Source organism: Kitasatospora sp. NPDC043950 (genome assembly GCF_056435345.1).
The window spans coordinates 1-54,567 of record NZ_JBWKER010000042.1; the positions used below are offsets into that span (position 1 = coordinate 1).

Below are 54,567 nucleotides of genomic sequence, written 5' to 3' on the forward strand. Positions count from 1 at the left end.
GGGGGGGAGGGGGGGGGGGGTGTTTGTTGGCGGGGGGGGGGGGGGGGGGGGGGGAGGGGGGGGGGGGCCCCCCCCCCCCCCCCCCAGCTCGGCCCGTCGCCGTCGACGACCGCGCGCGGGGCCGGCGCCTTCGAGGTCTCGGGCGACGAGTGGAGCGGCGATCACGGCCGTGGATGCATGGCAGGCTGCCTCGCATGGTGATCAGTGATGTGTCGTGGGCCGATGACGAGGTGTTGGCGGTGTGTCCTGAGCTGACGGATGCCGAACTCGACGAGCTGTTCAGCGCGTCGTGGCCGAATCACAAGCCGACCTCCTTCGCGCCGATGCTGGCCCGCAGTCTGGCTTGGATCGCGGCGTGCCGGGGGAACCGGCTGGTCGGATTCGTCAACGTCGTCGGCGACGGCGGTGTGCACGCCTTCGTCCTGGACACCACCGTGCACCCGGACGAGCGCGGGCAGGGGCTCGGGACCCGGTTGGTGAGGGCGGCTGCCAGCGAGGCGAGCGCACGCGGTGCCGAGTGGCTGCACGTCGACTACGAACCGCACCTGGAGTCCTTCTACGGTCAGTGCGGATTCCGGCCGACCGCCGCCGGGCTCATGCGACTCTGAGCGTTCCGCCTCCGTCGCAGGGATGACTGGGCAGTCTGAAGCGGTGGGTGATCGGTGAGGATCGTTGCCATGACTTACGTGATCGAAGCTGCTCGTCCGGGTGACTCCGCGCAGTTGGGGCCGTTGCTGCTGAGGGCTTGGCTGCAGACATACCCCAACCCGGAGGTGGGGATCGACGAGGACTGGATCCGTGAGCATCGCGGCTCGTCAGCTACCGCGGAAGGCATCAACCAGTGGCGGGAGTTCATCGAGGCAGCGAACCAGGACCCGGATCTGCTGTTCTGCCGTGTTCTCCGTTCTGAAACCGAGATCGTCGGCGTTCTCTGCGGGCGCCGCGGCGAGGTGGTCACTCTCGGACCGATGTATCTGCTGGAACACGTCCAGGGCCAGGGACTCGGTGGCCGCATGATGACCGAGTTCCTCACCTGGGCCGGAGCCACACCCATATGCCTATGGGCCACCGACTACAACGACAGCGCGGTCCGCTTCTACCAGCGCCACGGATTCAAGGCCACGAGCGAGCGAGAGCTTTGGCAAGGAAGGCTGCCCAACCTCCGTATGACCCGCGAGGTCGCACCCAGCCTCAACAGCTGAGCTACCCGCGTTGGCAGCAACTGCCTCGAAGGCCAGCTGCGGGAGAACCCACGCCACGAGCTCGTGGGTGGGGCGAATGCAGACTCGACGGCCCGCCGCCGGAAGGGGTGGCGGGCCGCCCCGTGGACTGCTGCTGTTTCTCGTGAACATCCACGGTCCTCAAGATCGGCAACCGCGGCTCAAACCGGCAGACAAACGCTACTGCTGGAAGTGAACGAAGCCAGGGCGGTGTGCGGCAGGTGGGCTCTGCGGGGGTTGGGGGCGGGTGTGCGCAGGAAGTCGGGTGGGTCGACTTCCTGTGTTCATGGGTGGGTTGCGTGGGTGGCTTGGGCTTGGGCTTGGGCTTGGGCTTGGGTGCGGCAGTGGGTGAGGGCGGGTTTGAGGCGGGGGTCGGGGTTGGGGGTGGTGGTGAGGAGTTCGCCGGCGGTGGTGAGGGTGGTCCAGTAGTGGGTGGGGTCGCCGGTGGTGGGGTGGGGGTGGGTGGCGGTGAGGGAGAGGTAGGCGGTGGTGAGGTTGCCGGTGGTGAACCAGCGGGTGAGGCCGTGTTGGTGGCCGGCGCGGATGCTGCCGTGGGCGTCGATGGCGGTGAGGAAGAGTTCGATGACGGCGAGGTCGCGGTTGTCGGGGGTTTTGGGGATGTCGAAGACGCCGAGGGCTTCGAGGAGTTCGCCGGTGTCGTTCTCTGTGCCGGGGCGGGGGCTGGCGAGGAGGGCGTCGTAGCAGTCGTCGAGGCGGCGTTGGGTTTCGGCGGCGGGGATGCCGAGGGCGGTGCAGACGGCGCGGGCGGAGCGCAGGGGTTCGCGGGTGCGGCGGGCGAGGGTGGCGTAGGTGTCGGCGGGGGTGGAGCCGGTGTCGAACAGGTGGCGGGCGGTGAGGGGGAGTCGCATGGTGGGTGCCTGTTCAGACGGTGAGGAGGGTGGAAGTGGGGGAGGGTGCGGGGGCGATCAGGGCCCAGACGAACTTGCCGACGCCGCCGGCGCGGGGGCAGCAGCCCCATTTCTCGGCGAGTTCGTTGACGAGGAGGACGCCGCGTCCGTGTTCGTCGTCGGGGGTGGGGGTGTGGAGGGAGGGGCGGCCGGTGCCGGCGTCGTGGACTTCGAGTCGGAGGCGGTCGGCGGTGAGGGCGAAGCGGATTTCGATGAGGCGGTCGGTGGGGGCGTCGGTGTGCTGGACGGCGTTGGCGAAGAGTTCGCCGAGGAGGAGTTCGGCGGTGTCGCGGTAGCGGTCGCCGGTGGGGAGCGCGGCGAGGTAGGCGCGGAGCAACTGCCGGGCGACGGGGGTGGATTCGGTGCGGGAGTCCAGGCGCGCGGCGAACGTTCGGGGGCGGTGGGCGGCGCAGGTTTTGAGCATGGCGAGGCACCTCGGAGGGCGGAGTGGAAGAGCGTCACGGCGTCGCTTCGATGTGTAGTGATGCGACTACCCAGAGCACTCACTGTGGCTTAGTATTGGCCATGCCTTCAACTCTTCGGACCGGAAGGGAAAGTCGCTAGCGATCATGAACCGTAAGGAACTTGACCCCGACTCCTCACCCACCGCCAAGTTTGGTGTGCTGCTTCGGCAGGCCAGAGAGGCGAGAGGCTGGACGCAGGAACAGTTGGGGGGACTCGTCGGGTACTCTGCCGTTCACATCTCCGCCGTGGAAACTGGACGAAAGTCTCCAACCAGTAAATTTTCGAAGAGAATTGATGGCGTGTTTGAAACGGATCAGTTCGAACGAGAGTGGCGCCAGTCCGGACAGAGAGTTCTGTTCGAGGGCTTCGACCAGTACGCAGCCAAAGAGCGGGAGTCCGTGGCCATTCGGATCTTCGAGCTGGACATGGTGCCTGGCATGCTCCAGCACCCGGACTACAGTGCCGCGTACGAGATGGCGCCGGTTCGACGGGGTGAAGCCACGCAGGAGCAGGCGGAGGAGCGGCTGAAGGTCTTGGCCGGACGCCAGCGGCTGCTCGACCGTCCTGTGACGGTCCACGTGGTCCTCGACGAGTCGGTTCTACGGCGTCAAATCGGCGGAGCGGCTGTTATGGCCCGCCAGATGCAATATCTGGAAGACCTTGCGGCGCGCCCCCACGTCATCCTCCAAGTCGCCCCGTTCACGCTTGGTGAGTCGCGCCCCTTCTCGCACTCGGTCACCTTGTTGACCCTGCCCACTCGCACGATGGTTGGGTACACCGAAACGCTGGGGCGGAGCCTTCTGGAACGGGACTCTGAGGTCGTGGCCGGATGGGCTGGCCAGTACGATCGCCTTCAGGTCGACGCTCTCACCCGGCCGGACAGCGCGGCCATGATCCGGGAGGCACGGAACGATTATGAACGGCACGCACGATGACCACCCGGCTGACGCCGCGTGGCGAAAGAGTTCCTACAGCAACGGGCAAGGCGGGTGTGTCGAGGTCGACGACTCGCGCCCTGGAACGGTTCGCGACTCCAAGGACCCCGACGGACCAGCCTTGGCGTTCCCGGTCGACGCCTGGTCCAGCTTCGTCGGCGCCGTCCGTTCTGGCGAGTTCGGCGACGTCTGAGGAGGCTCGCACGTCTTTTGACAGCGGAGGCGGAAGAGCATGCCCAGGCGTGATTACGAGGACGACCCGGACGCCCCCGAGGCGAACTCGCTCGTTCCGGCCGCGTCCGTCGTCGTGGTCGACGACACCGGCTGCGTCCTCCTTCAGCGCCGGACTGACAACGGGATGTGGGCCCTGCCCGGCGGCAGGATGGACATCGGCGAGTCGCTCGCCGGGTGCGGGATCCGGGAGACGCGCGAGGAGACCGGTGTCGACGTCGAGATCACCGGGATCGTCGGCACCTATACCGACCCCCGGCACGTCTTCGCCTACGACGACGGATGACGTGGAACGAGTTCGGCACGGTCAGCTGGCGCAAGAGCAGCTACAGCGGCGACAACGGGGGCGACTGCATCGAGGTGGCCCCCGGATTCCCCGGCCTCGTCCCCGTGCGTGACTCCAAGGACCCGCACGGGCCGGTGCTCGTCTTCCCGGCCTCGGCCTGGACGTCCTTCCTCTCCTCCGTCCAGGCCGGTGACTTCCCGGAGCGGTGACCCGCCGCCGGGGGCGCATCGCCTTCCGCATGCGCCTGTCGCAGCCTGAAACGCGCCTTCTGACCAGGCGAAACGCGGTTCGGTCCCTACGCTGGATATCGGCCCGCCAGCTCCGTCGAAGGACCGCGTATGCGCCGCTCCCGCCTCATGCTGTTCCTGGCCCTGTCCGCCGTGACCGCCTCCGCCCTCGTCGCCGCCGACGCCGCGCCGGACGGGCCGGTCCCGTCGGTCAGCCTGCCGGTGCTCCGCGACCCGCAAGCCCAGCAGAGGCTCCACCGCATGACGGACCCGGTGCAGGACTGGGTGGAGTCCGGCGCTCCGGCGGCGGACGGCTACGCCGGGACCGTGATCGACGCGTCGAACCAGCACGCCGACATCTACTGGAAGGGCGAGGCCCCGACCGAGGTCCGGGCGCTGCTCGACGCGAACGCCGGCCCCGGCTACACCGTCGACGTTCACCAAAGCCCTTACTCCCGTGCGGAGATGCGTGCCGCGATCGACCGGTTCACCGCCGCTGTGGCGCCCGAGGCATGGACGTCGATCGGCCCGCAGGAGGACGGCACCGCCATCGCGATCACGTACGTGCCGACGAAGGCGACGCGGCCGACCGGCGGCGCCACGACCGAGCAGGCGTACTCCCGGATGGCCGCCGAGATCGCCGGGATGCCGGTGACGGCCACCGTCGAGGGCATCCCGGCAGCGCTGTCCGGCAGCCGGCACTCCGACAGCGCGCCGTACTACGCGGGCGCCGAAGTCAACACCGGCAAGGCCTCGTTCTGCTCGACCGCGTTCAGCGGTTGGAAGGACAGGACGAAGGTGCTGCTGACCGCCGCACACTGCGGCGCCGGCCGGTACTACAACGGCACCAACGGCTACATCGGCGACCTGTACGCGATCGGCGACGGTTTGGACGTCGGCATGATCGCGATCAACGGCGGCGGCGCCGGCCGGTTCTACGACGGCGCCTGGTCGGACAGCGGCGGTTCGTCGCGACGCACGTACGGGATCGGACGCAACAACGTGGGGGACCTCGTCTGCCTCAGCGGCGCCCAGTCGGGGTGGAAGTGCGACGTGGAGGTCAAGAAGGTCGATGTCGAGACGACGAACGACGAGGGGACGAAGATCAAGCCGGTGGACATCGCGGAGTCGAAGGGTGGTGACCGACGGGCGATCGGCGCGAAGGGCGACAGCGGCGGCCCCGCACTCGCCAACCCGTCCGGCGCGAACGGCGACATGGAGGCTCGCGGCGTGATCGTGGCCGGAAGGTCGGAGGTCGGTTGCCCGGCTGGATCGACGGCACACTCGACGACCTGCTACGCGCAGGTGCTCTACGTGCCGATGACGCCGGTGGTGAACCAGATGGGCTTCTCGATCTCCTGACGGCAGCGCGAGCCGGGAATCCCGCCCCCGCCGAGGAGGAGTGTCAGTTCCGCGGGTTGAGGCGGCGGGTGGGCTCCGCTGTCGACGGGTCCTCGGGCCAGGGGTGGCGGGGGTAGCGGCCTCTCAGCTCTGCGCGGACGGCGCGGTAGCCGTTCTGCCAGAAGCTCTCCAGGTCGCCGGTGACGGCGGCGGGGCGACCGGCGGGGGAGAGCAGGTGAATGGTCAGCGGGACGCGGCCGGCGGCCAGGGCAGGGGTCTTGGTCCAGCCGAAGAGTTCCTGCAACTTGACGGCCAGGAACGGGCGTTCGGTGCTGTAGTCGACGCGTATCTTCGAGCCGGACGGCACGGTGATGCGTTCGGGGGCCAGCTCGTCCAGGCGGCCTGCCTCGCCGGTGGCCCAGGGGAGCAGGCGTTGCAGGGCGGCAGTCGTATCGATGCGGGCGAGGTCGGCGCGGCGACGGGCGCGGGAGAGTTCGGGCTCCAGCCACTCGTCGGCGCGTTCCAGCAGTGCTTCGTCCGAGACGTCCGGCCAGGGGGCGCCGATCGCCGCGTGCAGGAAGGCGAGGCGTTCGCGCAGGCCGGAGGGGAATGTCAGCAGGGTGCTGATGCCCTCGCGGGCCAGGCCTTCGAGGATGGCGGTGCGGACGAGGGCCCGGTCGGGGCGGCTGAGCGGCTTCTCGGCGAGTTCGATCGCGCCCAGCGATTCGACCCGGCGGGAGACGACCTCGTCGCGGCGGGTGTCCCAGTGGACTTCCTCGCGGGATTCGAGCAGCGAGGCACCGGCAAGCCGGGCGGTGTCCTCGTCCAGTGCCGCAGCGTGCAGGATCCGGGCGGACGGGGAACCGGCCGGGCGGTCGGCGACTGCGATGGCGAGCCACGGCAGTGCGCCGAGCGCGGTGCCGGGCGCGAGTTCGGCCGCCGTCCCGGAGGCCATCAGGTACGGGCTGCGCTCGCCGGGGGCGGGGCGTTCGACCCGGGCGCGGGCGATGCGTTCGGGGAAGGCGAGGGCGACGACGAGGCCGGCGGCGGTCGTGTCGGGTAGCTGAGTGGCGGCTTCGGAGCCGGCGGCGCGCAGCAGGCGGCGGACTTCCTCGCGCCAGCGGCCGGCGTAGGGGTCGTTGGAGGAGCGGACCGCCCGCCAGACCGCGCCGAGGTCGTCGCCGAGGGCGCGCGGCGGTTCCTCGGAGAGCAGGGCGACCACCTCGGCGGCCCGACGGGCGCCGACGGCAGAGGCGCCGTCCACGAGCGCCCGCCCCAGCCGGGGGTGCAGCCCGGTGCGGGCGAGGCGCACGCCGCGCGGAGTCGCCCGGCCGTCGGCGTCGACGGCGCCGAGGGCCTGGAGGGTCTGCCGGGCGGCGGCCATCGCCCCGGCGGGCGGGGCGTCGGGCAGGGCGAGGCCGGTGGCGTCCGGGTCGCCCCAGCAGGCGGCCTGGAGAGCGAACGTGGTGAGGTCGGCGAGGGCGATCTCGGGGGTGGGGAAGCGGGCGGCGAGGGCGTCCTCGGCCTCGTTCCAGCAGCGGTACACGGTGCCGGGGGCCTCGCGGCCCGCACGGCCGGCGCGCTGGCGGGCGGCGGCGAGCGAGGCGCGGACGGTGACCAGGCCGGCCAGGCCGCGGGCGTGGTCGGTGCGCGGTTCGCGGGCGAGCCCGGCGTCGATGACGACGCGGACGCCGGGCACGGTGAGCGAGGACTCGGCGACGGCGGTGGCGAGCACGACGCGGCGGCCGTCCGAGGGGGTGAGGGCGGCGTCCTGGACGGCCTGCGGGGCGCGGCCGTGGAGTTGTAGGACGTCCGCCGCCACGGTGGACAACTGCCCGGCGACACGGCTGATCTCGCCGACGCCGGGCAGGAAGCAGAGCACGTCGCCCGCCTGCTCGGCGAGCGCCCGCCGGACGGTGGCGGCGACGTGGTCGAGCAGCGCCGGGTCGACCCGGGTGCCGTGGGCGGGCCGGACGGCGCGCGGCGGCGGTGCCCACACCGTCTCGACCGGGTGGGAGACCCCGTGCGCCTCCACCACCGGCGCGCCGCCGAGGAGTTCGGCCCAGGCCGCGGTGTCGGAGGTGGCCGAGGCGCAGACCAGCCGCAGTTCGGGCCGCAGTGCCGCCCGGACGTCGAGGAGGAAGGCGAGCGCGGTGTCGGCGTCCAGGTGCCGTTCGTGGCACTCGTCCAGGACGACCACGTCCACTCCGGGCAACTCCTGGTCGCGCTGGAGCCGTTGCAGCAGTACGCCGGTGGTGACCACCTCGACGACGGTGGAGGGCCCGACGCGACGGTCCCCGCGCACGGTGTAGCCGACCTGCCCGCCGACCGCCTCGCCCAGCAGCCAGGCCATCCGCCGGGCGGCGGCCCGGACGGCGAGCCGGCGCGGTTCGGCGACCAGCACGCGAAGCGTCGGACGCCCGGGATCGAGCAGACCGGCGAGCGCGAGCGGCACCAGGGTCGTCTTGCCGGTGCCGGGCGGGGCGGCGAGGACGGCGGTGCCCGGCCCGTCCAGCGCGTCGTGCAGTGCGGGCAGGGCGCTGCGGACGGGCAGTTCGCGCCAGGCGGGGTTCAGCGAGGCGGGGTTCGGCGAGGCGGGGTCGGGCAAGGCGGGGTTCGGCAAGGCGTCAGCCCCGCTCGGCGACGAAGATCGCGGTGCCGGGGATCAGCCGCCCGCGCAGCGGGGACCAGCCGCCCCACTCCTGCTCCAGGCCGGCCGGCCACTCGGGCTCGACCAGGTCGGTCAACCGGAATCCGGCGCCGACGAGTTCGCGGACCCGGTCGCCGATGGTGCGGTGGTGCTCGACGTAGCTGGCACGGCCGTGCTCGTCCTCCTCGACGTAGGGGGTGCGGTCGAAGTAGGAGGAGGCGGCGGTGAGGCCCTCGACGCCGGGCTCGTCGGGGAAGGCCCAGCGGATCGGGTGGGTGACGGAGAACACCCAGCGGCCGCCGGGGCGCAGTACCCGGTGCACCTCGCGCATCAGGGCGGCGGTGTCGGCGCTGAACGGGACGGCGCCGTAGGCGGAGCAGGCGAGGTCGAAGGAGGCGTCGGCGAAGGGCAGGACGGCGGCGTCGGCCTGGACGACGGCGACGGGGGTGGCGCCGCGGCCGAGGTCGATCCGGCGGGAGTGCTGGAGTTGGCGGTGGGAGATGTCCAGGGCGACGGGGCGGGCGCCGCGGCCGGCCAGCCAGCGCGAGCACTGGGCGGCGCCGGCGCCGATCTCCAGCACGTCCTTGTCCGCGACCTCGCCGAGGAGGTGGGCGTCGGCCTCGTCGAGGCCTTCGGGGCACCAGGTGAAGCGGTCGTCGCCGAGGAACTCCCCGTGCTCGTCCTGGTACTCGTCGGCGTTGCGGTCCCACCAGTGCCGGCTGGCCCGGCTGCTCTCCCCGGTGCCGGCCGCGCGCCGTACCGCGTCGTCGCCGTCGCCGTCAAGATCATGCAGGTCGGACTGGGGGGTGGTGGCCACGGTGATAATGCCCATCGCGTAGGGTGTGGAGTGCGGAAGCGCCGCTGCCGAGACCGGGCCCGTCAAGGACCCGATCCTGGTGGTGGCATCCGGGGAAGGGCCCCCTTCGGGCGCCACCGCAAGGTGCGCAATCGGAGGATATGGCCTGATCCACACCGGGCTCCACCGTCTTGCCGCTCTTGGCGTTGACCGTGCCTGGCCGTCCCCGTATGCTACAAGTTGCGCTGCGGGCCTGCGCGCCTCAGACGGAGCAGGTCGCGCTCGCATCTGTCGAAGACCCCACGGTCGCAAGACGGACGCCGGATTTCTCGCTGTGCGGGAATGCCGGTGCGCCGTGTTCTTGGCTGTCCGGCTTTCGGTGGGAGCGATACGGGCCCTCCGCGTGGCATTACCTACGACTTTCATGTCCGTACCGGAGCCCTTTTCCTAATGACGAGCCCCACCGACTCCTCCCTCAGCACCACCCCGCAGGTCGCGGTCAACGACATCGGCGACGCCGAGGCGTTCCTCGCCGCCATCGACGAGACCATCAAGTACTTCAACGATGGCGACATCGTCGAGGGCGTCATCGTGAAGGTCGACCGTGACGAGGTCCTCCTCGACATCGGTTACAAGACCGAGGGCGTCATCCCGTCCCGCGAGCTCTCGATCAAGCACGACGTCGACCCGCACGAGGTCGTCGCCGTCGGTGACAACATCGAGGCCCTGGTTCTCCAGAAGGAGGACAAGGAGGGTCGTCTCATCCTGTCCAAGAAGCGCGCTCAGTACGAGCGTGCCTGGGGCACGATCGAGAAGATCAAGGAAGAGGACGGCATCGTCACCGGTACCGTCATCGAGGTCGTCAAGGGTGGTCTCATCCTCGACATCGGCCTCCGTGGCTTCCTGCCGGCCTCGCTCGTCGAGATGCGCCGCGTCCGCGACCTCCAGCCCTACGTGGGCAAGGAGCTCGAGGCCAAGATCATCGAGCTGGACAAGAACCGCAACAACGTGGTCCTGTCCCGCCGTGCCTGGCTGGAGCAGACCCAGAGCGAGGTCCGCCAGACCTTCCTCACCACCCTGCAGAAGGGCCAGGTGCGCTCCGGCGTCGTCTCCTCGATCGTCAACTTCGGTGCCTTCGTGGACCTGGGTGGCGTCGACGGCCTGGTGCACGTCTCCGAGCTGTCCTGGAAGCACATCGACCACCCGTCCGAGGTTGTCGAGGTCGGCCAGGAGGTCACCGTCGAGGTTCTCGACGTTGACATGGACCGCGAGCGCGTCTCCCTGTCGCTGAAGGCGACCCAGGAGGACCCGTGGCAGCAGTTCGCCCGTACCCACCAGATCGGCCAGGTCGTTCCGGGTAAGGTCACCAAGCTGGTTCCGTTCGGTGCGTTCGTCCGCGTGGACGAGGGCATCGAGGGTCTGGTCCACATCTCCGAGCTGGCCGAGCGCCACGTGGAGATCCCGGAGCAGGTCGTCCAGGTCGGCGACGAGATCTTCGTCAAGGTCATCGACATCGACCTCGAGCGTCGCCGCATCAGCCTGTCGCTCAAGCAGGCCAACGAGGCGCTGGGTGCCAACCCGGCCGAGGTCGAGTTCGACCCGACCCTGTACGGCATGGCCGCCTCGTACGACGACCAGGGCAACTACATCTACCCGGAGGGCTTCGACCCCGAGGCGAACGACTGGCTGGCCGGCTTCGAGAAGCAGCGTGAGGAGTGGGAGCGCCAGTACGCCGAGGCGCAGTCCCGCTTCGAGCAGCACCAGGCCCAGGTCATCAAGAGCCGTGAGGCCGACGCCGAGGCCGCTGCCGAGGGTGGCGACGCCGTCGCCGCCGCTGCCGGTGGCTCCTACTCGTCCAGCAGCGACGAGGGCTCCGGCGCTCTCGCCTCGGACGAGGCCCTGGCGGCCCTGCGCGAGAAGCTGGCGGGCGGCCAGAGCTGAAGCTCTGACCCGCTGCCAGTGCCTGGCGCATAGCTGAACGATGGGCCCCACCCGGAGAAATCCGGGTGGGGCCCATTTCGTTTTCCGCCTTTGGCCGGGGTCTTTTACTTCACGTTCTTTCGTTTTTCGCCTTCACTTATTTGTGGTTTATGTGAAGGAATTTTGTGAGATGTGGCTCATTGTCCGTCTATAGGTCGAACATCGGGTTGCACCTACATTGAGGGGAGCTGCCCGAAAGGCCTCCTTGATGCGCAACGCTCCCACCGCTGCCGGCGACCCCGCGGTCCCCGGGCGGCTCGCCGCCCTCGGCCGGTTCTGCTTCCGCCACCGCCGCTGGGTGCTCGGCCTCTGGGCCGTCGTCCTGGTCGTGGGCGTGCTGATCGGCGGCCGGGTCTTCGAAGGAACGGTGGCCGGTGCCTCCTCCGCCACCGCCGAAGCCGACCGGGGCAACGCGGTGGTCGCCGCGACCGACCCGGCCCGCGGCACCGTCACCGCCGTCGTGGACGGGAAGCCGGTCGACGACCCGGCCGTACGGGCCGCCGTCACCAAGGTCACCGCCGACCTCGCCGCCCTCCCCGGCGTCTCCTCCGCGCTCGACGCCTACGGCACCGGCCCGGCGCCCGCAGCACTGCGCTCCGCCGACGGCACCGCGAGCCTGGTCACCGTACGGATGGCCGACACCAGCACCTCCGCCCAGACCGACGCCGTCACCCAGCGCCTCGCCGCGCTGAACGGCGAGGCCGGCGCCCACGTCACCGTCGGCGGGGACCTGGTGCTCCAGGACGAGGTCAAGAAGCAGACCGAACAGGACACCCGCTTCGGCGAGATGGTGACGCTGCCGCTCACCCTGATCGTCATGGTGCTGGTCTTCGGCGGCCTCGCCGCGGCCAGCCTGCCGGTGATCGGCGCGGTCGCCTCGGTGGGCGGCGCGCTGCTGGCCATGTTCGGTTTCAGCCGGATCATGGACATCGACACCAGCGTGCTGCCGATCGCCACCGTGCTCGGGCTCGGGCTCTCGATCGACTACGCGCTGCTCATGGTGAACCGCTTCCGGGAGGAACGCGGGCACGGCGCGGGCATCGCCGCCGCCGTCGAACGCACCGCCGCGACCGCCGGGCGCACCGTCGCCTTCTCCGGCCTCACCGTCGCCGTCGCGCTCTCCGGCCTGTTCGTCTTCACCAGCCCGGTGCTCGGCGCGGTCGCCGCCGCCGGGGTGAGCGTGGTGGTGATCGCGGTCGCCGCCGCGCTGACCCTGATCCCCGCGCTGCTCGGCTTCGCCGGCTCCCGGATCAAGGCGCCCGCCGCGCCCGTCCCCGACGAGGGCTTCTTCAGCCGGACCGTCCGCCGGGTCGGCAAGCGGGCGGTGCCGGTCGCGCTCGCCTGCGTCGCCCTGCTGATGGCCGCCGGCGCGCCCTTCCTGCACGCCGACATGCGCAACTCCGGCGCCGCCGTGCTGCCCGCCTCCTCGGCCGGGCGGCAGGTCGCCGACGCCGTCGACCAGCGCTTCCCGCAGGCCGCGGCCGCGCCGATCACCGTCGTCGTCGAGGGCGGCGCGCCCGTCGCCCAGGCGTACGCGGACGACGTCGTCGCCAAGCTGCCCGGGGTCGCCGGGGTGCGGGCGGTGACCCCGGTGAGCGACTCGGTGTCCACCGTCGACGTGCTCGTCCACGGCGACCCGCAGGGCCACCAGGCCAAACAGGTCGTCCAGGAACTGCGGGCCGACCGCGGTGGGCTGAAGACCTACGTCACCGGCGGCGCGGCCTCGGTCGTCGACTTCAAGGACGAGCTGATGTCGCGGGGCCCCTGGGCACTCGGGCTGGTCGCGGTCGGCACGCTGGTGCTGCTCTTCCTGATGACCGGCTCGGTGGTGATGCCGGTCAAGGCGCTGCTGATGAACCTGCTGTCGCTGGGCGCCTCGCTCGGCGCGCTCACCCTGGTGTTCCAGGACGGGTACTTCAGCGGGCTGCTCGGCTTCAGCCCCACCGGCGGGCTGGAGACCTTCATCCCGGTGCTGGTCTTCGCCTTCGCGTTCGGGCTGTCCATGGACTACGAGGTGTTCCTGCTCGCCCGGATCAAGGAACTGCGGGACAAGGGACACAGCTGCACCAGGGCGGTGGAGCTCGGGGTCCAGCGCAGTGGCCGGATCATCACCTCGGCGGCGCTGCTGATGGTGATCGTGTTCGCCGGGTTCGCCCTCGGGGACATGCTCATGGTCAAGCAGATGGGCATCGCGCTGGCCGTCGCCGTCGCGGTGGACGCCACCCTGGTGCGCTGCCTGCTGGTGCCCGCCGCGATGAGCCTGTTCGGCGAGTTCAACTGGTGGGCGCCCGCCCCGCTGCGGCGCCTGCACCGGCGCTTCGGGCTGAGCGAGCACGTCGAACTGCCGACCGTCGGCGCGACGGCCGTTCCGGCTCCGCGGCCGGAGGCCAGGGACCTGGTGGGTTCAGCGCAGTCGGCGCAGTAGGTCGACGCCCGCCCTCAGGGTCAGCCGCTCCTCCGGGGTGAGGCGGGCCTCGATGGCGGTGGCGATCCGCTGCTCCCGGCGGGCGCGCTGCTCCAGCAGGGCGGCGCGGCCCGCTCCGGTCGCGGTGACCAGCAGTTTCCGGCCGTCGGTGGGGTGGGGCTGCTGGGTGACGAGCCCGGCCTCGGTCAGCAGGGCGACGGTGCGGGCCATCGACTGGTGGCGGACGCGCTGGTGCTCGGCGAGTTCGGCGACGGTGCAGGCGCGTTCGTCGCGGACGAGGACGCCGAGGACGCCGGCCTGGTTCTGCGGCAGCTCTTCGTCCGGGCGCAGGGAGCGGACCAGGTCGCCGATGGCGGCGCGCAGCTCGGCGGCGAGTTCGAGGGTTTCGGGAGCCGGACTGTTCATGGGAGAAGCCTACCGGGAACCTCCACAGCAAAACTGTACAGTCATGCTGTATGGTCTGCCGCATGAGGATCACCAAGTTCGGACACGCCTGCGTACGCCTGGAGCACGACGGGACGACCGTCGTCGTCGACCCCGGGGCGTTCACCGACCCCGCCGCGCTGACCGGGGCCGACGCCGTCCTGATCACCCACGAGCACATGGACCACTTCGAGGAGGCCCGGCTGCGCGCCGCCCTGGAGGCCGACCCGGCCCTTCGGGTGTGGACCAACAGCGCGGTGGCCGCCCAACTGGACGGCGTGGCGCAGCGCGTCGCCGTGGTCGGCGAGGGCGACGCCTTCGAGGTCGGCGGGGTCGGGGTGAGCGTGCACGGCGAGTGGCACGCGGTCATCCACCGGGACATCCCGCGGGTGAAGAACATCGGCTTCCTCTTCGACGGCCGGCTGTTCCACCCCGGCGACGCGTTCACCGTGCCGCCGCACTCGGTGGACACCCTGCTGCTGCCGCTCGCGGCGCCGTGGAGCAAGGCCGGTGAGGTCGTCGACTACGTCCGGGAGGCCGCCCCGCGGGTGGCGGTGCCGGTGCACGAGGCGACGCTGAGCCCGATCGGGCACATGATCGCCACCCGGCTGCTCGGGCCGGACGGGCCGGGCACGGGCGCGGAGCTGACCGTGCTCGGGGAGGGCGAGAGCCTGGAGCTGGGCTGACGGTGCCGGGGGGCGGGGCGGGGCCGGTGCTGGTTGCGCGGCGGTCGGCCGCTGGTCCCGGCGGTCCGGGCGCCGGTAGCCTGACGCCATGCTGAAGATCGGACTGACGGGTGGCATCGGCGCCGGCAAGAGCGAGGTGTCCCGGCTCTTCGCCGCCCACGGCGCGGTGATCGTGGATTCCGACGTGATCGCCCGCGAGGTGGTCGCGCCCGGGACGGACGGTCTGGCGGCCGTGGCCGCCGAGTTCGGGCCGCAGGTGCTGCGCGAGGACGGCGCGCTCGACCGCCCGGCCCTCGGCGCGATCGTGTTCGCCGACCCGGCGCGGCTCCAGGCGCTGAACGCGATCGTCCACCCGCTGGTGCGCGCCCGGTCCGCCGAACTGGAGGCCGCGGCCGCGCCGGACGCGGTGGTGGTGCACGACGTGCCGCTGCTCGCGGAGAACGGCCTCGCCCCGCTGTACGACCTGGTCGTGGTGGTCGACGCGGCCGACGACGTGCGGGTGGAGCGGCTGGTGCGGCTGCGCGGGATGGCCGAGGACGAGGCCCGGGCCCGGATGGCCGCGCAGGCCTCGCGGGCGGACCGGCTGGCGATCGCCGACGTGGTGATCGACAACGGCGGGCCGCTGGAGGCGCTCGCGGCGCGGGTCGACGAGGTGTGGGCGGAGCTGGTGAAGCGCGCCGCCGCTGCCTGAGGTTCAGGCGGCGGTCAGCGGCAGACGGGCCCGGACGGCGAAGCCGCCCTCGGTGGTGGGGCCGGCGTGCAGGGTGCCGCCGAGGTCGTCGGCGCGGGTGCGCATGCCGTCCAGGCCGTGGCCGCCGGAGGGCAGCCGGAGTCCGTCCGGGTCGGCCGCCGTGGCGGGGGAGTTGACGATGTCGAGGAGCAGCCCGTCCGGGTGGACCTCGACGGTGACGGCGACCTCGGCGGCCGGGGCGTGCTTGTGGGCGTTGGTCAGGGCTTCCTGGACGATCCGGTAGGTGGCGTACTGCACGGCCGGTCCGGGTGCGGGCAGTCCTTCGGCGGGGCCGGTGAGGGTGAGGTCGACGGCGAGTCCGGCCTGGCGGGACTCCTCGACCAGGGCGGGAAGTCCGTGCAGTGAGGGGCCCTGGTCGGAGGCCGGGGTGAGGACGCCGAGCAGGCCGCGCAGCTCGGTGAGGGCCTGGAGGCCGAGAGCGCGGATCAGGCCGAGGGTCTCCCGGACGGCGGTCGGGTCGTCGGCGGCCGCGACCTGGCAGGCGCCGGCGTGCAGGGTGATGAGGGAGACGCGGTTGGAGACCACGTCGTGCATCTCCCGGGCGAGCCGGGCGCGTTCGGCGGCGGCGGCGCGCTCCTCGGCGTACCGGCGGGCCGCCTCCAGCAGCCGGTTGCGTTCGGCGAGCGCGGCGACGGCGCGGGCGCGATGGTGGGCGGTGAGGCCGAGGGCGAGCGGGACGGCGCCGAAGACCAGCGGGTCCTCGGCCAGGTTGGCGAGGGCGGAGAGGCTGCTGACGTCCCCGAGGTCCATGGGGAGGAGCAGGCGCACCCCGGCCAGCACGGCCAGGACGGCCGTCACCCGGGTGGCGCCGCGCCGCGTGGCCAGCCCGTAGAGGGCGACGGCGAGCGGGAGTTGGCCGCCCAGCAGGGTGACGGCGGCGACGGCCGCCGGGTACCGCAGGCGGGCGGCGAGGGCGAGCGCGCCGGCCGCCACCAGGCCCGCGTTGACCGGTGCCGAGGTGGTCGGTCCGATGTCGGGGTCGCCCGCGGCGAGCGGGACGAGCACCAGCAGCACCAGGACGGTCGGCCCGAGCGCGACGACCGGGCCGGGCAGGCGCAGCGGCGGGCCCGGCAGCGGTACCGCGGCGAGGGCGGAGTCCAACTGGTCGGCGGGGTGGGTCCGGTGGGCCGCGCCGGCGTGGTGGGTGGCGTGGGGCTGGTGGGCGGCGTCGGCTTGGTGGGCGGCGTCGGGCTGGTCGGTGGACTGGTGGTGCTGGTGACGGGTGGGGTCCAACCGGCCGGTGGGGCGCCGGAGTCGGGGCCGCTGCTGGGTGGGCTGGCGCATGGGGGCATGCTCGCACACCCCGTCCGGCCCGGGGTGGCGAGCGGGCCGCAGTGGCCGGGAACAGCCTGGAATTCGCCTTCCCGGGAAGGGATCATGGTCGGATGGATGATCGTTTCTCTCCCGAGCCGCCGACCGTCGTCCGGCTGCCGCAGTACACCCGCGCCGACCATGACGAGATCCTCGGCCCCGGCGACGACCCGTACGGCGTCGCCTACACCGGACTGACCTGGCTGCCCAAGGACATCCACTTCGGCATCCGGGCCGCCGACGGCCGGCTCGTCGCGCACACCGGCCTGGTGCCGCTCCCGCTCACCGTCGGCGGCACCGACCTGGCGGCGATCGGCGTCGGCGGCGTCGCCGTCGCCCCCGACCGGCGCGGCGCCGGCCTCGCGCGGGCCGTGGTCCGGGCCGCCCTCGGCCACGCCCGCACCCTCGGCCACCGCCACGCGCTGCTGTTCTGCCGCCCGCCGCTGGCCACGTTCTACCGGGGGCTCGGATTCCGCGAGGTCGCGGAGGAGGTGACGGTGGAGCAGCCCGAGGGACGGTTGGCGGTGATGCCGCTGCGCACCATGTGGGCGCCGTTGGCGGAGGGCGCCGGGTGGCCGGAGGGGCCGGTGCGGTTGCGCTCGCTGCCGATGTGACGTGCCCTGTGGGGATGGGGGCGGGGGCGGGTTCTGGGCGGGGTCACTCCGGCCAGGCGGAGTTCTCGATCACGGCGACGAAGTCGGTCCGCTCGAAGTCCGGGTCGAAGTGGGCGAGGACGTCCGCCTTGACGTTGCCGAAGGCGGTCTCCGGCTTGGGCGCGACGCCGTCGTGGAAGGCGCGCAGGATGCCGCGCTTGAAGTCCGGGCGCGGATGGGCGGCGACCACGGCGTCCCGGTCGGCGGCGGCGAGGTCCGCGTACCCGATGCCGAGCACGTCCAGCTCCACGCCGGCGGTGGTCAGCGCGATCTCCGGCTCCAGGAACTCCGGGATGCCGGGCGTGGTGTGCAGGGCGATCGCCTCCCACACCAGGCGCACCCGCCGCTCGTCCACCCCGTGCCCGCGCAGGAACGCGGCGGCGGCCTCGGCGCCGTCCACCTCGAAGCGCCGACCGGAGGCGTGGTGCTCGGGGCCCAGGCCGAGATCGTGGAACATCGCGGCCAGGTACAGGAGTTCGGGATCGAAGTCGAGCCCCCGGCGGCGGCCCTGGAGGGCGCCGAACAGGTAGACCCGGCGGGAGTGGTGGTACAGCAGCTCGGTGGTGGCGTCCCGGACCAGCTCGGTGGCCTCGGCGGCGAGGCGGCTGTCGGGGATCCGCACCCCGGCGATCTCGGTGGCGGTCATGCGGTGGCCTCCAGGGTGGTGGTGCTCGGGTCGGTGCCCGGGACGGTGGCGGTCGGTACGGCGGCGGTTCGGTCGGCAGGGGTCGGGTCGGTCGCGGTCGGCGAGCCCGCCGCGTGGGCGACGGCGGCGCCGGCCAGCGCGCGGATCATGGCGTGCGCCCGGGTGCCGTCGCCGGACAGCTCCGGCTGGAAGAGCGAGGCGAGGAAGAACGGGTGGTCCGGCAGTTCCAGGACGCGCACCTCGCCCGCGCCGTCCGCGCCGCTGAACCGCAGCCCGTGCGCGCGCAGTTGGTCCAGGTAGTCGGCGTTGAGGCCGTACGCGCAGTGGTAGCGCTCCAGGGTGCGGGTGGTGCCGAGGACGCGCTCGGCGAGCGTGCCGGGGGTGATCGCGACCGCCCCCTCGTGGCCGACCAGGGAGCAGGCCAGCGGCACGATCACCTGCTCGTCCCGCTCCGGGTGCTCCTCGCCGTGGACGGCCCCGCCGAGGCCGCAGACGTTGCGGGCGTACTCCAGCACCGCGTGCTGGAACCCGGCGCAGGTGCCGAGGAAGGGGATGCCGCGCTCGCGGGCCGTCCGGACGGCGGCCAGCGCGCCCGCCTCGCTGCGGTAGGGGCTGCCGGGGAGCAGCCAGACTGCGTCGAAGCCGTCCAGGGCGCCGGGAGCCCCGGCGTCCTCGGTGGGGATCCAGTAGGCGTCCAGGACGAGCTGCTCGCGCTCGGCGAGGGCGTCGAGCAGGCCGGGGATGCGGGCGTGCGAGCGGACGGCGGGGGAGCGGTCGCCGACCAGGGCGATCCGCGGGGTGAGGTAGGTCATGGGACTATCCTGACCCCGCACCCGAGATCAGCGCCAACGATGATTTCTTACCCCTCGATCAGAAGAGTTGATGACTGCCGTGGATCCGCAGCAGCTGCGCACCTTCGTCACCGTCACCCGCCTCGGCTCCTTCTCCGAGGCCGCGCGGGAACTCGGCTACACCCAGTCCGCGGTCTCCCAGCAGATCGCCGCCCTGGAGGCCGACCTCGGGACCGGCCTGCTCAGCCGCCGCCCGGTCGGCCCGACCGAGGCCGGCCTGCGGCTGCTGGAGCACGCGGCGCCCCTGCTGGTCCGGCTGGAGGCGGCGCGCGCCGACGTCGCACGCCTGGCTGGTGCCCCGAGTGCCCGGCTGGTGCTCGGTGCCACCCCGCTGGCAGTCGGAGCGACCCTGGGGCGCGCACTCGGCGAGGTGCGCCGGGCCCACCCGGCGGCCGACCTCGTCGTCCGGGTCCTCGCCCAGGACGCGCTGCCCGCCCAGGTCGCCACCGGCGAGGTCGACCTCGCCCTGATCGACGGCCTCGCCGCCCCCAGCGACCCGCTGCCGCTGCCCGACGTCGGCCCGCTCACCACCGTCGCCGTCGACGAGCAGCCCGTCGCCGTCGCCCTCCCGGTCGGCCACCCTCTGGCGGGCCGCACCGGCGTCGCGCTCGCCGACCTCTCCGCCGCCCGCTGGCTCGACGCCCCCGACCTCACCCCGACCGCCGCCCGGCTGCGCGCCGCCGCCGGCGTCGACGGCTTCCGCCCCGCCACCCGCTACCGGGGCACCGACGTGCACGGGCTGCTCGCCCTGGTCGCCACCGGGCACGGGCTCAGCCTGCTCCCGGCGTCCGTCCTCGCCGGGGCGCCCGGCGTCGCGTCCGCGCCGATCGCCGCCCCGCGGCTGGTGCACCGCACCGAACTGGTGCACGGCAGCCTGCCGGAGGGGCCGGCCGCGCTGCTGGCGCGGCTGCTGTCGGGCACACCCTGAGCCCGCTCCCCGGATCGCGCCGGGCGCCCGCGGTGTTTGTGGAGGCGCGATCACCGGGCGTTCACGTCCTGGGACTGACGGTGGTCGCATTGGTGGTGCTGTCATGGGCACAGTCGCCCGGCGCGAGGCCGGGCAAGGCCCAGGAGATCCCCCACATGATGCTCCGTCAGCGTCTCACCGTCGTCGCCGCGGCGGCCGTCCTCGCCGCCGCAGGGCTCGCGGCCGGCACCGCGCAGGCCGCCCCCGCCAAGGGCTCGCCCGTCAAGATCCGCCCGCTCGCGGCGAGTTGTTCGCAGGCCTACCTGCCGCTGCCCGACCCGTCCTGCACGCCGGGCGCCTACAACCCGGACGTCACCCAGGCCACCATCGGCCAGACCATCTGCGTCTCCGGCTGGACCTCCACCGTCCGCCCGCCGACCAGCTACACCAACGCGCTGAAGGCGCAGCAGATCGCGCAGTACGGCTACGCGGACACCAACCTGTCCGACTACGAGGAGGACCACTTCGTCCCGCTGGAGCTCGGCGGCGCCCCGCGCGACCCGCGCAACCTCTGGCCCGAGCCCCGTTACGGCGACCAGACCGCGACCGGCAAGGACGGCGTCGAGACCAAGCTGAAGAACGCGGTCTGCAAGGGCAAGGTCGGCCTCGACGACGCCCGCAGCGCCATCGTGACCGACTGGACCACCGCGCTCAGCAGCCTCGGCCTCTGACCCTCTGGTCCTCGTGCTGGTGCGGCGGTCGGTCCGTCCGGTCCCCTGTGCCGGACGGGCCGACCTGCCGTCCGCCCCGGGCGCCGCCTCGGCGGTGCGCGGGGCCGTCTGTGGTGGTTCTGTGGTGGTGGCTGGGGCGCGGCGCCGGGTCAGCGGCCCGAGCGGTCCGAGCGGGCCGGGGCCGGGCCCGCGGTGGTGCCGGGCCGTGTGTGCGCGGCGCCGTCCGCCCGTTCCCGCTGCCCGGTCGCCTCGCGGATGCGGGCACTCGGCATGGCTGTTCCCTTCCCCCGTACGTTCTGCCGTCCGGCCGCCGGCCCGCTGCGCTCCTCTGTTCCGAGGGGCGGTCGGGCTCGGCTGCGTCGACGGCGGTCGAAACTTATGCCACCGGGCCGCCGGGAGCAAAGCGGGATACCGGCGGGTAGGCCGCCTTACCCGGCCGTTGCGGGGGCGTTGGTGGTGAAGGTGTGTGCGGGCGTGTCGGAAGGTATGGCGGGCCTTCGGCGCCCGACCGGTCGGCGGGACGGCGCGCGGTCGCGGATTCCCCCTGTCGGGCGGGGGTTCGCCGGTCGGTCGCAGCCCCGGCCCGCCCGCCCGTGCGGGCCCGCGGCCGGTCGCGGCGGACGGCTGATGCCAAGGCTTTCCCCCGACCGGATCCGCCGCCCTCCCTCCGGGTGACCGGCACGCCCCGGCACGCTCCCGGCCCCGGACCGGACCGGTGGCGGATCAGGCGTGGGTGCCGGGGACGCCGAGCTGCTGGGCGAGCCAGGGGAGGGCCTGGGCGAAGGTGGCGGCCCCGGTCTGCCAGGTGTGCTTGCCGGAGCCGACGGCGGTGGTGGTGCGGATGCCGTCCTTCCGGGCGGCGTCGTTGAGGGCCCTGGCGGACTCGATCTGGCCGTGCTCCTCGTCGCCCTGCCCGAAGTAGCCGGAGACGCCCTGGTACTTGGGGTGGTGGGCGAGGACGGTCAGCGGGTCGTGGGCGGCCCAGGCGGTCGCGTCGCCGCCGTACAGCTCCTGGACGGTGTGGTCCTTGTCGCCGGTGGCGGGGCCCTTGTCGCCGGAGAAGTCGCCGAAGTGGGTGAAGACGTCGGGGTGTTCGACGGTGAGGTCGACGGCGCAGGTGCCGCCCATGGACCAGCCGGCCACGCCCCACCTGTGCGGGTCGGTGGCGGCGTTGAAGGTCTTCTGGACGAACGGCGGGACGTCCTTGAGCAGATGGCTCTCGGAGTTGCCGTGCGGGCCGTCGACGCACTCGGTGTCGATCCGGAAGCCGCCGGTCGCGTCGACGAAGACGAGGATCGGCGCGAAGCCGTTGTGCTTGGCGGCGAAGTCGTCCGCGGTCTTCACCGCGTTGCCGGAGCGGATCCAGTTGTCGGGCGCGGCGAACTCGCCGCCGATCAGCTCCAGCGCCGGCAGCTTCGGCCGGTTCTGGCTGCGGAACCACGCGGGCGGCAGGTAGACGAGCTCCTGGCGGTGGGTGAAGCCGCTGGCCGTGCTCGGGATGTCCACCTGGACGATGCGGCCGGTCCTCGTCTTCCCGTGCAGGGAGCCGAGTTCGGCGAGCGTGATCTGCTCCGGCAGCGGCTGCCCGCCCAGTTCGCCGATCGCGTCGTCGAGGGTCGGGTAGTAGCCGGTGGCGATGTTCACGCTGTTGGCGGCGCAGAACAGGGCGAGCAGCGCGGCCGGCGGCGCCAGCGCCCGGCGCCACCAGCGGGCGCCGCGCCAGCCGAACCCGAGCGCGCTGACCGCCGCGACCGCGACCCCGCCCCACAGCCACACCCCGAACGGGATCGGATCGGTGATCCCGGCGAGCGTGAGCACCCCGACGGCGGCGAGGGCGGTGAGCAGCAGCGCCGTCCCGAGGGCGATCGGGCCCCACTTCAGCCGCCAGGCCCGGTCCCGCCAGCCGAGGGCGGCCAGGGACAGGACGAGGGCCGCGGCCTGGACGGTCCAGGGGAACCAGCCGCCGAGCAGGGAGACGTTCATCTGGCGGAGGCTAGGGGTGCCGGATGAGAAGTCGATGAGAGGCTGACAGGTCGCTGGGAGGCGGCTGGGAGGTACCGTCGGTGGCCTGCGTAGGCCCCGGTTGACGGGCGCGCGGCCGGGGGCGCTACATTTGAACGCGTTCAGGTTTGCTGCTCGGGGGAGTCATGGTGGTGGTGCCGACAAGCGCGCGCCTGCTGGCGCGTGCCTTCTTCCGCTGCACGGGGAGTGCGGAGGCGACAGGGAAGTGGGTCACTTGAACGTGTCTCTCTTCTGTGTGATGAGGTTGCGCGACTCGTCGAGGGACAGGGCGGTTGCCATGATTTCGTCGAACGCCGCTCGATAGACATCGACTTGGTCCGGGTCCTCAACCCAGTCGCTGCTGAGCATTCCGTTGAGCAGGACCAGGTCGAGATCGCGTTGCCGAAATTCCAGGAGTGCGAACGGCCCGGTCATTCCGGGATGCGGCGGTGCCATGGCCGGCATGATCTGAATCCTGATGTTGGGGACCAGGCTGAACCGCAGCGGCTTGTCCAACTGGCCGGCCATCACGCCCGGGGCGCCAGGGGTCCTGTCGCTGCCGGGCTGGTCGCCAGTCACGCTCTACGTGGCGATGGGGCGGTAGGCGGCCCGCCGTACGGGAGTGCGGTCCGTCGTACGGGAGGGCCGCTTGCCGCTGTCAGCCGGCGAAGCGCTCGCGCAGCGCCGCCAGGCCGGCGGTGAACACCCCGTGCACCCGGTCCGTGGACTCCTTGCGGTGCTCGGCCTCGATGTCGTAGGTGGCGCTCCACTCCACGAAGCTGGCGCCCAGCTCGGTGACCGGGGTGACCCGCAGGGTGGCCCGGTAGTCGTCGAATTCGAAGGTGCCGTCCGGGAAGCTGTAGGTGTAGCTGCGGGCCTCCTCGTCGTAGGCGAGCAGCGTCTCGTGCAGTGCCACGCCGTCGATCTCGAACACCCGGACCGACCCGATCGCGTTGCCCGTCAGCTCGTTGCCGAGGCTGCTGGGCGGCAGGTTCGGGTGCCAGCCGCCGAGGTTGTGGAAGTCCCCGAGCAGCTCCCACACCCGCTCGGCCGGAGCCTCCACCACCGTGCTGACCTTCGTGCCTGCCATCGTCGTTGCCGCCTTTCGCGTGCCTCCGTACGGACGGGCACCATCCTCGGGCCGCCACGCGGCAGGCGCCAGGGGGCCTGGCGGTCGGCGCCGGGGCGTCACCTGTCCGGCGCGGCCGCTTCGAGGTCGTCGACGGTGCCGGACATGACGGTGCGCAGGTGCCGGGTGAGGTGGTCGGTCGGCCAGTCCCACCAGGCGAGGGCGAGCAGTCGGGCGATGTCCGGCTCGCTGTAGCGGGTGCGGATGAGCTTGGCCGGGTTGCCGCCGACGATCCCGTAGTCGGGGACGTCGTCGACGACGACGGCGCCGGAGGCGATGATCGCGCCGTGGCCGATGCGCACGCCGGGCATCACCATGGCGCCGTAGCCGATCCAGACGTCGTTGCCGACCACCGTGTCCCCGCGGCCGGCGAGGCCGGTGATCAGGTCGAAGTGCTCGGCCCAGCTTCCGCCCATGATGGGGAACGGGAAGGTCGAGGGGCCGTCCATGCGGTGGTTCGCCCCGTTCATGAGGAACCGGACCCCCGTACCCAGCGCGCAGAACTTCCCGATCACCAGCCGCTCCGGGCCGTAGTGGTAGAGCACGTTGCGCGTCTCGAACGCGGTCGCGTCGTCCGGGTCGTCGTAGTAGGAGTAGTCGCCGACGTCGATCAGCGGGGACGTCACCAACGGCTTGAGGAGCACCACGCGGGGCTGCCCGGTCACCGGGTGGAGAGTCGAAGGGTCCGGCGGAACTGAACTCATGGCGACACGACTCCGGCTCGTCAGGTGTGAAGCGTGGGCGGGACATCGATCATCCCACCGTCTAGGATCGCGGATCATGGACGCGAGCACCGGCATGATCACCGTTCCGTCCGGCCGCGTCACGCTGTCGGACCGTCGCACGCAACGGAGTTGGAGCGTCGAGCTCGCCCCCTACGAGCTGGCGGCCTGTCCGGTCACCCGCGAGCAGTACGGCGCCGGGGCCGGCGACCGGCTCCCCGCCGACAGCGTCTCCTGGTACGACGCCGTCCACTACTGCAACGAACTGTCCCGGCGCCACGGCCTGACCCCCGCCTACCAGCAGGACGGCGAGTCCGTCACCTGGGACCGCGCCGCCGACGGCTACCGGCTGCCCACCGAGGCCGAATGGGAGCACGCCTGCCGCGCCGGGACGGACGGCCCCCGCTACGGGCCGCTCGACGAGATCGCCTGGCACCGCGGCACCTCGGGCGCGCGCCCGCACCAGGTGGGCGGCCTGCGCCCCAACGGCTTCGGCCTGTACGACCTGCTCGGCAACGTGTGGGAGTGGTGCTGGGACGTGTACGACGCCGAGGTGTACGGCGGCTACCGCGTGCTGCGCGGCGGCGGCTGGTTCGACGAGCACTGGAGCTGCCGCGCCTCCGTCCGCCGCCGCAGCCACCCCACCCTGCGGATCGACGACGTCGGCTTCCGGCTCGCCCGGTCGATCACCGCCTGAAGGCGCGCGCCGCGGGGAACCCGGGCCAGGTCACGGACCGTTGGGGTCTGCATGAACGATGCACCGGTGTCCCTCAGACCGATCGGCCAAGCCGACCTCGACCCGCTCGAAGTACTGCTGAACGACCCCCAGGCGGTGGGCCCGTTCCAGTGGTACGGGTGGCGCGACCCCGGGCGGTTCCGGCGCCGCTGGGCGGAGCACGGCCTGCTGGCGCCCGAGCAGTCGATGCTCGCGGTGCTGTCCGGGGACGAGTTCGCCGGGTTCGTCGCCTGGCGGCAGGTGGGCCAGGTGGACGTGGCGCCGTACTGGAACGTCGGCATCGTGCTCCGCCCGGAGGCGCGCGGCCGGGGCATCGGCACGCAGGCCCAACGGCTGCTGGTGGACTACCTGTTCGCCCACACCCCGGTGATGCGGCTGGAGGCGGACACCGAGGATGCCAACCTCGCCGAGCAGCGCGCGCTGGAGAAGTGCGGCTTCGTCCGCGAGGGCGTCCAGCGCAGCAGGGGCTTCCGGGACGGCCAATGGCGGGACATGGTCCTCTACAGCCTGCTGCGCACCGACCCCCGGCCCTGATCCGCAAGACCCGTCAGGCGACCCCGAACCACTCCTCCGCGAGGGCGTCCAGCGTCCGCGCGGAGGGCTTCAACTCCCTCAGGTACCACGGCAGGTTGCTGTACACGTGGAGCAGCGTGTACGCCATCAGCAGGCGCGGCTCGAAGCCGCGCTCGTACCCCGCGAGGAGGCGGCCGAGCAGGCGGCGGTCGGCGCGGGTGGTGAACAGGCCGACGGCGACGAGGTCGTAGGCCGGGTCGCCGACCATGGCGGGTTCGAAGTCGAGCAGGCCGGTGAGGCGCCAGCCGTCGGCCGGGTCGACGAGCAGGTGCTCGCGCATGAACTCGGTGTGCAGCAGGGCGCGTTGCGGCGTCCGGGGCAGCGGCGCGGCGGCCAGGAAGTCCGGGATCTGCTCCAACCAGGCTTCGGGCAGGCCGCGTTCGCGCTGGCGGGCCACCGCCCCGGCCCGCTGCCGGTCCAGGAAGGCGCCCCAGTCGCCGGGGCCGAGGGTGTCGGCGAGCGGTCCGGGGTCGAGGGCGTGCAGGGCGGCCAGCGCCCGGCCGCAGTCGTGGGCGATCCGCTCCCGGTCGGCCTGCGGGATCCGCGGCCAGGCGGGGGCCAGGCCATCGCCGGACAGTCGTGACATCAGCACGTAGCGCCAGCCGTTGACGTGGGCGCCGGCGGCCCGTACGTCGGGGGTGGGGATCGGCAGGGCGCCCTGGAGACGGGTGAGGACGCGCTCCTCGGTGACGCCGTCCTCGGCGCTGGCGGCGGGGAACAGCTTGAGGACGTGCGCGTCGCCCACCGCGTAGACCGGGACGGACCCTTCCGCGAAGCGCTCCAACGGCAGCCAGGCGAGGCCGAGTTCGGCGCAGAGCGCCTCGGCTCCGGGGCGCATCACCGCCTCGTCGCGCACGATCGCGTCCCACTGTTCTTCCGTCTCCACCACCGGCAGCATGGGCGCACGGTAGGCGGACCGGCGTCGCCGCGGCAAAGGCTTTTCAGCGGTCGGGGCCGGCCGGCCCCGGCGCCAGGGGTGGGCCAGGAGCGGGAAGCGCCCCGCGCCGGAGCGGTTCACTGGGGCCCGCAGACGTCGGTGGCGGCGGGGGAGAGGGGTTCCGGGCCGCCGGCCGGGTCGCGGGTGAGGAGGTAGCGGGCGCCGGGGCCGGTGTCGGCGGCGCGGTCGGCGGCGTTGTAGAGGGAGCAGCGGGAGAGGGAGAGGCAGCCGCAGCCGATGCAGCCGGTCAGCTTGGCCTTGAGGCGCTGGAGCTCGGCGATCTGCTCGTCGATGCGGCTCTGCCAGGATTCGGCGACCCGGTCCCACTCGGCGCCGCTGGGGGCGGGGCGCTCGGGGAGCCGGTCGAGGGCGACGCGGGCCTCGTCGAGGGAGAGGCCGACGCGCTGGGCGGCGCGGACGAAGGCGATCCGGCGCAGCGTGCCGCGGGGGTAGCGGCGCTGGCCGCCGGCGGTGCGGGTGGCGTGGATGAGGCCGAGGCTCTCGTAGTAGCGCAGGGCGGAGGCGGCGAGGCCGCTGCGGCGGCCGAGCTGGCCGATGGTGAGCAGGTCGTCGCGGTGCGGGCCGGGTGCTCGGCCGTGGTCCGGGGTCGCGGTCATGGGCACCCACTCTAGCCGCTTGACCTCAAGTCGACTTTAAGTTGCACCATCGTGGTCATGACGACGAACGCAACCGCGGACCTCGCGGAAACCGCCCGTTTCGAGGACCTGTCGGCGCTGATGGGCCTGATGACCGGCGACGAGAAGCACGGCCCGGCCGCCACCTCCACCCTGGACGCGCTCTGGGTGCTGTACGACCGGGTCCTGCGGGTGAGTCCGGAGCGGGCCGAGGCGCAGGACCGGGACCGCTTCCTGCTCTCCAAGGGCCACGGCCCGATGGCGTACTACGCGGTGCTCGCGGCCAAGGGCTTCATCGACCCCGGGGTGCTGCCGAGCTTCGGCGGCTACGACTCTCCGCTCGGCCACCACCCGGACCGGATGCTCGTCCCCGGGGTGGAGATCGCCTCCGGCTCGCTCGGGCACGGCCTGCCGCTGGGCGTCGGCACGGCGCTCGGGCTGCGGGCGCAGGGCCTGACCGACCCGGCGGTGTGGGTGCTGGTCGGCGACGCCGAGTTCGACGAGGGCTCCAACCACGAGGCGGTGGCCTTCGCCGGTGCGTACGGGCTGGAGCGGCTGCACGTGGTGGTGATCGACAACTCCTCGGCCACGCACGGCTGGCACGGCGGGATCGCGGCCCGGTTCGCGGCCGAGGGCTGGTCCGCCGTGACGGTGGACGGCCGCGACCACGAGGCGCTGTACCGCGCCTACACCGCCGAGCACCCGGGCCGCCCGCACGTGGTGGTCGCCCGGGTCGAGCCCAAGGACTCCTGAGCCCGAGGACCCCCACGCAAGCGCCAACCAGCACGAACCGAAAGGCACTTCACCGATGGACACCATGCGCGACCGCTTCATCGACGTCACCAGCCGCCTGCTGGACGAGGACCCCCGGCTGGCCGTGGTGCTCGCCGACATCAGTGCGGCCGCCTTCGCCCCGGCCCAGCAGCGCCACCCGGACCGGGTCGTCAACGTCGGCATCCGCGAGCAACTGCTGATCGGCGCGGCCGGCGGCCTGGCGCTGACCGGGATGCGCCCGATCGCCCACACCTTCGCCAGCTTCCTCGTCGAACGTCCCTTCGAGCAGGTCAAGTTGGACCTCGTCCACCAGGGCGTCGGCGCCGTCCTGGTGAGCGCGGCCGGCTCCTACGACTGGCCGGCCGGGGGCCGCACCCACATGTCCCCGGGCGACGTCGCCCTGCTGGACACCCTGCCGGACTGGACGGTCCACGTGCCGGGCCACCCGGACGAGGCCGAGCAGCTGCTGCGCCACGCCGTCGCGGACGGCGACCGCAACGTCTACGTCCGCCTCTCGGAGCACCGGAACGCGCAGGCCCTGCCGGTCGAGGCGGGCCGGTTCACCACCGTGCGGCAGGGCTCGCGCGGGGTGGTCCTCGCGGTCGGGCCGATGCTGGACGCGGTGCTCGCGGCCACCGAGGGCCTGGACGCCACCGTGCTGTACGCGGCGACGGTGCGCCCCTTCGACGCGGCCGGGCTGCGGGCGGCGGTGGGGGAGCGGGCGGACGTGGTGCTGGTGGAGCCGTACCTGGCGGGCACCTCGGCGAACGAGGCGCACGCCGCGCTGGCCGACCGCCCGCACCGGGTGCTGGGCCTGGGCGTGCCGCGCGAGGAGCACCGGCACTACGGCTCGATCCCGGAGCACCTGACCGCCTACGGCTTGGACGCGGCCTCGCTGCGGGAGCGGATCGACACCTTCCTGTGGTGACGTTCCTGTGGTGACGCGCGGGGTGGGTCAGCGCGCGACGGTCGCCACCGCGACCACCGCCACCGCGTCCGCCCCCAGCCGTGCCGCCGTCCCGTCCAGCGCCGCCGCCCCGAAGGCCGCGACCAGTTCGCGCCCGGTCCCGTCCAGTGGCAGGGTGGCCTCGGCGGGGCCGAGGTTGACGGCGATCCGGTACGGCCCCCGGTGCACCACCAGCCAGCGCGCCGCCTCGTCGTACGCCACCCGCACCGCGCCGAGGTCGGGGTCGGACAGCTCCGGCCGGTCGCGGCGCAGCCGGATCAACGTCCGGTGCCAGGTGAGCAGTTCGGCGTGCGGGGCGCGCCGGGGCTCGGTCCAGTCGAGGACGGAGCGCAGGACGGTGGCGGGCTCCTGCGGGTCGGGGACGGACTCGGCGGCCCAGCCGTGGTCGGTGAACTCCCGGCGCCGGCCCTGCCGGACGGCCTCGGCGAGCTGCGGGTCGGTGTGGTCGGTGAAGTACTGCCAGGGGGTGGCCGCGCCCCACTCCTCGCCCATGAACAGCATCGGGGTGAACGGCGAGGTGAGCACCAGCGCGGCGCCGCAGGCGAGCCGGCCGGCGGTGAGGCAAGTGGAGATGCGGTCCCCGAGGGCCCGGTTGCCGATCTGGTCGTGGGTCTGGAGGTAGCCGAGCAGCCGGTGTCCGCCGTCCGGGGGGAAGGGGCGGCCGTGGCCGCGGCCGCGGAAGCCGGACCAGGTGCCGTCGTGGAAGAAGCCGCGGGTGAGCGTCTTGCTGAGGGCGGCGAGCGGGCGGCGGGCGAAGTCGCCGTAGTAGCCCTGGGATTCGCCGGTGAGCGCGCAGTGCAGGGCGTGGTGGAAGTCGTCGCTCCACTGCGCGGTGAGGCCCTGGCCGCCGGCCGCGCGCGGGGCGGTGGTGTGCGGGGTGTTGAGGTCGGATTCGGCGATCAGGAACAGCGGGCGGTTGGTCGCGACGGCCAACTTCTCGACCTCGTGGGACAGTTCCTCCAGGAAGTGGACGGCCCGGTCGTCCGCGAGGGCGTGTACGGCGTCCAGCCGCAGGCCGTCGATCCGGTAGTCGCGCAGCCAGCCGAGCGCGCTGCCGGTCAGGTAGCGGCGCACCTCGTCGGAGCCGGGGGCGTCCAGGTTGACCGCCGCCCCCCACGGGGTGTGGTGCCGGTCGGTGAAGTACGGGCCGTACGCGGGAAGGTGATTGCCGGAGGGGCCGAGGTGGTTGTGGACGACGTCCAGCACCACGCCGAGGCCCTTGCGGTGGGCGGTGTCGACGAAGCGCTTCAGCCCCTCGGGCCCGCCGTACGGCTCGTGCACGGCCCACGGTGAGACCCCGTCGTAGCCCCAGCCGTGTCGGCCGGGGAACGGGCAGACCGGCATCAGTTCGACGAAGTCGACGCCCAACTCGACGAGGTGGTCGAGGTGTTCGGCGGCGGAGTCGAAGGTGCCGCGGGGGGTGAAGGTGCCGATGTGCAGCTCGTACAGCACGGCGCCGGGCAACGCGCGGCCGCGCCAGCCGGTCTGCGACCAGCGGAACGCGGCGTGGTCGACCGGGCGGCTGGGGCCGTCGGGGCCGTGCGGCTGCCAGGGGGAGCGCGGGTCGGGCAGCGGCGGCCCGCCGTCGAGGCGGAAGGCGTAGTCGCCGGCCGGAGCGCCGCCGGTCCACCAGCCCGGGCGCTCCGGGCACCGGGCCAGCGGATGGGCGGAGCCGTCGACCTCGACCTCGACCCGGTCGGTGGCCAGGGGCGCCCACACCTCGTAGGTCCGCACGCTCAGCTCCTCCTCGTCAGCAGGGCCACCGGCCGGTCCGCCAGCAGCCGCGTGACGGGCACCGGGCCCGCCGGGTGGGTCCGCAGCGTCAGCAGGTCCGTCCAGGGCCCGCCCTCGGGCAGCTCCAGCACGGTGCCGCGCCAGCCGCCGGCGCGTTCCAGCCCGTACGGGAGCCGGGTGACGGCGGTGACCACGTCGGCGCCGCGGGCGAAGGCGAGCAGGTGGTCGGCGGCGGGGCCGGCGGCGCTCAGCGGCCGGTAGGGCCCGAGCGGGCGCTCGCGCCGCAGGTGCAGCGCCGCCCTGGTGAGGTGCAGCTTCTCGCGGGCGAGGTCACCGGGGCGCGGGGCGGCCGCGTCGGTGAGCCGGACGGCGAGCGCGCCGAGGTCCACCACGCCCCGGTTGTCCGGGTCGACGAGGGTGTACAGCGGCTCCTCGCTGCCCTGGTAGAGGTCGGGCACGCCCGGGACGGTGAGGTGCAGGAGCGCGGCGGCGAGGGTGTTGGCGCGGGCGTAGGGGGCGAGGGCGTGCACCAGGCCCTCGATCCGGGGCAGCAGTCCGGGGTTGGTGTGGACGGCGCGGGCGCGCGCGGTGAGCGCCTGCTCGAAGCGGGTGTCGGGGGTGGTCCAGGAGGTGTGCAGCTTGGCCTCGCGGGCGGCCTTGAGGAGGGCGGCGACGAGCCGGTCGGGGTCGATCGGCCAGGCGGCGACGAGGGTGTGCCAGAGCAGCCAGTCGCCGTCGCGGGCACCGTGGTCGTGGTCGTGGTCGTGGTCGCCTTCGCCGTCGGGGCCGGCGCCCGGGCCGGGCCCGGCGGCGGTGGACCAGGCGGCGGCCTCGGCGGCCCAGGCCTCGGGCCGCTCGGCGAGGACGGCGAGCCGGGCGCGGGCGTCGGCGCTGCGCTTGGTGTCGTGGGTGGACAGCACGGTCATGCTGTGCGGCCAGGCGCGCTCCAGGTAGCGGCACCAGTCGTGGAACCGGGCCGGCGACAGCCCCGGCCGGCCGGGCTCGCCGCCGACCTCGTTGAGGCCGGGCAGCGCGTTCCACCGGTAGAAGGCGGTGTCCTCGACGCCCTTGGCGGCGACGGCGGCGGCGGTCTGCGCGAAGCGCTCGCAGAACTCGTCCTTGTGCGGCCCGCTCCCCAGCTCCCCGAGGGCCAGGGCGGCGACCAGCCGGTCCGTCGGGTCGGCCGAGCCGCCCAGCGCCGCGCGCACCTGCTCGGCCGAGGCCGGCGGCACCGGCTCCCCGGGCCGGGCGTACGGCCGGTACGCCGGGTAGCCGGTGAACAGCCGCCGCAGCGCCGCGCGCAGCCGCCAGGGCGCGTGGTCGGCGTGCGCGGGCTCGGCGGCGCCGATCCGCAGCGCGATCCGCACCAGCCGGTCGACCTCGGCGGCCAGCTCGCCGTGCGGCGCGGTCATGTCGGCCCGCCCGCGCCGGGCGGCGGCGACCGCCGGGTGGGGGTCGGCGCAGGGTTCGCCGCCCGGCGCGGAGCCGGTCAGGAACGCCGCGTACGCCCCGGCCAGCCGGCAGGCGCCCGGGTGGTCGGTGAGCACGCCGTCGATGCGGCGCAGCGCGTCGTAGCCGGTGGTCCCGGCGACCGGCCAGTCCGCGGGCAGCCGCTCGTCGCCGGTGAGGATCTTCTCGACGACGGTGTACGCCCCGCCGGTGGCGCCGGCGAGGCGGCGCAGGTAGCCGCGCGGGTCGGCGAGCCCGTCGGGGTGGTCGATCCGGAAGCCGTCGACGACGCCGTCGGCGTGCAGCCGCAGCAGGGTGGCGTGGGTGGCGGCGAACACCTCGGGCTCCTCGACCCGGACGGCGATCAGCTCGTTGACGGTGAAGAAGCGCCGGTAGTTCAGTTCGGTGCGGGCCAGCCGCCACCAGGCGAGCCGGTACCACTGGCGGGCGAGCAGCTCGTCCAGCGGCAGCCCCGAGGTGCCGGGCCGCAGCGGCAGCTCGTGGTCGTGGTAGCGCAGCACCTCGCCGTCCACCACCAGCTGGTCCAGCACGGCGCCGAGCCGGTCGCCGAGCAGCGGCAGCAGCACCCGGCCGCGCGCGGGGGCGTCGACGGGGCCGGGCTGGGCCGCCCAGTCGATGTCGAACCAGCGCGCGTACGGCGAGTCGGGGCCGTCGCGCAGCACCTGCCACAGCGGCTGGTTGAGCCGCTCGGGGACGGGCACCGCCATGTGGTTGGGCACCACGTCGACGAGCAGCCGCAGGCCGTGCCGGTGGGCGGCGTCGGCCAGCGCGCGCAGGGCGCCCTCGCCGCCGAGCTGCTCGCTGACCCGGCCGTGGTCGACGGTGTCGTAGCCGTGGGTGGAGCCGGGGGCGGCCTCCAGCAGCGGGGACAGGTGCAGGTGGGAGACGCCGAGGGCGGCGAGGTAGGGGACGGCGGCGGCGGCGTCGTGGAGGGTGAAGCCGGGTTGCAGCTGGAGGCGGTAGCTGGCCGTGGGGGCGGTAGCGGTGGCGGATGAGGGGGAGGTGGCGGCCGGGCGGGGCGGTGCGGGCTCGGCGGCGGAGGTCATAGGTCCATGAGTACCCGGGGGAGCCCGCCGCCAAGACCCGCTGCTGGTCCGAACAGGTGAGCGCGGGGTGTCAGGCCGGCCGCTGGAGCACCATCAGCGAGCGGTCGGTGAGCCACAGCGCGTCACCGGCCTTGACCCGCGCGCCCGTGCCCGGGGCGGGCAGCCGGGCCTGCGCGGTGTCGACCACGACCTGCCACTCCTGCCCGTGGTCGGCGGGCAGGGTGAACTCCAGCGGCTCGAAGTGCGCGTTGAACATCAGCAGGAAGGAGTCGTCGACGATCCGCCCGCCGCGCCGGTCCGGCTCGGAGATGGCGTAACCGTTGAGGAAGACGGTCAGCGACTTGGCGTAGCTGGCGCCCCAGTTGCGCTTGGTCATCTCCTCCCCGCCGGGGGTGAACCAGGCGATGTCGGTGAGGTCGTCGTGGCCGCCCGAGTCATGGCCGCCGGAGGGGTGACCGCCGGAGGGGTGACCGCCCGAGGGGTGACCGCCCGAGGGGTGACCGCCGGAGAGGTGGCCGCCCGAGGGGTGACCGCCGGAGAGGTGGCCGCCGGCGGCGAGCGTCCCCGGCCCGGGGCGCCCGGGGACCGGCCGCCCGTGGAAGAAGCGCCGCCGCCGGAACACCGGGTGGTCGCGGCGCAGCCAGATCATCCCCTGGGTGAACTCCAGCAGCCGCGCCTCGGGCCCGTCGCCGTCCGGCCAGTGCAGCCAGGTGAGTTCGTTGTCCTGGCAGTAGGCGTTGTTGTTGCCCTGCTGGGTGCGGCCGAGTTCGTCGCCGTGGGAGAGCATCGGCACGCCCTGGGAGAGCATCAGGGTGGCGATGAAGTTGCGCTGCTGGCGGGCTCTGAGCTCCTCGACGGCCGGGTCGGTGCCGGGGCCCTCGACGCCGCAGTTCCAGGAGCGGTTGAAGGACTCGCCGTCGCGGTTGTCCTCGCCGTTGGCCTCGTTGTGCTTGTCGTTGTAGGAGACGAGGTCGCGCAGGGTGAAACCGTCGTGGCAGGTCACGAAGTTGATGGAGGCGATGGGGCGGCGGCCGTCGTCCTGGTAGAGGTCGGAGGAGCCGGTGAGCCGGGAGCCGAACTCGGCGAGGGCGGCGGTCTCGCCGCGCCACAGGTCGCGCACGGTGTCCCGGTACATGCCGTTCCACTCGGTCCACAGCGGCGGGAAGTTGCCGACCTGGTAGCCGCCCTCGCCGAGGTCCCAGGGTTCGGCGATCAGCTTGGCCTGGGAGACCACCGGGTCCTGCTGGACGAGGTCGAAGAAGGAGGAGAGCCGGTCGACCTCGTGGAACTGCCGGGCCAGGGTGGCGGCGAGGTCGAAGCGGAAGCCGTCGACGTGCATCTCGGTGACCCAGTAGCGCAGTGAGTCCATGATCAGCTGGAGCACGTGCGGGCTGCGCATCAGCAGGCTGTTGCCGGTGCCGGTGGTGTCCTCGTAGAACCGCTGGTCCTGGGCGAGGCGGTAGTAGGAGACGTTGTCCAGCCCGCGCAGGGACAGCGTCGGTCCGAGGTGGTTGCCCTCGGCGGTGTGGTTGTAGACGACGTCCAGGATCACCTCGATCCCGGCCGCGTGCAGGGCCTTGACCATCGACTTGAACTCCTGCACCTGCTGGCCCCGGTCGCCGCTGGAGGCGTAGGAGGAGTGCGGGGCGAAGAACCCGATGGTGTTGTAGCCCCAGTAGTTGGTCAGGCCCAGGTCGCGCAGCCGGTGGTCGCGGACGAACTGGTGCACCGGCATCAGCTCGATCGCGGTGACGCCGAGCTTGGCCAGGTGCTCGATCACCGCCGGGTGGGCCAGGCCCGCGTAGGTGCCGCGGATCTCCTCGGGGATGCCGGGGTGCAGCCGGGTGAGGCCCTTGACGTGCGCCTCGTAGATGACGGTGCGGTGGTAGTCGGTGCGCGGCGGGTGGTCGGTGCCCCAGTCGAAGTACGGGTTGATCACGACCGAGTGCATGGTGTGCGGGGCGGAGTCGAGGTCGTTGCGGCGCTCGGGCGCGCCGAAGTGGTAGCCGTAGACGGCCTCGTCCCAGTCGATGTGCCCGCTCATCGCCTTGGCGTACGGGTCCAGCAGCAGTTTGGCGCTGTTGTGCCGCTGGCCGAGGCCGGGGTTGTACGGGCCGTGGACGCGGAAGCCGTAGCGCTGGCCGGGCTGGACGCCGGGGAGGTACGCGTGCCGGACGAAGGCGTCCGTCTCGCGCAGTTCGACGGCCGTCTCCGAGCCGTCCTCGTCGATCAGGCACAGCTCGATCCGGTCGGCACTCTCGGAGAACACCGCGAAGTTGGTGCCGGCCCCGTCGTAGGTGGCGCCGAGGGGGTAGGGCTTACCGGGCCAGACCTTCATGAGTCCTCAACTTCCTTGCATTCAACGGAAACTGACGTGTAGTCCGATAACGCGCCCGGACCCGGACGCTCTCTTCCCGGCCGGGCGGTCGGGCATGTGCGGCGCTCGCGCGCCGTGACGCACGGCACAGTGCGCATACTCCCCGAGCCTTCCCCCGGCGGCCGGGACATGTGCTGCCGGTTCGCCCGAACGGGTGTCCAGTCGGCATTCCTGTGATAAGTGCGGGCCGGTGGCGAGCGGGCTTGTGGCGGGCGGGCTTGTGGCGGGCGGGCTTGTGGCGGGCGGGCCTGCGATGGGCGGGGCCTGCGATGGGCGGGGCCTGCGACGGGCGTGGGTCTGTGAAGGGTGGGCCTGGTGGTGGTGCCGGGCCCCGTGGGCCATCCGGCTGCACACCGCTCGCGGCGGGCAGTACCCTTGATCGTCCGGCCGTCCCCGGGCCGGTGGCGTTCCATCAGCCGCGCAGGGGCGGAGCGTAGAGCAGCAAACCAGGTGAGGTGGCGCATGGTGTTCCCCGCCGGCGGCCGCGGCCCGGGGCCCGACGGCCCCGACCGGGGCGGCGCCCGCAGCGAGGCGCCCACGGTCGTCATGCGCCCCACCCTGTCCGGCCGTCCCCTGGTGCCCGCCCAGGGCGGCCCGGTCGAGGTCCCCGCCCTCGCCTGGTCCGCCGCCGAATGGGAGGACGCCTACCAGCGGGTCCGCCTGTCCGGCCGCGCCTACGTCTGGCTCAACCTCGTCGAGCAGCGGCTGCGCTCCCTCGTCGACGAGGTGCTGCACCCCATCTACGCCCCCGCCCACGGCGAGGACTGGGTCACCGCCGCCGCCGGCCCCGCCGGCGAGGAGTGGGCGCACCGGGCCGGCGCCGTCCGCGAGGTCAGCCGCCGCAAGGGCTACCTGCTCGACCCGGCGGACGACGACCCGCTGGTCTTCCTCACCCTGCCCCAGCTGCGCGAGCTGATGGTCCAGCACTGGCCCTGCTTCGAGCCCTACCTGTCCGACCGGCGCGAGATCGAACTCGCCCTGGACGAACTGGAGGTGGCCCGGCACGTGGTCTCCCGCAACCGGGTGCTCACCCAGACCGTCCTCGCCCAGACCGAACGCGCCGCCGCCCGCCTGCTCGCCGTCCTCGACGGCGGCGCCGGCGGCGTGCCCGCCGACGTCGTCGAGTCGCTGGTGGCCGGCCGGTACGCGGACGTCGTCGCCGTGCACGCCGACCGCGTCCGCCTCCAGCGCGACCTGCCCGTCGAGGACCTGCTGGACGGCGCCCGGCGTCTGGACGCGCTCGGCATCGGCCTCGGCATGCTCTGCCAGAACTACACCGGCAAGCGGCTGGTGCGCCTGGCCGGCGACGGCTGCCGGGTCCGTCTGCTCTTCCTCAACCCGGCGAGCAGCGCCGTCCGCCGCCGTGAACGCGAACTCGGCCTCGGACGCGGCGAGTTGTCGCGCTCCATCGAGATGAACATCATGCACGTGCGCCGGGTGCGGGCCCGGCTGCGCGACCAGGGCGGCTTCGAGATCCGGGTCTTCGACGAGACCCCGCGCTTCACCGCCTACCTCGTCGAGGGCCCCCGCCCGACCGGCCAGGTCGGCGGCCGCCGCCAGAGCCGCGACCTCGGCGTCATCCAGCCCTACCTGCGCCGCGCCCGGGGCATGGAGTCCCCGGCCCTGGTGCTGCGCGGCGGCGCCGGCCAGCAGCCCGGCGGCAGCGAACAGGGCCTGCTGGAGGTCTACCGCGAGGAGTTCGAGGGCGCCTGGGGCGACTCCCGGCCGGTGTCCTGAACCCTCCCCCCACCTCTGACGGACCATCGGATCCCTCTCTCCACCCCCGGGTGGAGACCCGGAACTCCATCCGTGCGGCGGCGACACCCCCGGGCCGCGCCGCACAAGCTGGAGGCGGGGTCGCGGCCGCACGAGCGACGCGACGACGTCGAGGGGAGTGCGCCGTGGTGTACGGAACAAAGCGCGGGACAGGACGGGGGGCAGCGCGCGGAAGGCTGCGCGAAGGGCCCGGGGCGGGGCTTGGGACGGGGCCTGGCGGAAGGCTGCCGGGGAATGCCCGCCGAACCGCCCGCCGGCGCTGGCCGTTCGCGCTGGCCGGCGTGGCGGCAGCCCTGCTGGGCCTGCTGCCGGCCGTCCCCGCCGAGGCCCGGGAGGCGGGCGGCTGCCGTACGGCGACCTCCGCCGGCCGCCTGCAAGGGGTGGCCCAGGACGGCCGGTGCGCCTACCTGGGCGTCCCGTACGCGGCGCCGCCCACCGGCGAGCGCCGGTTCCGCCCGCCGCAGCCCGCCGCGCCCTGGCCCGGAACACTGCGCGCCACCCAGGCCCGCCCCGGCTGCCCGCAGGACCTGAGCGCGGGCGGCGGCGGCACCGAGGACTGCCTGTACCTCAACGTGTGGTCGGCGCACCACGGCGGCGCCCGCAAACCCGTCATGGTCTTCCTGCACGGCGGCGCGGACGAACTCGGCGCCGCCGCCCAGCCCGTCTTCGACGGCGGCCTGCTGGCCGAGCGCGGCGACGCCGTCGTGGTGAACCTGGACTACCGGCTCGGCATCCTGGGCTGGACGGAACTCGGCGCGCTCGACCCGTCCTACGCCGGCTCGGGCAACAACGGGCTGCGCGACGAGAGCGCCGCGCTGACCTGGGTGCGCCGGCACATCGGCGCCTTCGGCGGCGACCCGGGCAACGTCACCGTCTTCGGCCAGTCGGCCGGCGCGATCTCGATCAGCGCCCTGCTGGCCGGCGACCACCCCGAGCGCCTCTTCCGGCGCGCCATCGTCGAGAGCGGCCCCGGCTACCTGGTGCACACCGCGGCCGCCGCGCGGGCCACCGCCGGAAAGGTCTTCGCCACCGGCGGCATCCACACCGTCGCGGACCTCGACCGGCTGAGCACCCAACAGGTCCTCGAACTCCAGGAACAGGTCCAGCACGGGCTCTCCGGACTGTCCTCCGCGGTCTTCTTCGGCCCCTCCATCGACGGGGCGCTGGTGCCCGGCCCGGTCGTCGAACGGATCGCCGCCGGCAGCGCCCGCGACGTCGACGTGATGACCGGCACCACCGAGAACGAGACCGACTACTGGGCGCTGTTCGACCCCACGCTGCCGGACCTCCCGCTGAGCGCCTACCGCAACCTGCCCCCCGTGCTCGCCGACCGCAAACAGCAGATGTACGACCGGTACGCCGCCGACCGCCCCGGGGCCACCGAGGGCCGGGTGGTGAACGCGATGCTCACCGACCAGACCGAGCGGATCCCCACCCTGCGCCTGGCCGAGGCCCAGTCCCGCTGGCGGCCCACCCACGTCTACCAGTTCGACTGGCACGTGCCCTACGTCCCCGGCCTGCCCGCCGCCCAGAACCTGGGCGCCATGCACACCCTGGAACTGCCCTTCGTCTTCGGCGGCCTGGACCTCGGCGCGATCCCGCGCGGCGCGCAGACCGTCGCCGCCCAGCGGCCCGAACTCACCCGGCTGTCCGAGCGGATGGCCGACGCCTGGGCCTCCTTCGCCCGCGAGGGCGACCCGGGCTGGCCGTCCTACACCGCCGACGCGCGGGCCACCCGGATCTGGGACCTGAACCCCAGCGTCCAGTACGCCCCGCACGACGACGAACGCGCCCTCTGGGACGACTACTCCTTCCCCGCCCTGGACCTCGGCACCCGCTGAGGCCTTCCCGCCTTCCCGCCTTCCCGCCTTCCCACCGGAGCAGGGGGCCGGGCCACCGCCCGGCCCCCTCGGCACGCCCCGCCCCGGCGTCCGGCCCCTGAAACCCGCTGGCCAGGCCGGTGCGGCCGCTGCCACACTGCGGGCCGTGAACAGCCTCCCCGCCTGGACCCTGCGCCCCGCCACCGCCGCCGACGTCGAACCCGTCGCCGAACTCAAGGCCGTCGTCCTGCGCGCCGACCTCGAACGCCTCGGCCGCTACGACGACGACCGGGTCCGCCGGCGCCTGCGGGCGGGCTTCTCCAGCCGCCACAGCTCCGTCATCCTCGTCGACGGCGCCTTCGCCGGCTCCGTCACCGTCCGCCCCGCCGAGCAGGGCGGCCGCTGGATCGAGCACTTCTACCTCGCCCCCGCCCACCAGGGCCGCGGCCTCGGCACCGCCGTCCTGCGCCACCTCCTCGCCCAGGCCGACGCCGCCGGCGAGCCCGTGCGCCTCGACGTCCTCCAGGGCAGCCCCGCCCGCAGCCTCTACGAACGCCACGGCTTCGTCCTCGACCACGAGGACCCGATCGACGTCTACCTGGTCCGCGAGCCCGCCGCCTGAACCGGGGCCGGCCCGTTGGTCGGGGCGTGGCGCCCGGTGACGCTCGCCCGGGTGACGCGAGTAGGCCGGACGGATGGTGACCGGCGGTCGGGCGCGGCGCTCACCCGAGCACCGGGCCCGACCGCTTGTTAGCGTCCCGTCCATGATCGACAGCCCGCACTCCACCGGCTCCGAACACCCCCGCGCCACCCGCCGCGGCCTGCTGCGCACCGCCCTCGGCGCCACCACCGCCGGAGCCCTCACCCTCACCGGCGCCCGCCCCGCCCAGGCCGCGCCCCGCACCGCCACCCGGCGCATCGACTTCCACGGCCTCCACCAGGCCGGCATCACCAACCCGCCCCCCGGCTACGGCACCTTCCTCGCCCTCGACGTCAAGGCCCGCGACCGCAAGGCCCTCGAAACCCTCCTGCGCACCCTCACCGACCGCATCCGCTTCCTCACCGCCGGCGGCACCCCGCCCGACCTCGGCCCCGCCGCCGCCCCCTCCGACAGCGGCACCCTCGGCCCCGACCTGCCCGCCGACGACCTCACCGTCACCGTCGCCGTCGGCGCCTCCCTCTTCGACACCCGCTACGGCCTCACCCGCCACCGCCCCCGCCGGCTCACCGCCATGCGGGCCTTCCCCGTCGACGCGCTGCGCCCCGCCGAATGCCACGGCGACCTCTCGCTCCAGATCTGCGCCGAGAACCGCGACACCGTCCAGCACACCATCCGCGACCTGCTGCGCAGCACCAACGGCCTGATCCGCCCGCGCTGGCAGCTCGACGGCTTCCAGAACCGCTCCCGCCCCACCGGCGCCGCCCGCAACCTGCTCGGCTTCAAGGACGGCATCGAGAACCCCGACACCACGAACGCCCGCGAGCTGGACGCCCTCGTCTGGGTCGGCGAGGGCGGCGACGAACCGCGCTGGGCCGCCGGCGGCAGCTACCAGGTCATCCGCGCCATCCGCACCCTCGTCGCCGGCTGGGACGAGGTGCCGCTCAAGCAGCAGGAACGCCTGATCGGCCGACGCAAGAACGACGGCGCCCCGCTCGGGGCGGCCGGCGAGACCGACACCCCCGACTACCGCAACGACCCCGACGGCGCCGTCATCCCCCTCGACTCCCACATCCGCCTCGCCAACCCCCGCACCGACGGCACCCGCGACAGCCGCATCCTGCGCCGCGCCTTCAACTACGACCGCGGCCTCGATTCCGACGGCGAACCCGACCTCGGCCTCGCCTTCTGCTGCTACCAGCAGGACGTGGCCCGCCAGTTCGAAGCCGTCCAGACCCGCCTCAACACCGAACCCCTCGCCCGCCACCTCCGCCCCACCGGCGGCGGCTACTTCTACGTCCTCCCCGGCGCCCACGACACCACCGACTGGCTCGGCCGCACCCTCCTCACCGCCACCTGACGCCCCGGTTCGCGCGCCCGTCGCCCAACCGGGGCGCGGGCGCCCGCCGTTGGGGCGACCTGCCGAAACCGAGGGGGCCGTCCGCCGCCGTACCGGCCCGCACCCCGACCGCCCCGGCGGCCGGGATGTCGGTGGGGCGGGTGATGATGGGGGCTGTTTCGAGAGGCAGGACGGAAGGACACCCCCTTATGAGCTGGTGGCAGCAGCCACTGGTCGGCTTCGACCTGGAGACCACGGGCACCGACCCGGCCGTGGACCGCATCGTCACGGCCGCGCTCGTGGACACCGTCGGGGCCCGCCGGGTGGGGGCCGCGCACTGGCTGCTCGACCCCGGGGTCCCGATCCCGGCCGAGGCGGAGGCGATCCACGGCATCGGCGACGACCTGGCCCGCGGCAAGGGCCGGCCGGCCAAGGAGGCGGTGGAGGAGATAGCCGGCGCGCTCTGCGAGCGGCTCGCCGCAGGGCGCCCGGTGGTCGCGTTCAACGCGCCGTTCGACCTGTCGCTGCTCGACGCCGAGCTGCGCCGGTACGGGCTGGTGCCGCTCGCCGAGCGCCTCGGCGCCCCGGTCGGGCCGGTGCTGGACGCGCTGGTCGTCGACCGGGCGGTGGACAAGTACCGCAAGGGCTCGCGCACCCTGCAGCGGGTCTGCGAGGTGTACGGCGTCGAGCTGACGGACGCGCACGAGGCGGGCAGCGACGCGCTGGCGGCCGTCCGGGTCGCCGTCGCCCTCGCCGAGCGCTACCGGGCCGAGGTCGGCGACGTCGCGCCGGCCGAGCTGCACGAGCGCCAGATCGGCTGGTACCGGGAGTGGGCCGAGGGCTTGCAGGCGTGGCTGCGCCGCGGCAAGGACCCGCAGGCCGTGGTCGACCCGCGGTGGCCGATGAGGTGACCGCCCCCGGTGAGGCCGGCGGGCCGGGCGGGGCCTAGCCGGCCGGCCAGTCGAAGGTGTAGCCCTGGGCGACCAGCCAGGGCAGCAGCTGCTTGAGCGCGGCCACGGTCTGGGTGCGGTCGCCGCCGCCGTCGTGCATCAGGATCACGCCGCCGGGCTTGAGCTGCTTCTGCACGGTGGAGACGATGGCCGGCACGCCCGGGCGGGACCAGTCGCGCGGGTCGACGGACCAGCCGAGCGAGGACATGCCGAGGCTCGCGGTGATCTGCTCGTTGTCGGCGTTGAAGCCGCCGCCGGGGGCGCGGAACCAGCTGACCCGGGTGCCGGGGCCGCCGGCCTTGACGATCATGTCCCTGGCGGCGGAGATCTCGTAGGCGGCCTTGTCGTGGGGGAGCTTCGCGAACGGCTGCGGGTGGTGGACGCTGTGGTCGCAGAGCCGGTGGCCGGCCGCGAGGACGCGCTTGACCAGGGCCGGGTTGGCGGCGGCGTTCTGGCCGATCTCGCAGAAGGTGGCCTTGGCGTGGTACTGGGCGAGCAGGTCGAGGATCTGGCCGGTGGCGGGGCCGGGGCCGTCGTCGAAGGTGAGCGCCACGGTGTGGCCGCCGGAGGCGGTGGAGCCGATGACGGTGCCCGGCTTGACCGGGGCGGGCGGCGGCGCGGGGGTGCCCGAGGGCGTGGTCGCGACGGGCGTGGTGGTGACCGGGGTGCTCGGCGTGCCGCTGTGGGGCGCGGCGGTCGTCTCGGCCGGCGCCTTGGGCGTGCGCGGCTTCGGGACGGCCGGCGGGGCGGCGGAGGCGGGTGCGCTGTCGGAGCCGGGGGCGGGCGCGACGGTGGCGACGGGGCCGTCGGTCGGCCGGGAGTCGGTCGGCGCGATGGTGATCGGGGGCTGGGTGCTGACGCCGGCCGTCGGCTGGAGGGCTCCGCTGGCGGTGCCGCACGCGGCCAGGCCCAGGGTGGCGGCCGCCACGACGCAGCCTGCGACCAGCCGGCGGCGGGCCGTGAGGGCCGTACGGGTCGGAGGGGAGGGCCGGCGGGTGGCGGAGTGGGGCATGGCGGCGGCTCCTGTGGTGCAGAGGGGTGCAGAGGACGGGTGCCGATCCCTCGGTCAGGATGACTGTCCGATAGGACGCCGAGCGTACGTGCCCCGGTTGCGGAGCGGACCGGAGCGCCGTAGGAGTCTTCTCACACGCGCCCGGGTTGGCGCCCCCGCGGCCCGCCGGGTATCCCGGGGGCCGTGACGGGGGCGTCCCGGCACTTCAGAGGCCCGGCACTTCAGAGGCCCGGCACTTCAAGGCCCGGCACTTCAGGAGCCCGCCACTTCGGAAGCCCGACGCCCCGGGAGCCCGACGCCTCAGAACGGGTACCAGCGCACCTCGGTGGCACCCTCCCGCAGCGAGGCGACCCGGCGCCGGAACTCCGCCAGCGCGGCCGGATTGCCGGGCACCTGCTGGGCGACCCAGGAGGCGCTGGCGGTCTCCCGGGCCCCGCGCAGCACTGCGAAGCCGGGCCAGGCGCGCACGTCCCAGCCGTACGCCTCGACGAAGGCCCGGTACTCCTCGCCGGGCACGCCGTACCGGTCGTGGCTGAGCGCGAGGACCACCAGGTCGTGTTCGCGCAGGTCGTGCGAGACGTTCTCCAGGTCGAGCAGGACGGGCCCGTCCGGGCTGACGTGGACGTTGCGGGGCAGCGCGTCGCCGTGGATCACACCGGGGTGCAGGTGCGGGGCGAGGTCGGGCAGGGCGGCGGCGAAGCCGTCGCGGCGGTGGCGCAGGAAGGCGACGTCGGCCGGGTCGACGTGGCCCTCGGCGGAGGCCAGCCAGCGTTCGACGGGGGCCAGCAGGTCGCGGTGGGCGAGCGGGAAGGGCGGCAGCGGCAGCCGGTGCAGGGCGCGCAGCAGCGGGGCGAGGTCGGCGGGGCGGGCGGGGCGGACGGCGGGGGCGAGCCGGTGCCAGAAGGTGACGGGGTGCCCGTGGGCGAGCTGGGGCTCGGCTTCCACCGCGTCGTACGGGCGGACCACCGGGACGTCCTGGGCGGCGAGCCAGTGGGCGACGGCGAGTTCGTGCCGCGCCCGTTCGTACAGTTCGGGGCCGCGGCCGACCTTGGCGACGACGGCCGGGTCGCCGAGGTCGAAGACGGCGTTCTCGCCGAGCGCGAGCAGCCGGGCGTCGCCGGGGCCGGGCAGTCCGGCGGACTCGCAGGCGTGGGCGAGCAGCAGCCGGGCGCGGCCTTCGTCGAAGGGGATCATGGCGGTGCTCCGTTGGGGCGGCGTTCATCCGGAGGCCTCCGGACGGTGATCATCATGACGGACCGGGGTGGGGTTTTCCCTACCCTCCCACCCTGACATCTCCTCCCAGGGGGTAGGGGAGAGATCCACCCTGAGGGGGAGCTGTCTCCACCCGGAGCACGAGGTCAAGGGGCGTGCGCCCGGGAGAGACTGGGTCGGGGCCGCTTCGGAGCGGCCTGACGGGGGTTGGACCACGGGGGCTCCTTGCCGGGCGGCAAGCAAGTACTCGTAGGATGACGCCCAAATCCACTTACCTGCCGACCGGCTAGGGAGCGCCGCCGCGCGTCTCCCACCGGTCCAGCCGTCGCCCGGCGTCCCGTCCCCCAAGGGCTGCGGTGAACCATGCCCAGGAGGCATCGAGCATGTTCCACCGACTAGGACAATTCGTCGTACGCCGCGCGTGGTGGGTGATCATCGCGTGGGTGATCGGAATGATCGCCGTCCTCATGACCGCGCCGAAGGTCAGCTCGCAGACCGACGAAGCCGCGTTCCTCCCCAAGCACTACGAGTCCATCCAGGCCGCACAGGTGCAGGAGCGCGCCTTCCCGGCCGCCTTCACCCCGGGCGCGCTCGCACTCTTCGAGCGCAACGACGGCGCCGCGTTCACCGACGCGGACAAGGCCGCGATGGGCAAGCTCGTCCAGGACCTGACGGCCAAGAAGATCGACGGCGTCGAGAAGATCATCCCGCCGTCCGACCAGCTGGGCATATCCCCGGACCACAAGTACGCGATGGCCATGATCGCCGTCGACAAGTCGAAGCAGCAGGACCAGAACGGGACCGCGGACATCGCCAAGGCCCTCCGCGACGACGGCAAGGCACTGGCCTCCGGCACCGACCTGAAGTTCCAGCTCGGCGGCCCCGCCGCCCAGGCGCTCGACCAGAAGGAAGCCTCCGGCTCGGCCGAGGGCATCATCACCATGGCCACGGTGCTCCTGGTCATCGTGATCGTCGGCATCATCTTCCGCGGCATCCTGGCCGGCCTGCTGCCGGTCCTGGTCTCGCTGATGATCGCGCTGCCCGCCTCCATCGGCCTGATCAACTACGCGACCGACATCTTCAACCTCAAGAGCACACCCATCCTGATGGCGATCCTGATCGTCGTCGTGCTCGGCGTCGGCACCGACTACTTCCTGTTCCTCGCCTTCCGCTACCGCGAGCGGCTGCGGGCCGGCGACGACCGCAACGCCGCCGTGGCCAACGCGGTCGGCCGGGTCGGCGAGGCGATCGCCTCCGCCGCCGGCGCCGTCACCATCGCCTTCGCCGCGCTGATCCTCTCCAGCCTCGGCATGTTCCAGGCGCTCGGCCCCGCGCTGGCGATCGCGGTCGTGGTCACCGCCCTGGCCTCGCTCACCCTGGCCCCCGCGCTGCTCGCGGTCATCCCCGCCCGCGCCGTCTTCTGGCCCGGCAAGAAGTGGACGGACGAGCCGAGCACCGCGCGCTTCACCGCGCTCGGCCGGGTCGTCCAGAAGCGCCCGGCGCTGGCCGCCGTCGCCTCCGGCGGCGTACTGGTCGCCCTGTCCGTGGGCGCGCTCGGCTACAACGGCCTCTTCGACATGGCCGGCAGCTCCATGCCCAAGGACAAGGAGTCGATGGTCGTCCAGGACAAGATGGCCAAGGGCTTCTCCGCCGGCGCCGCCGACCCGAGCCAGGTCTACCTGAGCAGCACCGACGGCAAGAAGCTCGACCCGGCCTCCTTCCCGGCCTACGCCGACAAGCTGCAGGGCGTCGGCGGGGTGTCCAAGGTCTACCTGCCGAGCGCCGACGCCAAGAGCATCAGCGCCGACGGCGCCACCGCCCAGTTCACCGTCATGCTCAAGGACGCCCCGACCAGCAACGAGGCGATCGACGCGGTGACCGAGCTGCGCACCGTCGCCCACGCGCAGGCCCCGGCCGGCAGCGAGGCCAAGGTCGGCGGCCTCACCTCGGTGTTCAAGGACATCAACCTGGCGATGACCCACGACTACAAGCTGGTCTTCCCGATCGCCGGGCTGCTGATCCTGCTCATCCTGGCCCTCCAGCTGCGCAGCGTGGTCGCCCCCTGGTACCTGATGGCCTCGGTCGGCCTCGGCTTCAGCGCCACGCTGGGCGCCACCACGCTGATCTTCCAGAAGATCGGCAACGAGACCGGCCTGATGTTCATGATGCCGATCCTCATCTACCTCTTCGTGGTGGCGATCGGGACGGACTACAACATCCTGATCATCGCCCGTCTGCGCGAGGAGGCCCGCGCGGGCCGCAGCCCGCGCGAGGCGGCCCGCGAGGCGCTGCGCCACGCCGGCCCGACCGTCGCCGCGGCCGGCTTCATCCTGGCGGCCTCGTTCGGGACGTTCATGCTCGCCGGCAACACCTTCATGATGGAGTTCGGCTTCGCGATGGCCTTCGGCATCGTGCTGGCGGCCTTCGTGATGGCGATGTTCTTCACCCCGGCGCTCACCGCGCTGATCGGAAACCGGGCCTGGTGGCCCGGCCACGGCGCCGACCCCGAGCACGGCCACGGCGCAAGCCTCGGTGCCGGCCCGGCGCCGGCGGCGGACGCGTACGGCGTGCCGGAGCCGGCCGGACGGCGCTGATCGCCTCGTTCGGACACGGGCGACGCCCGACCGACGCGCCAAACAGGCGGCGTCCCGCTTCGGCGGGGCGCCGCTTGCCCCCTTTCCCTGGCCGTCAAACGTGATCTGTTGAGCACAAAAGTCCCCGGTCAATCGGGGTGTCGCCGTGCTACAGTCGACTCAGTTGCAGTTTTGGTTCCCATGAACGCATGTGTGCGCCTGCTGGTCCAACCAACAGGCGCATTTGTTTTGTCCGGTGTTTCAGTCTCCGGATGGGGATCGCGGCTACTCCGGGGTTCACGCGGTGTGAATCCCTGATGCCCCAGTTTTTTGAGGAGACGGTTATGGCTACCGGCACCGTGAAGTGGTTCAACAGCGAAAAGGGCTTCGGCTTCATCGAGCAGGCCGAGGGCGGCCCGGATGTGTTCGCGCACTACTCGAACATCCAGGCCAACGGCTTCCGTGAGCTCGTTGAGGGCCAGGCCGTCGAGTTCGACGTGACCCAGGGCCAGAAGGGCCCGCAGGCCGAGAACATCCGCGTCATCGGCTGACGTCAGCCTCCACGCTGACTCGCGATCTCGCGAAGCGGGGGCCCGTACCACACGGTGCGGGCCCCCGCGCATGCCGCCGTACGGCCGGGGCGGCGAGTTTCCTACCGACGGCCGACCAGCCCCCACCCGGGGCTGCCGACCGACGTACGGAGACTTCGTGACCACCCCTGCCCGCCCGCCGCGTGACCGCGCCGCCCGCACCACCGACCAGGCCCGCCGCGGCGAGAACCCGCGCCGCAGCGCCGGCGCCGGCCGCGGCGAGAACGCCGGTCGCACCGGCGCCGGCGACCGCGCCCGCCGCGGCGAGAACCCGCGCGCCACCGGCGACGCCGAGCGCGCCCGCAAGCCGCGCGGCCGCACCGGCGCCCCCAAGAACACCCGCGCCGCCGCCGTGCCCGAGGCCGCCGACTTCACCGTCGTCGAGGGCACCCCGGCCCGGCCCCCGGCGGACACCTTCGCCGAACTGGACCTGCCCAAGGGCATCCTCAGCACGCTCACCCGCGAAGGCGTCACCGCGCCGTTCCCGATCCAGGGCGCCACGCTGCCCGACTCGATCGCCGGCCGCGACGTGCTCGGCCGCGGCCGTACCGGCTCCGGCAAGACCCTCGCCTTCGGCCTGCCGCTGCTCGCCCGCACCGCCGGGCGCCGCGCCGTCGCCCGCTACCCGCTGGCGCTCGTCCTGGTGCCCACCCGCGAGCTCGCCCAGCAGGTCACCGACGCGCTCACCCCCTACGCGACCGCCGTCAACCTGCGGATCACCACCGTCGTCGGCGGCATGTCGATCAACCGCCAGGCCAACGCCGTCCGCCGTGGCACCGAGGTCCTGGTCGCCACCCCCGGCCGGCTCGACGACCTGATCGGCCGCGGTGACGTCAACCTGTCCGACGTCGCCATCACCGTCCTCGACGAGGCCGACCAGATGGCCGACATGGGCTTCCTCCCGCAGGTCAGCAAGCTGCTGGAGCAGGTCGCCGAGGGCGGGCAGCGGATGCTGTTCTCCGCGACCCTGGACCGCAACGTCGACCGCCTGGTCAAGCGCTTCCTCACCGACCCGGTCACCCACTCGGTCGACCCGTCGGCCGGCGCGGTCACCACCATGGACCACCACGTCCTCCAGCTGGACCAGGCCGACAAGGCGTCCACCACCGCGCACATCGCCTCCCGCGACGGGCGCGTGATCATGTTCGTGCACACCAAGCACGGCGCCGACCGCCTCACCAAGCAGCTGCTCGCCACCGGCGTCCGGGCCGCGGCCCTGCACGGCGGCAAGTCCCAGCCGCAGCGCAACCGGGTCCTCGACCAGTTCCGCGACGGCCACGTCACCGCGCTGATCGCCACCAACGTCGCCGCCCGAGGCATCCACATCGAAGGCCTCGACCTGGTCGTCAACGTCGACCCGCCGGTCGACCACAAGGACTACCTGCACCGCGGCGGACGCACCGCCCGGGCCGGCGAGTCCGGCACCGTCGTCACCCTCGTCCTGCCCGAGCAGCGCCGCGAGGTCAACCGGCTGATGACGGTCGCGGGCATCCGCCCCACCGTCACCAAGGTCCGCCCCGGCGACGCCGACCTCGCCAAGATCACCGGCGCCCGCACCCCCAGCGGCGTCGCGGTCGCCGTCGCCGTCCCCGCGCCCGCCGAGGCCCCCGCCGCCAAGGCCGACGCCAAGTCCGGCAACCCGCGCCGCCGCCCCGGCAAGCGCTCCGCGCTGCCCGCCGACGTCGACATGAACGGCAACCCGCGCCGCCCCCGCCCCAAGCAGCGCATGGGCGGCGCCGCCACCCAGGGCGACCGCCCCCAGGCGGCCGGCTTCATCGGCCGCTCCTCCGGCCGCGCCAAGCCCGGCAGCGGCGCCAAGTCCGGCTCCAACTACGGCACCGGCCGCCAGCGCCGCGCCATCGACTGATCCCCGGCGACCGCCCGACGGCCCGGCCCCCTCGCACCGAGGGGGCCGGGCCGTCTCGTCGTGGGCCCGGCTGTCCGACGGACACCATCACCCCGCGGCGGTCCGACCCGGGCGAACCTCCGTTGATGTTGGTCATGTGCAGTGCTATGTACATCACCACCATCGATCGACGGAGGTATCCGGATGTCCGTGACACAGACCGACATCGATGACGACGCGCTGGAACGAGCAATGACGCTCGCCGGAGTTCGGACCAAGAAGGACGCCGTCAACCTAGCACTGCGCTTCTACGCCGAGCGGCAGGAACGTGCTGCCCGGATCAGCCGGCATTTCGAGCGGGCTCGGCACTGGGGAGCCGTCGAGGACGCAGAGCGGATGCACCGAGCGGAGAAGGACGCCCGGTGATCTATCTCCTCGACACCTCCGGACTCGTCCGGTTGTTGGGCGAGCCCAAGCTCCTGGCCGTCTGGTACGACGCGATCGACGCGGGGTCGATCGCGTCGTGCTACCCGCAGCGCGCGGAGTTTCTGCACAACGCGCGCAGCGGCCGGGAGTACGACGAGATCACCGAGATGTTCGCCGACCTGTACCCGGACGTCTCGGTACCGAAGAACGCTGGGCGCTGGATCGACACGGTTCAGCGGCGCACGGCCCTCGCCGGGCAGCACCGTAGTGCCTCCGCGGTCGACCTCATGATCGCGGCGACGGCCGCGCACCACGGCCTCACGGTCCTCCACGACGATGCGGGCTACCGCACGGTGGCGCGGCACGCCGCCGACCTGAGCGAGCACAGCATCCTCGATCACGAGTGAGTCGGCCCCGTGGTCAGGCGGTGAGCGTCCGGGGCATCGTGGCGGCCGCACGCGCCTCGTCGTAGCGCTCCAGGAGGAGGGTGGCGAGTTCGGGGGCGGGGCCCAGGACGGCGGCGACGGCGTCCGCTCCGGCGGCGGCCTCGGCGATGCGGTCGGGCAGGAGGCCCGGGGCCAGCAGGTAGGGGGAGACGGCGGTGCGGGCGGCGCCCGCGGCGCGCAGGGCGGCCAGGGCGTCGGGCACGCGCGGGCCGGTGGCGGAGGCGTAGGCCACCTCGACGGCGGCCCAGCCGCGGCTGCGGCGCCACGCGGCGGCCACCGCGCGGGTGGCGGCGTCGGCGGCCGGGTCGGAGGAGCCGGCCGCCGCGAGCACCACGCCGGTGCGGGCCCGGACGGCGGCCGAGCGCACGTCCACCCCGGCCTCGGCGAGGCGGCGGTCCAGGGCGGCGAGCAGCAGCGGCGACGGGCCCAGGACGGCGGCGACGGGCAGGGCCGCGCCGGCCGTGCGCAGGGCGGCCGGGACGTCGTGCTTGGCGTGGTAGGCCCGGTTGAGCAGCAGCGGGACGGCCACCGCGTCGTCGAGCCGCCCGACGACCTGCGGGATGCGCGGCGCGCAGTGGTCCAGGTAGGCGGTGGCGACGTCCAGCCCGGGGCGCAGCGCCCGCACCTCCTGGACCAGTGCGGCCACGGTCGCGGCGTGCCGCGGGTCGCGGCTGCCGTGGGCGATCAGCAGGAGGGCGGGCATCGGCGTCGGCCTTACTTGACGGCGGCCAGCAGGCCGCGGTTGCGCAGCACCCGGCGCTCGACCGGGGTGAAGACGAGCAGTTCGATGGCGATGCCGACGAACAGGATCAGGATGATGCCGAGCAGCACCCCGGACATGTCGGAGAACTCGCGCTGGTCCTCCAGGAACCGGCCCAGGCCCCGGCCGAGGTCGGGGGAGGAGGCGACGAGTTCGGCGGCCATCAGGGAGCGCCAGGAGAACGCCCAGCCCTGCTTGAGGCCGGCCAGGTAGCCGGGCAGCGCGGCGGGGATCAGCACGTGCCGAGCGCCGGTGAGGCCGGTGGCGCCGATGGTGCGTCCGGCGCGCAGGAACAGCGGCGGCACCTGGTCGATGCCGGCGACCAGGCCGTTGGCGATGGAGGGGACGGCGCCGAGCAGGATCACCGCGTACATCATCTGGTCGTTGATGCCGAGCCAGATGACCGCGGCCGGCACCCAGGCGACCGAGGGCAGCGACTGCAGGCCCTGGAGGACCGGGCCGATGGCGGTGCGCACCGGCCGGACGCGGGCGACGACCAGCCCGATCGGGGTGCCGATGACGCCGGCGAGCAGGAAGCCGGACAGGCCGCGCCAGACGCTGGTCCAGATGATCGAGAACAGCGTGCCCTGGTACCAGAGCTCCTGGGCGGAGTGCCACACGTCGGTCGGGCTGGGCAGCTTGTAGGCGGAAGTGAGGTGCAGGCTGTAGGCGCCCTGCCACAGGGCGAGCACCACGAGGACGCCGATCAGCGGCGGCAGGGCCTTGGTCCGCAGCGCCTCGCCGAGCGAGCCGTGCTGGGCGGAGACGGCGTCGAGGGCGTCCAGGCCGGCGCCGACACCGGCGGTGTCCGTGGCGGCGGCCCTGTCGGTCCTGTCGGCCTTGTCGGTCTTCTCCAGGACCGGGGTGCTGTCAGTGCTGGCCATGGCGACGGATCTCCCCACGCAGTTCTTCGGTGATCTCGATGGACAGGTCGGCGACGCCGGTGGACTCGATGCGGCGCGGCTGCGGCAGGTCGATCCGCCACTCGCGGGCGACCCGGCCGGGGCGGGAGGAGAGCAGGACGACGCGCTGGGCCAGGCGCACGGCCTCGCGCACGTTGTGGGTGACGAACAGGACGGACAGCTGCCGCTCGGCCCAGATCCGGGTGATCTCGTCGTGCAGCACGTCGCGGGTGATGGCGTCGAGCGCGGCGAACGGCTCGTCCATCAGCAGCACCTGGCTGCCCTGGGCGAGCGCGCGGGCCATCGCGACGCGCTGGCGCATGCCGCCGGACAGCTCGTGCACGCGCTTGCCGTACGAGCCCTTGAGGCGGACGAGTTCGAGCAGGCGCTCGGCTTCGGCGCGGCGCTCGGGGCGGGGGACGCCGGCCAGCTTGAGGGCGAGTTCGATGTTGCGGCCGGCGGTGAGCCAGGGGAACAGCGCGTGCTCCTGGAACATCAGCGCGGGACGGCCGCCCGGCACCTCGATGGCGCCGGCGGTGGGCTGGTCGAGGCCGGCGACCAGGTTGAGCAGGGTGGACTTGCCGCAGCCCGAGGCGCCGAGCAGGGTGACGAACTCGCCGGGCGCGACGTCGAGGGTGATGTCGTCCAGGACGTGGGTCTGCGTGCCCGGGCGGCCGAAGGACTTGTGCACGTGCGAGATCCGGACGGCGGGCGCGGCGCCGCCGGCGTCGGCGCCGGCGGTGTCCGCCGAGGTGGTCAGTGCCGGTGTCATCCGGGCACCTCCTGCGTGAGTGGTCTGGCTGAGGGCTGGCGGAGCGGGGCCGGGGCCCGGCCCCGCCCGTCCCGGTGGGCATCGATCGCGGATCGACCGGGCGGGCGGGGGTCCGGACCGCGGAGTCGGGGGCGGACTCGGCGCGGCTCGGCGTTACTCGGCACCGCTCGGTGCCGTTTCGGAGCCGGTGGCGCTACTTGGCGCCGAGTCCGGCGTCCGCCACGGGGCCCTGGCCCTTGGCCGCGAGCACCTTGTCGAGCAGGGTGAGGTCGTAGATGCCGTTCAGGTTGGGCTTCTTGAGCAGCCCGGCGGTGACGGCGTGGTCGGCCTCGGCCTGGAGGGTGTTCGCCAGCGGGTCGTCGAGGAAGTCGATGTCGGCCCAGGCCGGGTCGAGGATGGCCGGCTCCAGCGCGTTGCCGGCCTCCTTCTTGATCGCGTCGTTGGCGTCGGCCTTGGCCTTGTCCGGGTTGGCCTTGATGAAGGCGTTGGTGTTCACCGAGCCGCGCAGCACGGCCTCCACCACGTCCGGGTGCTCCTTGAGGAACTTCTGCGAGACGATGATGTTGGTGATCACGAACTTCTTGTCCGGCCAGACGTCCTTCTCGTTGAGCAGGACCTTCGCGCCGAGGGTGACCAGCTTGGAGGCGGTGGGCTCGGGCACCCAGGCGCCGTCGATGGAGCCCTGCCGGTAGGCGTCGGGGGTGACCTTGTTGTCGGTGCGCACCACCGAGACGTCGCCGGCGCCGGACGCCGCGTCGACCTTGAAGCCCTTGCCGGCCAGGTAGTTGAGCAGCGCCACGTCCTGGGTGTTGCCCAGCTGCGGGGTGGCGATCTTCTTGCCCCTGAGGTCGTCCAGCGAGGAGATCTTGTCCGGGTTGACCACCAGCTTGACCCCGCCGGAGGCCGAGCCGCCGATGATCTTCAGGGACTGGCCGTCGGACTTGGTGTAGCCGTTGATCGCGGGGGAGGGGCCGATCCAGCCGATGTCGATGGAGCCGGCGTTGAGCGCCTCGATCTCGGACGGGCCCGCGTTGAAGACCTGGGTCTTGATCTGGGTGGCGCCCAACTCCTTCTGGAACAGCCCCTCCTGGAGGCCGACCAGGGCGGTGCCGTGGGTCAGGTTCGCGAAGTACCCGATCTTCACGGTGTCCGCGGACAGCTTCGCGCCGGAGGCGCCGGCCGAACTGGCGGCGGAGTCGGCGCCCGCCTTCTTGTCGTCCGCCTTGGAGCCGTAGCTGCACGCGGACAGCAGGGTCACGGCGGTCAGGCCGGCCACCGCGGCCACCGCGGAGCGTCTGATCCGGCCGGCGTCGGGGCGGGCACGGGTATGCGAGAGGGCCGGGTTCGGTGCCATGGTGAAGTCCTGTTCATCGACGGACCGTCAGGAGGCGGTCTCGGGGACGTGGCGGTCGCCCGTCGGGGCGGCCGGGGGTCGCAACTCAGCGCTGTCGGCCCGCACATCGGGTCAGGCCGCCCTGGCCGCTGCCGAGGACGCCGCTGCCGATGCGGCCGCCTTCCTTGTCCATGTCCGAGAACGCCTCGCTGGGCATCAGACCCAGTCCTCCTCAGCGGGTTCGGTGGCGCGTACGGTCGCGAAGGCCTCGCCCGCCATGCCGGCGGTGAGGGTGGTGCCGTCGGCCGGGTCGATCAGCAGGAACGAGCCGGTGCGGCGGTTGTCGGAGTAGGCGTCGAGTGCCAGCGGCTCGGCGGTGCGCAGCACCACGTGGCCGAGGTCGTTGACGTTCAACCCCTCGGCGCCGGAGCGCTGTTCGAGGGTGTCGCCCGCCTTGGTCGGCAGAGCGATGCGGTAGGTGATGTCCTTGACCAGCGCGCGCACGGTGCGGGTGGTGTGCTTGAGCAGGACCTTGTCGCCGGCGCGCAGCGGGCGCTCGTAGAGGTGGCTGACGGTGGCCTCGATGTCCCTGGTGGGCGCGGGGATCACGCCGGCCGCGATCAGGTCG

The 54,567-nt window shown here is 73.4% G+C and carries 52 protein-coding genes and 1 pseudogene (1 of these 53 only partly in view); 28 read left to right on the forward strand and 25 right to left on the reverse strand.

Annotation, left to right across the window (positions count from 1 at the left end; translation table 11 throughout):
• The first annotated feature begins 194 nt into the window (after positions 1-194).
• Both AC07BF_RS26060 and AC07BF_RS26065 read left to right on the forward strand, forming a co-directional pair.
• Complete coding sequence (locus AC07BF_RS26060; RefSeq protein ID WP_478333977.1) at positions 195-608, forward strand: GNAT family N-acetyltransferase; 414 nt, start codon at positions 195-197, stop codon at positions 606-608.
• A 69-nt stretch (positions 609-677) separates the two neighbouring features.
• Positions 678-1,202 (forward strand): GNAT family N-acetyltransferase, encoded by a 525-nt coding sequence (locus tag AC07BF_RS26065; protein ID WP_478316966.1) that lies wholly within the window; start codon positions 678-680, stop codon positions 1,200-1,202.
• A gap of 302 nt (positions 1,203-1,504) precedes the next feature.
• On the opposite strand, the gene AC07BF_RS26070 is transcribed toward AC07BF_RS26065, so the two are convergent.
• Positions 1,505-2,089: a hypothetical protein gene (locus tag AC07BF_RS26070; RefSeq protein WP_478333978.1), complete on the reverse strand. Its 585-nt coding sequence runs from the start codon at positions 2,087-2,089 to the stop codon at positions 1,505-1,507.
• A 13-nt stretch (positions 2,090-2,102) separates the two neighbouring features.
• Entirely contained in the window at positions 2,103-2,552 is a 450-nt protein-coding gene (locus AC07BF_RS26075) for an ATP-binding protein (protein ID WP_478333979.1), read from the reverse strand.
• A gap of 145 nt (positions 2,553-2,697) precedes the next feature.
• On the opposite strand from AC07BF_RS26075, the gene AC07BF_RS26080 reads away from it, so the two are divergent.
• From AC07BF_RS26080 to AC07BF_RS26100, 5 genes and pseudogenes are all read left to right on the forward strand, one after another.
• Positions 2,698-3,528: a helix-turn-helix domain-containing protein gene (locus AC07BF_RS26080; RefSeq protein ID WP_400988458.1), complete on the forward strand. Its 831-nt coding sequence runs from the start codon at positions 2,698-2,700 to the stop codon at positions 3,526-3,528.
• Positions 3,509-3,721, forward strand: a complete 213-nt coding sequence (locus AC07BF_RS26085; protein WP_400333150.1) for a DUF397 domain-containing protein — start codon at positions 3,509-3,511, stop codon at positions 3,719-3,721. Before AC07BF_RS26080 ends, AC07BF_RS26085 begins: the two co-directional genes overlap by 20 nt.
• Positions 3,722-3,760: 39 nt before the next feature.
• Positions 3,761-4,042: pseudogene (locus AC07BF_RS26090) on the forward strand (NUDIX domain-containing protein); the annotation flags it as partial.
• Positions 4,042-4,254, forward strand: a complete 213-nt coding sequence (locus AC07BF_RS26095) for a DUF397 domain-containing protein (RefSeq protein ID WP_400988460.1) — start codon at positions 4,042-4,044, stop codon at positions 4,252-4,254. The pseudogene AC07BF_RS26090 and the gene AC07BF_RS26095, both read left to right, overlap by 1 nt.
• A gap of 129 nt (positions 4,255-4,383) precedes the next feature.
• Positions 4,384-5,634, forward strand: coding sequence for a chymotrypsin family serine protease (locus AC07BF_RS26100; RefSeq protein WP_478333980.1), 1,251 nt, complete (start codon positions 4,384-4,386; stop codon positions 5,632-5,634).
• Positions 5,635-5,677: 43 nt separating this feature from the next.
• Here AC07BF_RS26100 and hrpB read toward each other — a convergent pair whose 3' ends face one another.
• Positions 5,678-8,188 (reverse strand): ATP-dependent helicase HrpB, encoded by a 2,511-nt coding sequence (gene hrpB / locus AC07BF_RS26105; RefSeq protein WP_478334002.1) that lies wholly within the window; start codon positions 8,186-8,188, stop codon positions 5,678-5,680.
• A 52-nt stretch (positions 8,189-8,240) separates the two neighbouring features.
• Positions 8,241-9,095, reverse strand: coding sequence for a class I SAM-dependent methyltransferase (locus AC07BF_RS26110; RefSeq protein ID WP_402450973.1), 855 nt, complete (start codon positions 9,093-9,095; stop codon positions 8,241-8,243).
• A 414-nt stretch (positions 9,096-9,509) separates the two neighbouring features.
• Here AC07BF_RS26110 and rpsA point away from each other — a divergent pair, with 414 nt between their 5' ends.
• Positions 9,510-11,000 (forward strand): 30S ribosomal protein S1, encoded by a 1,491-nt coding sequence (gene rpsA / locus AC07BF_RS26115; RefSeq protein WP_063347134.1) that lies wholly within the window; start codon positions 9,510-9,512, stop codon positions 10,998-11,000.
• A gap of 247 nt (positions 11,001-11,247) precedes the next feature.
• Positions 11,248-13,464: an MMPL family transporter gene (locus tag AC07BF_RS26120; RefSeq protein ID WP_478333981.1), complete on the forward strand. Its 2,217-nt coding sequence runs from the start codon at positions 11,248-11,250 to the stop codon at positions 13,462-13,464.
• Here the strand turns inward: AC07BF_RS26120 and AC07BF_RS26125 are convergent.
• Complete coding sequence (locus tag AC07BF_RS26125) at positions 13,444-13,869, reverse strand: MarR family winged helix-turn-helix transcriptional regulator (RefSeq protein WP_478333982.1); 426 nt, start codon at positions 13,867-13,869, stop codon at positions 13,444-13,446. The genes AC07BF_RS26120 and AC07BF_RS26125 overlap by 21 nt on opposite strands.
• Before the next feature lie 62 nt (positions 13,870-13,931).
• Between AC07BF_RS26125 and AC07BF_RS26130 the strand changes: the two genes are divergently transcribed.
• Positions 13,932-14,573, forward strand: a complete 642-nt coding sequence (locus tag AC07BF_RS26130; RefSeq protein ID WP_363584185.1) for an MBL fold metallo-hydrolase — start codon at positions 13,932-13,934, stop codon at positions 14,571-14,573.
• An 88-nt stretch (positions 14,574-14,661) separates the two neighbouring features.
• Positions 14,662-15,264: a dephospho-CoA kinase gene (coaE, locus tag AC07BF_RS26135; protein WP_400334352.1), complete on the forward strand. Its 603-nt coding sequence runs from the start codon at positions 14,662-14,664 to the stop codon at positions 15,262-15,264.
• A 3-nt stretch (positions 15,265-15,267) separates the two neighbouring features.
• On the opposite strand, the gene AC07BF_RS26140 is transcribed toward coaE, so the two are convergent.
• Positions 15,268-16,608, reverse strand: a complete 1,341-nt coding sequence (locus AC07BF_RS26140) for a sensor histidine kinase (RefSeq protein ID WP_478333983.1) — start codon at positions 16,606-16,608, stop codon at positions 15,268-15,270.
• Between the two features lie 101 nt (positions 16,609-16,709).
• Between AC07BF_RS26140 and AC07BF_RS26145 the strand changes: the two genes are divergently transcribed.
• On the forward strand, positions 16,710-17,249 hold the full coding sequence (locus AC07BF_RS26145) for a GNAT family N-acetyltransferase (protein ID WP_363584179.1): 540 nt from the start codon (positions 16,710-16,712) through the stop codon (positions 17,247-17,249).
• Positions 17,250-17,292: 43 nt separating this feature from the next.
• Here the strand turns inward: AC07BF_RS26145 and AC07BF_RS26150 are convergent, their stop codons facing one another.
• Together AC07BF_RS26150 and AC07BF_RS26155 are read right to left on the reverse strand one after the other, a co-directional pair.
• A complete protein-coding gene (locus tag AC07BF_RS26150) occupies positions 17,293-17,934 on the reverse strand; it encodes an HD domain-containing protein (protein ID WP_478333984.1) in 642 nt (213 codons plus the stop codon).
• On the reverse strand, positions 17,931-18,746 hold the full coding sequence (locus AC07BF_RS26155; RefSeq protein WP_478333985.1) for a CTP synthase C-terminal region-related (seleno)protein: 816 nt from the start codon (positions 18,744-18,746) through the stop codon (positions 17,931-17,933). The genes AC07BF_RS26150 and AC07BF_RS26155 overlap by 4 nt, the downstream gene beginning before the upstream one ends.
• Before the next feature lie 70 nt (positions 18,747-18,816).
• On the opposite strand from AC07BF_RS26155, the gene AC07BF_RS26160 reads away from it, so the two are divergent.
• A complete protein-coding gene (locus AC07BF_RS26160) occupies positions 18,817-19,713 on the forward strand; it encodes a LysR family transcriptional regulator (protein WP_400334360.1) in 897 nt (298 codons plus the stop codon).
• Between the two features lie 155 nt (positions 19,714-19,868).
• Positions 19,869-20,423, forward strand: a complete 555-nt coding sequence (locus AC07BF_RS26165; RefSeq protein WP_363584171.1) for a hypothetical protein — start codon at positions 19,869-19,871, stop codon at positions 20,421-20,423.
• 149 nt (positions 20,424-20,572) lie between these two features.
• Here the strand turns inward: AC07BF_RS26165 and AC07BF_RS26170 are convergent, their stop codons facing one another.
• From AC07BF_RS26170 to AC07BF_RS26190, 5 genes are all read right to left on the reverse strand, one after another.
• Positions 20,573-20,695, reverse strand: coding sequence for a hypothetical protein (locus tag AC07BF_RS26170; RefSeq protein WP_478333986.1), 123 nt, complete (start codon positions 20,693-20,695; stop codon positions 20,573-20,575).
• A gap of 451 nt (positions 20,696-21,146) precedes the next feature.
• Complete coding sequence (locus AC07BF_RS26175) at positions 21,147-22,406, reverse strand: alpha/beta hydrolase (protein WP_478333987.1); 1,260 nt, start codon at positions 22,404-22,406, stop codon at positions 21,147-21,149.
• A gap of 249 nt (positions 22,407-22,655) precedes the next feature.
• On the reverse strand, positions 22,656-23,003 hold the full coding sequence (locus tag AC07BF_RS26180; protein ID WP_363584165.1) for a Scr1 family TA system antitoxin-like transcriptional regulator: 348 nt from the start codon (positions 23,001-23,003) through the stop codon (positions 22,656-22,658).
• A 79-nt stretch (positions 23,004-23,082) separates the two neighbouring features.
• Positions 23,083-23,514, reverse strand: coding sequence for an SRPBCC family protein (locus AC07BF_RS26185; protein WP_478333988.1), 432 nt, complete (start codon positions 23,512-23,514; stop codon positions 23,083-23,085).
• Between the two features lie 98 nt (positions 23,515-23,612).
• Positions 23,613-24,257 carry a CatB-related O-acetyltransferase gene (locus AC07BF_RS26190; RefSeq protein ID WP_400988476.1) on the reverse strand — a complete coding sequence of 215 codons (645 nt, stop codon included), beginning with the start codon at positions 24,255-24,257 and terminating at the stop codon, positions 23,613-23,615.
• 76 nt (positions 24,258-24,333) lie between these two features.
• On the opposite strand from AC07BF_RS26190, the gene AC07BF_RS26195 reads away from it, so the two are divergent.
• Both AC07BF_RS26195 and AC07BF_RS26200 read left to right on the forward strand, forming a co-directional pair.
• Positions 24,334-24,972, forward strand: a complete 639-nt coding sequence (locus AC07BF_RS26195; protein ID WP_478333989.1) for a formylglycine-generating enzyme family protein — start codon at positions 24,334-24,336, stop codon at positions 24,970-24,972.
• Between the two features lie 66 nt (positions 24,973-25,038).
• Entirely contained in the window at positions 25,039-25,545 is a 507-nt protein-coding gene (locus AC07BF_RS26200) for a GNAT family N-acetyltransferase (RefSeq protein ID WP_363584158.1), read from the forward strand.
• A gap of 13 nt (positions 25,546-25,558) precedes the next feature.
• Here the strand turns inward: AC07BF_RS26200 and AC07BF_RS26205 are convergent, their stop codons facing one another.
• Together AC07BF_RS26205 and soxR are read right to left on the reverse strand one after the other, a co-directional pair.
• Positions 25,559-26,482 carry a phosphotransferase family protein gene (locus AC07BF_RS26205; RefSeq protein WP_478333990.1) on the reverse strand — a complete coding sequence of 308 codons (924 nt, stop codon included), beginning with the start codon at positions 26,480-26,482 and terminating at the stop codon, positions 25,559-25,561.
• A 116-nt stretch (positions 26,483-26,598) separates the two neighbouring features.
• Positions 26,599-27,138, reverse strand: coding sequence for a redox-sensitive transcriptional activator SoxR (gene soxR, locus AC07BF_RS26210; protein WP_400988480.1), 540 nt, complete (start codon positions 27,136-27,138; stop codon positions 26,599-26,601).
• Between the two features lie 57 nt (positions 27,139-27,195).
• Between soxR and AC07BF_RS26215 the strand changes: the two genes are divergently transcribed.
• A complete protein-coding gene (locus AC07BF_RS26215; RefSeq protein WP_350881656.1) occupies positions 27,196-27,909 on the forward strand; it encodes a transketolase in 714 nt (237 codons plus the stop codon).
• Between the two features lie 55 nt (positions 27,910-27,964).
• The gene (locus AC07BF_RS26220) at positions 27,965-28,858 is read left to right on the forward strand and encodes a transketolase family protein (protein ID WP_400810809.1); all 894 of its coding nucleotides are present in this window, start codon (positions 27,965-27,967) and stop codon (positions 28,856-28,858) included.
• A 27-nt stretch (positions 28,859-28,885) separates the two neighbouring features.
• Here the strand turns inward: AC07BF_RS26220 and treZ are convergent, their stop codons facing one another.
• The 3 genes from treZ to glgX form a co-directional block, all read right to left on the reverse strand.
• Positions 28,886-30,631: a malto-oligosyltrehalose trehalohydrolase gene (gene treZ / locus AC07BF_RS26225; protein ID WP_478333991.1), complete on the reverse strand. Its 1,746-nt coding sequence runs from the start codon at positions 30,629-30,631 to the stop codon at positions 28,886-28,888.
• 2 nt (positions 30,632-30,633) lie between these two features.
• Positions 30,634-33,147 (reverse strand): malto-oligosyltrehalose synthase, encoded by a 2,514-nt coding sequence (gene treY / locus AC07BF_RS26230; RefSeq protein ID WP_478333992.1) that lies wholly within the window; start codon positions 33,145-33,147, stop codon positions 30,634-30,636.
• Positions 33,148-33,217: 70 nt separating this feature from the next.
• Positions 33,218-35,485, reverse strand: coding sequence for a glycogen debranching protein GlgX (glgX, locus tag AC07BF_RS26235; RefSeq protein ID WP_478333993.1), 2,268 nt, complete (start codon positions 35,483-35,485; stop codon positions 33,218-33,220).
• A 501-nt stretch (positions 35,486-35,986) separates the two neighbouring features.
• Here glgX and AC07BF_RS26240 point away from each other — a divergent pair.
• From AC07BF_RS26240 to AC07BF_RS26260, 5 genes are all read left to right on the forward strand, one after another.
• On the forward strand, positions 35,987-37,261 hold the full coding sequence (locus AC07BF_RS26240) for an SAV2148 family HEPN domain-containing protein (protein ID WP_371516519.1): 1,275 nt from the start codon (positions 35,987-35,989) through the stop codon (positions 37,259-37,261).
• A 320-nt stretch (positions 37,262-37,581) separates the two neighbouring features.
• A complete protein-coding gene (locus AC07BF_RS26245) occupies positions 37,582-39,141 on the forward strand; it encodes a carboxylesterase/lipase family protein (protein ID WP_478316990.1) in 1,560 nt (519 codons plus the stop codon).
• 145 nt (positions 39,142-39,286) lie between these two features.
• Positions 39,287-39,742: a GNAT family N-acetyltransferase gene (locus AC07BF_RS26250; RefSeq protein WP_363584142.1), complete on the forward strand. Its 456-nt coding sequence runs from the start codon at positions 39,287-39,289 to the stop codon at positions 39,740-39,742.
• 142 nt (positions 39,743-39,884) lie between these two features.
• A complete protein-coding gene (gene efeB / locus AC07BF_RS26255; RefSeq protein ID WP_363584140.1) occupies positions 39,885-41,138 on the forward strand; it encodes an iron uptake transporter deferrochelatase/peroxidase subunit in 1,254 nt (417 codons plus the stop codon).
• A 188-nt stretch (positions 41,139-41,326) separates the two neighbouring features.
• Positions 41,327-42,028, forward strand: coding sequence for an exonuclease domain-containing protein (locus AC07BF_RS26260; RefSeq protein ID WP_363584138.1), 702 nt, complete (start codon positions 41,327-41,329; stop codon positions 42,026-42,028).
• Positions 42,029-42,062: 34 nt separating this feature from the next.
• On the opposite strand, the gene AC07BF_RS26265 is transcribed toward AC07BF_RS26260, so the two are convergent.
• Together AC07BF_RS26265 and AC07BF_RS26270 are read right to left on the reverse strand one after the other, a co-directional pair.
• Positions 42,063-43,079 carry a polysaccharide deacetylase family protein gene (locus tag AC07BF_RS26265; RefSeq protein WP_478333994.1) on the reverse strand — a complete coding sequence of 339 codons (1,017 nt, stop codon included), beginning with the start codon at positions 43,077-43,079 and terminating at the stop codon, positions 42,063-42,065.
• 300 nt (positions 43,080-43,379) lie between these two features.
• On the reverse strand, positions 43,380-44,273 hold the full coding sequence (locus AC07BF_RS26270; RefSeq protein WP_478333995.1) for a phosphotransferase enzyme family protein: 894 nt from the start codon (positions 44,271-44,273) through the stop codon (positions 43,380-43,382).
• A gap of 470 nt (positions 44,274-44,743) precedes the next feature.
• On the opposite strand from AC07BF_RS26270, the gene AC07BF_RS26275 reads away from it, so the two are divergent.
• The 5 genes from AC07BF_RS26275 to AC07BF_RS26295 all read left to right on the forward strand — a co-directional run bounded on the left by AC07BF_RS26275 (position 44,744) and on the right by AC07BF_RS26295 (position 50,133).
• Positions 44,744-46,885 (forward strand): MMPL family transporter, encoded by a 2,142-nt coding sequence (locus AC07BF_RS26275; RefSeq protein WP_363584208.1) that lies wholly within the window; start codon positions 44,744-44,746, stop codon positions 46,883-46,885.
• Between the two features lie 323 nt (positions 46,886-47,208).
• Positions 47,209-47,415, forward strand: coding sequence for a cold-shock protein (locus AC07BF_RS26280; protein ID WP_350881634.1), 207 nt, complete (start codon positions 47,209-47,211; stop codon positions 47,413-47,415).
• 157 nt (positions 47,416-47,572) lie between these two features.
• Entirely contained in the window at positions 47,573-49,321 is a 1,749-nt protein-coding gene (locus AC07BF_RS26285) for a DEAD/DEAH box helicase (protein ID WP_400810796.1), read from the forward strand.
• Between the two features lie 183 nt (positions 49,322-49,504).
• Positions 49,505-49,726, forward strand: a complete 222-nt coding sequence (locus AC07BF_RS26290; RefSeq protein WP_363584132.1) for a type II toxin-antitoxin system VapB family antitoxin — start codon at positions 49,505-49,507, stop codon at positions 49,724-49,726.
• On the forward strand, positions 49,723-50,133 hold the full coding sequence (locus AC07BF_RS26295; protein ID WP_363584130.1) for a PIN domain-containing protein: 411 nt from the start codon (positions 49,723-49,725) through the stop codon (positions 50,131-50,133). The genes AC07BF_RS26290 and AC07BF_RS26295 overlap by 4 nt, the downstream gene beginning before the upstream one ends.
• A gap of 13 nt (positions 50,134-50,146) precedes the next feature.
• On the opposite strand, the gene AC07BF_RS26300 is transcribed toward AC07BF_RS26295, so the two are convergent.
• From AC07BF_RS26300 to AC07BF_RS26320, 5 genes are all read right to left on the reverse strand, one after another.
• Entirely contained in the window at positions 50,147-50,875 is a 729-nt protein-coding gene (locus AC07BF_RS26300; RefSeq protein WP_478333996.1) for a sirohydrochlorin chelatase, read from the reverse strand.
• An 11-nt stretch (positions 50,876-50,886) separates the two neighbouring features.
• Positions 50,887-51,816 carry an ABC transporter permease gene (locus AC07BF_RS26305; protein WP_478333997.1) on the reverse strand — a complete coding sequence of 310 codons (930 nt, stop codon included), beginning with the start codon at positions 51,814-51,816 and terminating at the stop codon, positions 50,887-50,889.
• Entirely contained in the window at positions 51,803-52,606 is an 804-nt protein-coding gene (locus AC07BF_RS26310; protein ID WP_363630256.1) for an ABC transporter ATP-binding protein, read from the reverse strand. The genes AC07BF_RS26305 and AC07BF_RS26310 overlap by 14 nt, the downstream gene beginning before the upstream one ends.
• Before the next feature lie 193 nt (positions 52,607-52,799).
• Positions 52,800-53,960 carry an aliphatic sulfonate ABC transporter substrate-binding protein gene (locus tag AC07BF_RS26315; protein ID WP_363618995.1) on the reverse strand — a complete coding sequence of 387 codons (1,161 nt, stop codon included), beginning with the start codon at positions 53,958-53,960 and terminating at the stop codon, positions 52,800-52,802.
• 195 nt (positions 53,961-54,155) lie between these two features.
• Positions 54,156-54,567 carry the end of a sulfate adenylyltransferase subunit 1 gene (locus AC07BF_RS26320; protein WP_363584120.1) on the reverse strand. It continues 923 nt past the right edge of the window, so 412 of the gene's 1,335 nt are visible here — the last part of the coding sequence; the start codon falls outside the window, past its right edge; its stop codon occupies positions 54,156-54,158.

What these genes read in the sequence shown, in the direction of transcription:
- AC07BF_RS26130 (WP_363584185.1), top strand. Translation starts at nt 13,932, where the DNA reads ATGAGGATCACCAAGTTCGGACACGCCTGCGTACGCCTGGAGCACGAC.
- AC07BF_RS26060 (WP_478333977.1), top strand. Translation starts at nt 195, where the DNA reads ATGGTGATCAGTGATGTGTCGTGGGCCGATGACGAGGTGTTGGCGGTG.
- AC07BF_RS26065 (WP_478316966.1), top strand. Translation starts at nt 678, where the DNA reads ATGACTTACGTGATCGAAGCTGCTCGTCCGGGTGACTCCGCGCAGTTG.
- AC07BF_RS26215 (WP_350881656.1), top strand. Translation starts at nt 27,196, where the DNA reads ATGACGACGAACGCAACCGCGGACCTCGCGGAAACCGCCCGTTTCGAG.
- AC07BF_RS26190 (WP_400988476.1), bottom strand. Translation starts at nt 24,257, where the DNA reads ATGAGTTCAGTTCCGCCGGACCCTTCGACTCTCCACCCGGTGACCGGG.
- AC07BF_RS26300 (WP_478333996.1), bottom strand. Translation starts at nt 50,875, where the DNA reads ATGCCCGCCCTCCTGCTGATCGCCCACGGCAGCCGCGACCCGCGGCAC.
- AC07BF_RS26240 (WP_371516519.1), top strand. Translation starts at nt 35,987, where the DNA reads ATGGTGTTCCCCGCCGGCGGCCGCGGCCCGGGGCCCGACGGCCCCGAC.
- AC07BF_RS26310 (WP_363630256.1), bottom strand. Translation starts at nt 52,606, where the DNA reads ATGACACCGGCACTGACCACCTCGGCGGACACCGCCGGCGCCGACGCC.
- soxR (WP_400988480.1), bottom strand. Translation starts at nt 27,138, where the DNA reads ATGACCGCGACCCCGGACCACGGCCGAGCACCCGGCCCGCACCGCGAC.
- treY (WP_478333992.1), bottom strand. Translation starts at nt 33,147, where the DNA reads ATGACCTCCGCCGCCGAGCCCGCACCGCCCCGCCCGGCCGCCACCTCC.
- rpsA (WP_063347134.1), top strand. Translation starts at nt 9,510, where the DNA reads ATGACGAGCCCCACCGACTCCTCCCTCAGCACCACCCCGCAGGTCGCG.
- AC07BF_RS26120 (WP_478333981.1), top strand. Translation starts at nt 11,248, where the DNA reads ATGCGCAACGCTCCCACCGCTGCCGGCGACCCCGCGGTCCCCGGGCGG.
- AC07BF_RS26315 (WP_363618995.1), bottom strand. Translation starts at nt 53,960, where the DNA reads ATGGCACCGAACCCGGCCCTCTCGCATACCCGTGCCCGCCCCGACGCC.
- AC07BF_RS26150 (WP_478333984.1), bottom strand. Translation starts at nt 17,934, where the DNA reads ATGACCGCCACCGAGATCGCCGGGGTGCGGATCCCCGACAGCCGCCTC.
- AC07BF_RS26280 (WP_350881634.1), top strand. Translation starts at nt 47,209, where the DNA reads ATGGCTACCGGCACCGTGAAGTGGTTCAACAGCGAAAAGGGCTTCGGC.
- AC07BF_RS26290 (WP_363584132.1), top strand. Translation starts at nt 49,505, where the DNA reads ATGTCCGTGACACAGACCGACATCGATGACGACGCGCTGGAACGAGCA.
- AC07BF_RS26270 (WP_478333995.1), bottom strand. Translation starts at nt 44,273, where the DNA reads ATGATCCCCTTCGACGAAGGCCGCGCCCGGCTGCTGCTCGCCCACGCC.
- AC07BF_RS26305 (WP_478333997.1), bottom strand. Translation starts at nt 51,816, where the DNA reads ATGGCCAGCACTGACAGCACCCCGGTCCTGGAGAAGACCGACAAGGCC.
- AC07BF_RS26160 (WP_400334360.1), top strand. Translation starts at nt 18,817, where the DNA reads ATGACTGCCGTGGATCCGCAGCAGCTGCGCACCTTCGTCACCGTCACC.
- AC07BF_RS26205 (WP_478333990.1), bottom strand. Translation starts at nt 26,482, where the DNA reads ATGCTGCCGGTGGTGGAGACGGAAGAACAGTGGGACGCGATCGTGCGC.
- AC07BF_RS26220 (WP_400810809.1), top strand. Translation starts at nt 27,965, where the DNA reads ATGGACACCATGCGCGACCGCTTCATCGACGTCACCAGCCGCCTGCTG.
- AC07BF_RS26260 (WP_363584138.1), top strand. Translation starts at nt 41,327, where the DNA reads ATGAGCTGGTGGCAGCAGCCACTGGTCGGCTTCGACCTGGAGACCACG.
- AC07BF_RS26195 (WP_478333989.1), top strand. Translation starts at nt 24,334, where the DNA reads ATGGACGCGAGCACCGGCATGATCACCGTTCCGTCCGGCCGCGTCACG.
- AC07BF_RS26170 (WP_478333986.1), bottom strand. Translation starts at nt 20,695, where the DNA reads ATGCCGAGTGCCCGCATCCGCGAGGCGACCGGGCAGCGGGAACGGGCG.
- coaE (WP_400334352.1), top strand. Translation starts at nt 14,662, where the DNA reads ATGCTGAAGATCGGACTGACGGGTGGCATCGGCGCCGGCAAGAGCGAG.
- AC07BF_RS26080 (WP_400988458.1), top strand. Translation starts at nt 2,698, where the DNA reads ATGAACCGTAAGGAACTTGACCCCGACTCCTCACCCACCGCCAAGTTT.
- AC07BF_RS26070 (WP_478333978.1), bottom strand. Translation starts at nt 2,089, where the DNA reads ATGCGACTCCCCCTCACCGCCCGCCACCTGTTCGACACCGGCTCCACC.
- AC07BF_RS26165 (WP_363584171.1), top strand. Translation starts at nt 19,869, where the DNA reads ATGATGCTCCGTCAGCGTCTCACCGTCGTCGCCGCGGCGGCCGTCCTC.
- AC07BF_RS26265 (WP_478333994.1), bottom strand. Translation starts at nt 43,079, where the DNA reads ATGCCCCACTCCGCCACCCGCCGGCCCTCCCCTCCGACCCGTACGGCC.
- AC07BF_RS26095 (WP_400988460.1), top strand. Translation starts at nt 4,042, where the DNA reads ATGACGTGGAACGAGTTCGGCACGGTCAGCTGGCGCAAGAGCAGCTAC.
- AC07BF_RS26085 (WP_400333150.1), top strand. Translation starts at nt 3,509, where the DNA reads ATGAACGGCACGCACGATGACCACCCGGCTGACGCCGCGTGGCGAAAG.
- efeB (WP_363584140.1), top strand. Translation starts at nt 39,885, where the DNA reads ATGATCGACAGCCCGCACTCCACCGGCTCCGAACACCCCCGCGCCACC.
- AC07BF_RS26075 (WP_478333979.1), bottom strand. Translation starts at nt 2,552, where the DNA reads ATGCTCAAAACCTGCGCCGCCCACCGCCCCCGAACGTTCGCCGCGCGC.
- AC07BF_RS26125 (WP_478333982.1), bottom strand. Translation starts at nt 13,869, where the DNA reads ATGAACAGTCCGGCTCCCGAAACCCTCGAACTCGCCGCCGAGCTGCGC.
- AC07BF_RS26155 (WP_478333985.1), bottom strand. Translation starts at nt 18,746, where the DNA reads ATGACCTACCTCACCCCGCGGATCGCCCTGGTCGGCGACCGCTCCCCC.
- AC07BF_RS26100 (WP_478333980.1), top strand. Translation starts at nt 4,384, where the DNA reads ATGCGCCGCTCCCGCCTCATGCTGTTCCTGGCCCTGTCCGCCGTGACC.
- AC07BF_RS26175 (WP_478333987.1), bottom strand. Translation starts at nt 22,406, where the DNA reads ATGAACGTCTCCCTGCTCGGCGGCTGGTTCCCCTGGACCGTCCAGGCC.
- glgX (WP_478333993.1), bottom strand. Translation starts at nt 35,485, where the DNA reads ATGAAGGTCTGGCCCGGTAAGCCCTACCCCCTCGGCGCCACCTACGAC.
- AC07BF_RS26110 (WP_402450973.1), bottom strand. Translation starts at nt 9,095, where the DNA reads ATGGGCATTATCACCGTGGCCACCACCCCCCAGTCCGACCTGCATGAT.
- AC07BF_RS26185 (WP_478333988.1), bottom strand. Translation starts at nt 23,514, where the DNA reads ATGGCAGGCACGAAGGTCAGCACGGTGGTGGAGGCTCCGGCCGAGCGG.
- AC07BF_RS26140 (WP_478333983.1), bottom strand. Translation starts at nt 16,608, where the DNA reads ATGCGCCAGCCCACCCAGCAGCGGCCCCGACTCCGGCGCCCCACCGGC.
- AC07BF_RS26275 (WP_363584208.1), top strand. Translation starts at nt 44,744, where the DNA reads ATGATCGCCGTCCTCATGACCGCGCCGAAGGTCAGCTCGCAGACCGAC.
- AC07BF_RS26145 (WP_363584179.1), top strand. Translation starts at nt 16,710, where the DNA reads ATGGATGATCGTTTCTCTCCCGAGCCGCCGACCGTCGTCCGGCTGCCG.